Raw genomic sequence first — 55,541 nt, forward strand, 5'->3', positions numbered from 1 at the left:
TGGTGGCCATCGCGCGCAGCGCGGATTCGGACTGGATGTGCACGAAGCTCTCGTAGTCGTCCACGTTGTAGACCGCTTCGGAGGCATCGACCACCTGCCAGACGATCACCGCGGCAATCTCGATCGGGCTGCCGTCCAGCTCGTTGACCTTCAGCTTGCCGCTCTCGAAGTTGCGCACGCGCTGGCTGACCCGGCGCTTGGCGAAAAAGGGGTTGTTCCAGCGCAGGCCGTTGTCCTTGACCGTGCCCACGTACTTGCCGAACAGGCTCAGCACCGCCGCCTGGTTGGGCTGGATGGTGTACAGGCCTGCCAGGATGAACACGCCCAGCACCACCAGCAGGGCGCCCAGCAGCATCAGCAGCAGGTTGGGCGAGCCGACACTGGCCTTGGCTGCCACTCCCAGTACGAACAGGGCGGCGCCAGCGAGGGCGACGAGCAGGGCGCCGGCCAGCGTGCCGAGGCCGTTGAGGGAAGACAGCGACTTCTCTTTCATGGCGGTACGTCCTTGAGGGTTCGGAATTAAGATATCAAAGTGATATCACTTGTCGGCTACCGTTCGTCGGATGCCGTGGCCGGGGCGGTCGGCCAGCTAGAATGCCCACCCGCCTTCACATCGCTGCTGGAATCGCCATGGCCAAGCTTGGAACTCCGTTGTCCCCCTCCGCCACCCGTGTGCTGCTGCTGGGCTCGGGCGAACTCGGCAAGGAGGTGGCCATCGAGCTGCAGCGGCTGGGCGTGGAAGTGATCGCCGCTGACCGCTATGCCGATGCGCCGGCCATGCAGGTCGCGCACCGCTCGCACGTGATCGACATGCTCGACGCGATGGCCCTGCGTGCGCTGATCGCCCAGGAGCAGCCGCACCTGGTGGTGCCGGAGATCGAGGCCATCCACACCGAAACCCTGGTCCAGCTGGAACAGGAACAGGGCCTGCGGGTGATCCCGACCGCGCGCGCTGCGCGCCTGACCATGGACCGCGAAGGCATCCGCCGCCTCGCCGCCGAGACCCTGGGCCTGCCGACCTCGCCGTACCGCTTCGTCGATACCGAGGCCGAATACCGTGCTGCCGTGGCCGCCATCGGCCTGCCGTGCGTGGTCAAGCCGGTGATGTCGTCCTCGGGCAAGGGCCAGAGCACCCTGCGCAGCGAGGCGGACATCGCCCCGGCGTGGGAGTACGCGCAGACCGGTGGCCGTGCCGGTGCCGGCCGCTGCATCGTCGAAGGCTTCATCGATTTCGATTACGAGATCACCCTGCTGACCGTGCGCCATGCCGGCGGCACCTCGTTCTGCGCGCCGATCGGCCATCTGCAGAAGGATGGTGATTACCGCGAAAGCTGGCAGCCGCAGCCGATGTCGAGCGCCGCGCTGGCGCGTGCCGAAGAGATTTCGCGCGCGATCACCGACGACCTTGGCGGCTGGGGCCTGTTCGGCGTCGAGCTGTTCGTGAAGGGTGATGAGGTGTGGTTCAGCGAAGTGTCGCCGCGCCCGCACGACACCGGCCTGGTGACGCTGGTATCGCAGGAACTGAGCGAATTCGCGCTGCATGCGCGCGCCATCCTTGGCCTGCCGATTCCGGTGATCCGCCAGAGCGGCCCGTCGGCATCGTGCGCATTGCTGGCACACGGCGAGGGCGTGCCGTACTTCAACAACGTCGCCGCCGCGCTGCAGGTGCCGGACACCGCCGTGCGCCTGTTCGGCAAGCCGAGCGTGCACGGTCATCGTCGCGTGGGCGTGACCCTGGCGCGCGCGGAAACCATCGACGAAGCACGCGCCATCGCGCGTGATGCCGCCGAAGCCATCGGCGTCGAACTGCGCCCCTGAAAAAGGAGCGACGACCAACGGTCGTCGCCTACCGAAACCCGGTGGGTACCGACCGTTGGTCGGTACGCTGCTCTACCGCACGTCCACCCACACCAGATGATGGTCGCTGCCGTCGGCGATCTTCGCTTCCGGGCTTTCATTGGCCGGCCAGAAGATACCGCTGCCGACGTATTCGAAACCGGTCGAGGGCAGCACGTAGTCCAGGCGCATGGTGCCGGACTTCGGGCCGAAATCGCCGGTGGCGTGGAACGGTGCGCCCTTGCGCTCGATGCCCTTGGCCGCATAGGCCAGGCTGGTCTGCTCGCCGCCGACGCTGCGCGGGGTGGGGTAGCGCAGCACGCGGGCGTTCTCGATCAGCTCGACGATCGCCTCATGGCGACCGTCGCCGTCGACCGGGTCGTTGTTGAGGTCGCCGAGGATCACGAAGCGCGCGTCCTGCGCCAGGCCGCCGCACTGGCCCTTGTCGTCGCACAGCCACGGCTTGTCACCCTTGGACAGGTATTCCTGCCACAGGCGCAGTTCGTCGTGGTTGCGCGCCGCGTTGCGCTTCTCCGGACCGTCGAACACCGGCGGGGTCGGATGCGAGACCAGCGCATGCACCACGCCGGCCGGGGTCTTCACCGGCACGTCCCAATGCGACTTCGACGACAGGCGCAGCTGCGACCACACGTGGTCGTTGTAGAAGCTCTTGCCGGTACGCGCATCGACCGGGCGGATCGCACCGGGCATCGCGCTCCACTTCAGCAGCTGGAAGCTGCGCACCTTGGCTTCATCGATCGGGTAGCGCGACAGCACCAGCATGCCGTACTGGCCCGGGTGCAGGCCGTAGCCCCATGCATCGTTGCCGCGGCTGCGGCCTTCGCCACCGACCACGCCGTTGTTGTCCAGGTCCAGCCCGCTGGGCACGCCGGTGTTGACCGGTGCCAGGTAGCGGTAGGCGAAGTGCAGCGGCTTGCCGCCGCCAGGCTGGGCCACTTCCAGGTAGCGCTTCTGGAACAGGTCGGCGGCGCGATGGGCGTCGTCGAAGTCGAACTCATTCAGCAGTACCAGGTCCGGGCGCACCTGCTGCAGCACCGCGGCGATCTTGCGCGCGTGTTCGCTGTCACCTTCCAGTTCCTTGATCAGGCCACCGGCGTCATCGGAGTACAGCGAGGTGTTGTAGGTGGCCAGGCGCAGCGCAGCGGACGGCTTTTCGGTCATCGCGGGGGACGTGGCGAAGGCAGGGGCGGTGGCGCCGCAGAGCAGGGCCAGGGCGAGGATCAGGGGGGGGCGGCGGGTCATGTTCATGGGCCGTATTGTGCACCCGGCCCGGTGTCAGCGGTTTGTCAGCGCCCGTCCAGATCATTGTCGAAATCGTGCCAGCGGCGGCCATCGTAGGCTTCCAGCGGATGGAAGCGACGCTTGTAGTCCATCTTCTGGTGGCCGCGGATCCAGTAGCCCAGATACACGTGTGGCAGCCCCTCGCGGCGCGCCCATTCGATCTGTTGCAGGATCGCGAAGGTGCCCAGCCCGCGCGCGGCATGGTCCGGGTCGAAGAAGGTGTAGACCGCCGACAGCCCGTGCTCGGTGACGTCGGTCACCGCCACCCCCAGCAGCTGGCTGGGCTGGCCGTCGTGGCCGGGCAGGCGCATTTCCATGAAGCGGGTGTGCGACCAGCTGCCGATCAGGAACTGCTCGAACTCGTGCGGTCCATGGTCGTCCATGCCGCCGTTGGCGTGGCGGTGGGTGAGGTAGCGGTGATACAGCGCGAACAGGTCGTCGCGGGCGGTGGCGGCGGTGATCCGCACCTCCAGGTCGGCATTGCGGGCGGCGCAGCGGCGCTGGCTGCGGTCCGGAGCGAAGCGCGCCACCGGGATGCGCACCGCCACGCAGGCCTGGCAGTGCGCGCAATGCGGCCGGTAGACCAAGTCGCCGCTGCGGCGGAAGCCCCAGCTCAGTGCCAGCGGATAGAGCGCACCGAGGCGGCGGTCGTTCGGGTCCAGCACCAGGTCGCGTGCCACCCGGTCCGACCAGTACCCGCAGGGGTGCTCGCCGGTCTGGAAAAGTCGCAGTTCGTCGTCTCTGTCGCCATGTATCGCCATGGGCACAGCATAGCCCCAGGTTGTCGCAGTGGCGGCGACTGTCCGGCGGATGAATGGAATCGGCAGTAGCGTCAACCGACGTCGCGCCCGGGCGTTGTTGTCCCCCGAGGGTGAAGTGATCACCCCGACGCTGTTCCCATCCCCAGGAGTGACCTCATGATCCGTACCCCCCTGCTGCTGGCCCTGCTGCTGGGCACCTCCGCTTCCGGTATCGCGCTGGCCGCCGACACCCCGACCACGCCCGCGCCGCGCCCGGCCAGGCTGGACACCAACGGCGACGGCGTCATCGACCGCAGCGAGGCCGCCGCCAACCCGCGCCTGGCCGCGAAGTTCGACGAGCTGGACAAGAACAAGGACGGCAAGCTCTCGCGCGATGAGCTGCCGCGCTGGCAGCATGGGCGACGTGGCCACGGCGGTGAGCGCTGGGCCAAGCTGGACGTCAACAAGGACGGCCGCATCAGCCGCGAGGAAGCCAAGGCCGATCCGCGCCTGGCCGCGCGCTTCGACCAGCTTGATCTGAACAAGGACGGCTACCTGGACAAGGCCGACCGCGAGCTGCGCATGAAGCAGCATCGTGATGCCTGGTTCGCTGCCGCCGACACCAACAAGGATGGCCAGCTGAGCAAGGCCGAGTTCGACGCTGCCAAGGGCCCGATGCACGGTGGCCCGCGCCATGGCGGTCCGCGTGATGGCGCTGCGCCGAAGCCGCAGCGCTGAGGTTCAATGCAGTGATTGATGACAACGCCGGCGTACTGCCGGCGTTGTCCGTTACACGTTTCCGTTGCGCATCAGCGCATATACCACCAGGCCGATCACGAATACGTTCGCCCCGATGATGCCGGTGCGCCCGTACACGGATTCATATTTCCAGTTGGTTCCGCTGCGGCCGCGCCGCGCTGAATCGCGCGCGATCATGGGTGCCATCACGCGCTGCAGCGGCACCAGGCACTGGTAGTTCACCGTACCCAGGCCGATGACGAGAATCGCAAGTTGCAGCCAGATTGGCACCTGCAGCATCTGCGAGATCAGCAGGCTGGTGCAGACGACCATCGCGGTGAACGTATTGAGGTGCACGAAGCGCCGCACTGCTGTTCGTTCCTGCTGGGTGTCTGCGAAGCGCAGCAGGAAGCGGCCACCCAGATAGCTGCCGATGATGCCGCCGACGACGCCACCGGCAACGGTGGCCCAGTCGCTGGCGGGAATCAGGTGCAGCTGGCTGGCGGCGGCCGTCAGTGAACCCATGGCAGCCCCGCCTGCGGCACTGACGCCGCCCAGGCCCAGCTTGCTGCCGCCCACGCCGACACCGGTGCCGAGCAGGATCGCTGCGCTGGCCGTGCCGGGCGCGGCCACCAGTACCATCGAAGCCACCGCCGTGGCGAATGCGGCGCTCGGCGCGCTGCTGCGCGCGAACTCACCGAAGCGCTGCAGCAGGCCGTCGCGCACCAGGGCACGTGCACGTGACAGGCGCTTGCGCACGGCCGCATCGCTGAGCCCGAGCAGATCGGCGACCTGTTGCGAGCGCTGCCCTTCGCGGTAGTACAGCAGCAGGACTTCGCGGCTGTCGGCCGGCAACGCTGAAATGATGTCCTCGGCGGCGATCTCTTCTTCCACCCGCTGCAGGCGGTCGGCCGCGCCCGGTGAAGGGTCGGCGGCCATGCCCATCGCCACCTCGGCGGCCTCGCCGGTCAGCGGCCGGCCACGTTGTGCACGCAGCCAATCGCGGGCCAGGTTGCGGGTGATCTGCCGAAGCCAGGGCAGGAAGCTGGTCGAACTGCGCAGCTGGTGCAGCTGCTGCCAGCCCTTGACGAAGGCTTCCTGGGCGATGTCCTCGCTGGCCTGGCGGTCGCGGGTGATGGCCAGCGCGATGGCGGTGACCGTGTTCTGGCAAGCCAGCACGATGCGGCCATAGGCGTGCTGGCAACCGCTGGCGGCGGCCGGCAGTTCGCGTTCCAGGGTCTGGTCGATCGATGCGGCGAACGTCGTCATGGCGGCGGCTCTCCTGCTGGGATTGTGTCCCATGACGGAGCCGCGCGCCCAATGTGACCGACTTTCTTTGCGGCTGCCGGCCAGCGGCCGGCACTACCCGTGCGTCATTTCGACGGCTGGATGCGGACCCGCACTTCTTCCTCTTCCGGCGCGGCCTGCGGTGCCGGCTGTGCCTGCTGCGGCTGGGCCTGCGGGGCAGGGGCCGGTGCGACCGGTGCCGGGGCACCACGATGGCGCAGGCCGATCACCAGCGCCACGCCGGCGATCACCACCAGCAGGGCGATGCGGATGCGCCAGGCCCAGCTGCGGCCGCCGCTGCCCGGTTCCGGCGCGTCGCGGAAGGCGAACTCGGCGGTCGGGTGGTCGCGACGGGTGGTGTCGAGCAGGCGCGCCTCGCGCAGGATTTCACGCGCGCGCGGCTGGTCGTCGGCGCGTACGATCCACACCGCCGGATAGGCGTTGGCGTTGCCCAGGTCGGTATAGCTGAACTGACCGCGGCGGCGGGTCTTGTACGAGCGCCCGTTGGTCACCTTGACGTCGATGCCATGCTCGCGCAGGAGCTCGGCCACGCCTTCGACGGTTTCCACGCGCTGGCTGCTGAAGATCTGGCGCATGGGGTTACTCCTTGGCTGGCACGGCAGCGGCCGCGGCCTGGTCGGGAACGACGCGGATCAGGCCTTCCTGCGCGGTGCTGGCCACCAGCACGCCATTGCGGGTGAAGAACTGGCCGCGGGCCAGGCCGCGCGAATCCTGCGCGCTGGGGCTGTCCAGCGAATACAGCAGCCAGTCGTCGGCGCGGAACGGGCGGTGGAACCAGATCGCGTGGTCGAGCGAGGCCATCTGCACGTGCGGGTGGTAGTAGCTGATACCGTGCGGGAAGGTCGCCGTGCCCAGCAGGTGGAAGTCGGAGGCGTAAGCCAGCAGCGCCTGGTGCAGCTCCGGCGCATCGCCCACCGGTTCGCTCAGGCGCAGCCACACCTGGTGGTAGGGCGGGCGCTTGGGTGGGTTCAGTTCGTCGCGCGGGTACACGTGGCGGAACTCGAACGGGCCACCGCGCGACAGCCAGCGCTGCACCTTGATCGGCAGGCGTTCGAGCACTTCCGCCGGCAGCGGACGATTCGGCTCGATGTCTTCCGGCTGTGGCACTTCGGGCATCTTGTGCTGGTGCTCGGCGCCGGTCTCAGCCTGCTGGAACGAGGCCGCGCAGAAGAAGATCACCTTGCCGTGCTGGATCGCGGTGACCCGGCGCACCGAGAAGCTGCCGCCGTCGCGGGTACGGTCCACGTCGTAGACGATCGGGTGGTCGATGTTGCCGGCGCGCAGGAAATAGGCGTGCAGTGAGTGCACGTGGCGGCCATTGTCGACCGTGGCCTGCGCTGCGGCCAGCGCCTGGCCCAGCACTTGCCCGCCGAACACGTACTTGGTGCCGATGTCGCGGCTCTGCCCGCGGAACAGGTTGTCCTCCAGACGCTCCAGCGTGAGCAGGTCGATCAGCTCGGAGACGACGGGTTCGGGCGTGTCGTTCAAGGGGGGGCGGCCACAGCAGTGAAGAGGCCCCGATTATACCGGTGCAGGCCAGCCCATCATCGGTAGTGCCGGCCGCTGGCCGGCAGCCACAGGCGTCCCGGAAGGATTGCCTGGTTGCCGGCCAGCGGCCGGCACTACCGTTTACTTGCCCAGCCGGGCTACCAGTGCCTGCAGGGCGTTCTGTGCGTCCGGGGCGAACCAGGCCTCGACGAAGCGGTCCAGCTGGATCAGGTCCGGGTGCAGCGCCTCATGCAGGTCGGCACGGGCAATCGCGCGGGTCAGCAGCATCGGCTGGCGCGGCTGCTTGAGCAGGTTCTGCAGCCAAGCGATGGCGCGTGCCACCACCAGGTCTCCCTCGGCCAGCTCATCCACCAGGCCGATCTGCAGCGCCTGTTCGGCCGGCACCAGCGAACCGGTGGTCAGCAGCACACCGGCGCGGTGCACGCCCACCGCACGGCGCAGCAGGCGCTGGATGCCCTCCGGCGCAATCAGGCCGACCTGCACCTCGTTCAGGCCGATGGCATACGGCCGCGACGGATCGGCGCTGCGCGCCATCACCCGGTAGTCGCAGCACAGGGCCAGCACGCAGCCACCCGCCGGGGCGTGGCCGGTGATCGCCGCGACCACCGGAATGCGGCTCTCGGCCAACGTGCGCACGGCGCCAAAGAAGGCGTTCCAGGTGTCCAACAACTTGTGCTTGTCATCGCCATGCGAGAGCAGGTGCGGCACGTCCATGCCGCCGGTGAAGACGCGCTCGCTGCCCGACAGCACGATGCCATGCGCGTCTTCGGCCATGGCCAGCTCGATGGCATGGATCAACTGCCGGCACAGTTCGGTGTCCAGTGCGTTGACCGGCGGCCGTGCCAGGCGCAGTTCGCGGATGGGGCCATGGTTGATCACCTCGATGAGCGTCGTCATGCTGCGGTCTCGTTGCGAAGAAGGAACCTGGGCGATGATAACCAAACCATTCGTTGGCGTACTGTGGGTCCTGTGTGCGACCGCAGCATCGGCCTCGGCCGCCGAACCGGCGTGCGTCACGGTGGAGCAGGGCTGGGCGCGGTTGCCTCCGAATCCGGCAATGCCGATGACCGCCGGCTACGGCGTCATCCACAATCGCTGCAGTATGGCGGTGGCGATCACCGGCGCGACCAGCAGCAGCTTCGGTGATGTGTCGCTGCACGAGACCACGATTGTCGACGGGGTCAGCCGGATGCGCGCGATCGAGCGCCTGCCGCTGGCAGCCGGCGCGCGTGCCGAGCTCAAGCCCGGCGGCCTGCACCTGATGCTGATGCAGGGCAAGGGCGCGCTGAAGGAAGGGCAGGTGCTGCCGCTGCGGCTGCAGCTGGAAGGGGGGGGGGAAGCGAGCGCGACGCTGACCGTGCGCAAGGCTGCGAAATGACGGTCGGGTAGTGCCGGCCGCTGGCCGGCAGCACGGGCAATGCCGGCCAGCGGCCGGCACTACCAAACAGGCTTACGACCAGTCGTAAGAGAACAGCACCGTGCGGCTGACCGGCTCGTACAGCATCACGATCGCGTCGGCACCGGTGGCGCACCAGTTGTAGCCGGCTACGTCGGCCACGGCGAAGAATTTGTTGCCATCGCGGGTGATGATCACCGTTTCGGCATCGTCCGCAGCATTGGGGTCATCGGCCGCCTCGGTGAAGCCCAGTTCGAAGGCTGCGGGAATCTCCGCGGTCTCGGTCCAGTTGCCGAAACCAATGGGGCCACCCAGCGTATCCAGATAATCGCGCTCGCTGGCCTCACCCTTGCCGTAGCGCGAGTAGCAGGCGAGACGGCCGTGCGTGGCATGGTAGTCGCGGGCCTTGGCGTAGCTCTCGCGCATCTGCGCGATGTGTTCCTGTGCGTCCTTGTCCTGTACCGCATCGCCGATGAAATAGCCCTCGTTGCCGAGGAAGCGCATCTGGTTGCCGGCGGTCAGTTCGAAGGCGATCCAGTTGGTGCCGGTGAAATCGTTGTGGTGTTCTTCGGTGGTCTCGCCGATGCAGCCGTCGTACGGCTCGATCGGGCACAGCATCGTTGCCACCTGGCCAGCCAGTTCCGGGCGCAGCACGCCCAGGTCGATCTTCAGCAGCGGCAGCAGGTGCTGGCCGAGCCAGGCCTGGTCGGCGGGAAAGACGTCGGTGGGGAAGGGGACCATGCCGGGCAGCAGGTCGCGCAGTTCGGTCTTGTGGATCATGTCAGTCCTTTGATCAGTGTCGGTCGTGCCGGCCGCTGGCCGGCAACCTCATTGCAGCCAATGCGTGCCGACCAAGGTCGGCACCCACCAGGGCGCGTCAGGTAGAGGCGCTGCGGATCGCCTCCGGCAGCGGTGCGCTCTTGCCGGTCTGGGTATCCATCCAGACCACCACCACGTTGCCATCGGAATACAGCTTCGAATCGTCCTGCTGATCGACGATGCGGTGGCCGATGGTCACGCTGCTGTTGCCCAGGCGCTCGACGAACAGTTCGACCACGATGTCGTTGGGCCACACGATCGGCAGCCGGTAATTGACGTTGGTCGCGGCCACCACCGGTGCGATGCGGTCGGTCATCGATACGCCGTCCACGCCCAGCATCCAGCGCACGCGCGCTTCCTCCAGGTAGGAAATGTACTTGGCGTTGTTGACGTGGCCCATGCTGTCCATGTCACGCCAGCGTACGCTGATCGGGATGCGGGCCAGGATCTTGTGTTCGCTGCTCATCAGGCGTCCTTCTTCTTGGTCGTGCTCTTGCTGGCCTTGCCGGTGCTCTTGGCAGCCACCGCCTTCTTCGCCACCTTGGCCGGCTTCTCAGGCTTCACCTTGCGCGGCGGGCGGGCATCGGGCTTGTTGGCCACGGCGGCTGGCTGTTCCGGGCGCGCGCTGGTGGACGGCAGCATGCGGGCCAGGAACTGGCCGGTGTACGACTGCGGGCAGGCCGCCACGTCTTCTGGCGTGCCGGTGACCAGGATGGTGCCACCGCGATGCCCGCCTTCCGGGCCCAGATCGACGATCCAGTCGGCGGTCTTGATCACGTCCAGGTTGTGCTCGATCACCACCACCGTGTTGCCCTCGTCGCGCAGCTTGTGCAGCACGCCCAGCAGCGCTTCGATGTCGTGGAAGTGCAGGCCGGTGGTCGGTTCGTCGAGGATGTACAGGGTGCGGCCGGTATCGCGGCGCGACAGTTCCTTGGACAGCTTCACGCGCTGCGCTTCACCACCAGACAGCGTGGTCGCGCTCTGGCCCAGCTTGATGTAGCTCAGGCCGACGTCGACCAGCGTTTCCAGCTTGCGCGCGATTGACGGCACCGGCTCGAACAGCTTCAGCGCATCCTCGACGGTCATTTCCAGCACGTCGTTGATGTTGAAACCCTTGTACAGGATCTCCAGCGTTTCGCGGTTGTAGCGCTTGCCATGGCAGACGTCGCAGGGCACGTACACGTCCGGCAGGAAGTGCATCTCGACCTTGATCAGGCCGTCGCCCTGGCAGGCTTCGCAGCGGCCGCCGCGCACGTTGAAGCTGAAGCGGCCCGGCGAATAGCCGCGCGCACGCGCCTCAGGCACCTGTGCGAACAGTTCGCGCAGTGGAGTGAACAGGCCGGTGTAAGTGGCCGGGTTGGAACGCGGGGTGCGGCCGATCGGCGACTGGTCGATGTCCACCACCTTGTCGAACAGGTCCAGGCCATCGATCTCCTTGTACGGGGCGATCGGGTGCGAGGAACCGTTGATCTCGTTGGCGGCCAGCGAGAACAGGGTGTCGTTGATCAGGGTCGACTTGCCCGAGCCGGACACGCCGGTCACGCAGGTCAGCAGGCCCGACGGAATCGCCAGGTCCACGCCCTTCAGGTTGTTGCCGCTGGCCCCGCGCAGGTGCAGGGTCATCTTCGGGTTCGGTTTGTGCCGGCGCGCCGGAATCTCGATCGCGCGCTTGCCGGACAGGTACTGGCCGGTCAGCGAGCGCGGGGCTTCCAGGATGTCCTGCAGGGTGCCCTGGCCGACGATCTCGCCGCCATGAACGCCCGCGCCCGGGCCGATGTCCAGCACATAGTCGGCCAGACGGATCGCATCCTCGTCATGCTCCACCACGATCACCGTGTTGCCCAGGTCGCGCAGGCGGGTGAGGGTGCCGAGCAGGCGTTCGTTGTCGCGCTGGTGCAGGCCGATGGACGGCTCGTCGAGCACGTACATCACGCCGACCAGGCCGGCGCCGATCTGGCTGGCCAGGCGGATGCGCTGTGCCTCACCACCGGACAGGGTGTCGGCCTTGCGCTCCAGGGTCAGGTAATCCAGGCCCACATCGACCAGGAAGCCGAGGCGTTCGCCGATTTCCTTGACGATCTTCGCGGCGATTTCGCCACGCCAGCCCGGCAGGCTCAGTTCGCTGAAGAACTTCAGCGCCTCGTCGATCGGCAGCACCACCAGGTCCGGCAGCGGGCGGTCGGCCACGAACACGTTGCGAGCCGCCTTGTTCAGGCGCGCGCCGTGGCATTCCGGGCACGGCTGCTCGCTGATGTACTTGGACAGTTCTTCGCGCACCGCCGGCGACTCGGTTTCCTTGTAGCGGCGTTCGAGGTTGGGAATGATGCCCTCGAAGCGGTGCTTGCGCTGGGTGCGGCCACCGGCTTCGGTGAAGTAGGTGAAGGTGATCGCTTCGTCGCCGCTGCCGTACAGCACGGCCTGCTGCACCTTGGCCGGCAGCGAGTTCCACGCCGCGTCGACGTCGAACCGGTAGTGCTTGGCCAGCGAAGCGATCAGCTGGAAGTAGTAGGCGTTGCGGCGGTCCCAGCCGCGCACCGCACCGGCGGCCAGCGACAGTTCGGGATGCACCACCACGCGCGAGGGGTCGAAGAACTCGGCCATGCCCAGGCCATCGCAGCCGGGGCAGGCGCCCATCGGTGCGTTGAACGAGAACAGGCGCGGTTCCAGCTCCGGCAGCGAGTAATCGCAGACCGGGCAGGAATACTTGGAGGAGAACAGCGTCGGCGCGGTTTCGGTGTTGTCCAGGCTCTGCACCGAGGCCATGCCGTCGCCCAGCTTCAGCGCGGTCTCGAAGCTCTCGGCCAGGCGCTGCTTGATGTCCTCGCGCGGGCGGAAGCGGTCGATCACCGCCTCGATGGTGTGCTTCTGGCGCAGTGCCAGCGGCGGCACCGCGTCGATCTCATGCAGCTCGCCGTCCACGCGCACACGGACGAAGCCCTGCGCACGCAGCTGGTCGAACACCTGCGCATGCTCGCCCTTGCGGTCGCGGATGACCGGCGCCAGCAGCATGTAGCGCTGTTCCGGGTCCAGCGTCAGCACCTGGTCGACCATCTGGCTGACCGTCTGCGCTTCCAGCGGATAGCCGTGGTCCGGGCAGCGCGGGGTGCCGACGCGGGCGTACAGCAGGCGCAGGTAGTCGTAGATCTCGGTGATCGTGCCGACGGTCGAACGCGGGTTGTGCGAGGTCGACTTCTGCTCGATCGAGATGGCCGGGGACAGGCCTTCGATGTGGTCCAGGTCCGGCTTTTCCATCACGCTCAGGAACTGGCGCGCATAGGCCGACAACGACTCGACATAGCGGCGCTGGCCTTCTGCATAGATGGTGTCGAACGCCAGCGAGGACTTGCCCGAGCCGGACAGGCCGGTGATCACGATCAGCTTGTCGCGGGGCAGGTCGAGGTCGAGGTTCTTCAGGTTGTGCGTCCGCGCGCCGCGGATGCGGATGAAATCCATCGCCATGGGGGATCCGGTTGTGGGGGCGTTGGCTGGGTGCCGGGCCAGCAGGGAACGGCAATCGGTCAGCCTACCGAGGTGACCAGATGGGGGCAATGGGCGACAATGCCAGCCCGGTGTCTCACCTTGTGAGACAGGCCGTCAGCCAGGGGTCAGATCCCTTTTCACGCCGTGAAAAGGGATCTGACCCCCGTGCCGCTGCCGTCTCCTTCGACGTTCAGGGGTTGACTTGACCCGCCCCCGCTGATCTGCGTACAATTCCGCTCCTGTCCGCCCTCGATGGCGGCAGCTCAGACCACAATAACTACAGAGGAAGGCCTGGTCATGTACGCAGTACTGGTCACCGGCGGTAAGCAATACCGCGTGGCGCAGGGCGAAAAGCTCCGCATTGAAAAGCTCGAAGTCGAAGTCGGCAGCGAGATCAAGTTTGACAACATCCTGATGCTGGGTGACAGCGACGGCGTGAAGCTGGGCGATGCGCTGAAGGGCGCTGCCGTCACCGCCAAGGTCCTGTCCCAGGGTCGTGCTGACAAGGTCCGGATCATCAAGTTCCGTCGCCGCAAGCACCACATGAAGCGTCAGGGTCACCGTCAGTACTACACCGAAATCGAGATCACCGGCATCGCCGGCTAAGCATCAGGAGAAGCAGTCATGGCACATAAAAAGGGCGTAGGCTCCTCGCGCAACGGTCGCGACTCCAACCCGAAGTACCTGGGCGTCAAGATCTTCGGCGGCCAGGCCATCGAAGCCGGCAACATCATCGTGCGTCAGCGCGGCACCCAGTTCCACCCGGGCACCGGCGTTGGCCTGGGCCGTGACCACACCCTGTTCGCCCTCGTGGACGGCAAGGTGGAGTTCTCGGTCAAGGGCGCCAAGAAGCGTCGCACCGTCAGCATCGTCTCGGCCGACGCCTGATCCAGGCATCGCCGGCGCCCGTGCCTCGGCATGGGGGTGCTGCATGAAGAGCCCCGCTTCGGCGGGGCTTTTCGTTAGAGTTGAAGCAAGACCGGCCAGGCCGGGCTGCCGGCCATCGGCAGGCATAACATTCAAGGTGACGGCCGGCAGGCCGCGCCCATCGCAGGCATCGAAACAATGAAACTGGTAGACGAAGCAGAAATCGAAGTGTTCGCCGGCAACGGCGGCAACGGCTGCATTGGCTTCCGTCGCGAGAAGTTCATTCCGCTCGGCGGCCCGGACGGCGGCGACGGCGGTGCGGGCGGCAGCGTGTACATCCGCGCCGACGAAAACCTGAACACCCTGGTCGACTTCCGCCATGACCGCATCTTCAAGGCGCAGCGGGGCGAGAACGGCATGGGCCGCCAGGCCTACGGCAAGGGCGGCGAAGACCTGACCATCACCGTGCCGGTCGGCACCGTGGTGATCAACGTTGCCACCGATGAAGTCATCGGCGACCTGACCCAGCACGGCGACCGCCTGCTGGTGGCCAAGGGCGGCCGCGGTGGCCTGGGCAACATGCACTTCAAGAGCTCGACCAACCGCTCGCCGCGCCAGGCGCTGCCGGGCGAGCCGGGTGAGGAGCGCACGCTGAAGCTGGAGCTGAAGCTGCTGGCCGACGTCGGCCTGCTGGGCTTCCCCAACGCCGGCAAGAGCACCCTGATCCGTGCCGTTTCGGCGGCGACGCCGAAGGTGGCCGATTACCCGTTCACCACGCTGTACCCGAACCTGGGTGTGGTGAAGGTGGAAAACTACCGCAGCTTCGTGATTGCCGACATCCCGGGCCTGATCGAAGGCGCGGCCGACGGTGCCGGCCTGGGTGCGCAGTTCCTGCGCCACCTGCAGCGCACCCGCCTGCTGCTGCACCTGGTGGACATCTCGCCGATGGAGGGTGGGGTGGAAGGCATTTCTCCGGTCGAGCAGGTGCGCGCCATCGAGCGCGAGCTGGAAAAGCACGATCCGGAACTGCTGCAGAAGCCGCGCTGGCTGGTGCTGAACAAGGCTGACCTGATGTTCGAGGACGAAGCGAAGGCTGCGGCCGAGCAGATCGTCGCCGAGCTGGGCTGGAAGGAGCCGTGGTTCCTGGTCTCCGCGCTGGGCCGCGAAGGCACCTTCCCGATCATGAGCCGGATCATGGCCTTCTTCGATCGCCAGAAGGAAGAAGAGCAGGAAGCCCGTAACGCGCAGTAGAGTCGACTGTCAGTCGACTGACGTTGGCAAAAACCCGGCTTCGGCCGGGTTTTTCATTTTCCGGTAGTGCCGGCCGCTGGCCGGCATTCCTCGGGGTTGCCGGCCAGCGGCCGGCACTACCGGATCGCTGGCAACAAAAAACCCGGCCGGGGCCGGGTTCTTGTCTGCTGCCCGGCCCCGGAGGGCAGGGCGGCAACGCCGGATCAGGCGGCCTTGAGGGCCTTGATGCGGTCGTTCAGGCGGCTCTTGTGGCGAGCAGCCTTGTTCTTGTGGATCAGGCCACGCGCGCTGAAGCGATCCAGGATCGGCTGGGCAACGGCGAAGGCGGCTTCGGCGCCGGCGGCATCGTTGGCGTCCAGCGCCTTGATCACTTTCTTGACAGCGGTGCGCAGCATCGAGCGCTGAGCCACGTTGCGCGCGTTGCGCACGACGGTCTGCTTGGCGCGCTTCTTGGCGGACTTGATATTGGCCACGGTGGTGGTTTCCTGAAAAAATCGGTGTTATGGGAACAGCAAGCTAGCTAGTATGATGGCGTAAGAAATGCACGTCAAGTCGATTGTCAAGAGGGACGCTGAGTGAGTTCACCCAAGTTGTTGCGGGGCCTGCTGTCGTTCAGCAGCATGACCATGGTCTCGCGCGTTCTCGGACTTGTCCGGGACTTCGTGGTGACCACCACGTTCGGCACCAACGCCATCACTGATGCTTTCTGGGTCGCCTTCAGGGTACCCAATTTCCTGCGGCGTTTGTTCGCCGAAGGCTCTTTCGCCACCGCTTTCGTGCCCGTGTTCACGGAAGTGAAGGAGACCCGCAGCCACGCCGAGCTGCGTGAACTGATGGCCCGCACCGCCGGCACCCTGGGCGGGGTGCTGATGCTGGTCACTGCGCTGGCGCTGATCTTCGCGCCGCAGCTGGCCTCGGTCTTCTCCAGTGGCGTTGATACCGATCCGGTCAAGCAGGGCCTGCTGGTTGACCTGTTCCGCCTGACCTTCCCGTTCCTGTTGTTCGTGTCGCTGACCGCCCTGGCCGGCGGCGCGCTGAACAGCTTCCAGCGCTTCGCCATGCCGGCGCTGACCCCGGTCATCCTCAACCTGTGCATGATCGCCGGTGCACTGTGGCTGGCCCCGCGGCTGGGCGGCACCCCGGAGAAACAGATCCTGGCGCTGGGCTGGGCGGTACTGGCTGCCGGCATCCTGCAGCTGCTGTTCCAGCTGCCCTCGCTGAAGGGCATCAACCTGCTGACCCTGCCGCGCTGGGGCTGGAGCCATCCGGGCGTGCGCAAGGTGATGACGCTGATGGTGCCGACCCTGTTCGGCTCCTCGGTGGCGCAGATCAACCTGCTGCTGGACACCGTCATCGCGGCCAAGCTGACCGATGGCTCGCAGTCCTGGCTGTCGCTGGCCGACCGCTTCCTGGAGCTGCCGCTGGGCGTGTTCGGCGTGGCGCTGGGCACGGTGATCCTGCCGGCGCTGGCCCGTCACCACGTCAGCACCGACCGCGAAGGCTTCTCGCGCTCGCTGGACTGGGGCCTGAGGATGACCCTGCTGATCTCGGTGCCGGCCATGCTGGGCCTGCTGCTGCTGGCCGAACCGCTGATCGCGACCATCTTCCAGCACGGCCAGTTCAGTGCCTTCGATACCCGCATGACCGCGCTGTCGGTGTACGGCCTGAGCTTCGGCCTGCCGGCGTTCGCCCTGCTGAAGGTGGTGTTGCCGGCGTTCTACGCACGCCAGGACACCAAGACCCCGGTGCGCGCGGGTGTGGCCGCGCTGGTGGCCAACATGGTGTTCAACTTCGCCCTGCTGGCAGTGCTGTACCAGGTCATGGTGCCGGACGAGCTGAAGGCGCAGGGCGTGATGGCGGCCATCGGCAAGCAGCCGGGCCTGCATCTGGCGCTGGGCATTGCCAGTGCACTGTCCAGTTACCTGAACCTGGGCCTGCTGTGGTACTGGCTGGGCAATACCGACGTCTACCAGCGCCGGCCGGGCTGGGGCGGCTATCTGCTGCGACTGCTGCTGGCCTGTGCGGCCATGGTTGGTGTGCTGTTGGCCCTGCTGCACTGGCTGCCAGGCTTCTCGGCGATGAGCGTGTGGGAGCGGATCGGCAGCCTGTCGCTGCTGGTCGGCGGTGGCGGTGCCACCTACGCGGTAGCCATGCTGGCGATGGGCTTCCGCCCGCGCGATCTGCGTGGGCATTGATCGCGGCTTGTGGCGGCTATACTTCAGGGTTACACCATTGAAGCGGCGGCCCCGGTCGGGCCGGAACGAGAGTTGATGAGCAGGCTGTTCAGAAGCGTCGAGGGCGGGGAGCTGTTCCCCAACGGAAGCGTGGTCTGTATCGGTGCATTCGACGGCCTCCACCTGGGCCATCGTGCGCTGGTCCGCCATGCGGTTGCCCGCGCGCGCGCCTTGGGCGTGGCCGCCGTGGCCGTGGCGTTCGAGCCGCTGCCGCGTGAGTTCTTCGCCCAGGGCACACCGCCGCCGCGGCTGACCCTGGCGCGCAGCAAGGTCGAGATCCTGCGCGAGCTCGGTGTCGATGCGGTCGGCCTGCTGCGATTCGACGCGGCGATGGCAGCGATGCCGGCCGAGACCTTCGTGCGCCAGTTGCTGGTCAAGCGCCTGAGTGCGCGTGAGGTCTGGATCGGCCCCGAGTTCTGCTTCGGCAACCGCCGCCGCGGCGACCTGGCTCTGCTGCAGAAAATGGGTGCCGAACTGGGTTTCACTGCGGGCGAAATTGAAGCGGTCGACCTGCATGGCGAACGCATTTCCAGCACCCGCATCCGCCAGCTGCTGCAGCAGGGCGACTTCGCCCGTGCCAACGATCTGCTGGGTCGTCCGTACGCGATCAGCGGCCGGGTGGTGCGCGGGCGCCAGCTCGGCCGTACGCTGGGCTTCCCCACCGCCAACCTGCGGTTCCCGAAGACCCCGGCACTGTCGGGCATCTACGCGACCTGGGTGCATGGCGTGTTCGACCAGCCGTGGCCGTCGGTGTCCAGCTTCGGCACCCGCCCGACGGTGGAGGGCGTGGAGCCGCTGCTGGAAGCCCACCTGTTCGATTTCCAGGGCGACCTGTACGGGCGCCACATCGATGTGGAGTTCGTCGCCAAGCTGCGCGACGAAGAGAAATTCAATGATCTGGCGGCGCTGACCGACCAGATGCACCGCGACGCCGAACAGGCGCGCGCCATCCTTTCCGAACATAGATTGCGAGCCACTGCGTGAGCCAGGACTACAAGACCACCCTGAACCTGCCAGCCACCGAATTCCCGATGCGCGGCGACCTGCCCAAGCGCGAGCCGGACATTCTGGCGCGGTGGGAAGCGCAGGGGCTCTACCAGCAGCTGCGCGACAACGCCGCCGGCCGCCCGCTGTTCGTGCTGCACGATGGCCCGCCGTACGCCAACGGCCGCATCCACCTGGGCCACGCGGTCAACAAGATCCTGAAGGACATCATCGTCAAGTCGCGCTACCTGGCCGGCTTCGATGCGCCCTACGTGCCGGGCTGGGACTGCCATGGCCTGCCGATCGAGATCGCGGTGGAAAAGAAGTGGGGCAAGGTCGGCACCAAGCTCGACGCCGTCGAATTCCGCCAGAAGTGCCGCGAGTTCGCCGAAGAGCAGATCAATATCCAGCGCGTGGACTTCAAGCGGCTGGGCGTGACCGGTGACTGGGACAACCCGTACAAGACCCTGAGCTTCGACTTCGAAGCCAACGAGATCCGTGCGCTGTCCAAGGTTGTGGCCAACGGCCACCTGGTGCGTGGCGCCAAGCCGGTGTACTGGTGCTTCGACTGTGGCTCGGCGCTGGCCGAGGCCGAGATCGAGTACCAGGAAAAGGAATCGCCGGCGATCGACGTGGCCTACGCCGCACGCGATGCGCAGGCCATCGGCCAGGCGTTCGGCGTGAGCGTGCCGGCCGACGTGGAAGTGGCCGTACCGATCTGGACCACCACCCCGTGGACGCTGCCGGCCTCGCTGGCGGTGTCGCTGGGCGCGGAGATCACCTACGTGCTGGCCGAAGGCCCGGCGCACAACGGCAAGCGCCGTTGGCTGGTGCTGGCTGCGGCGCTGGCCGAGCGCGCGCTGCAGCGCTATGGCGTCGAAAACCTGGTGCTGCACGGTGAAACCACCGGTGCGGCGCTGGAGAACCAGCTGCTGGCGCACCCGTTCTACCCGGAGCGCGAGATCCTGGTGCTCAACGGCGACCACGTCTCCGACGAGGACGGTACCGGTGCGGTGCACACCGCCCCCGGCCACGGCCAGGAAGACTTCGTGGTCAGCCAGAAGTACGGCCTGCTGGACAAGTACAACGCCGGCCAGGTGACCCCGATCGACGGCCGTGGCGTGTACCTGGAATCGACCCCGCCGGCCGGTGACGTGGTGCTGGCTGGCCAGCACCTGTGGAAGGCACAGGAAGCCATCGTCGGCGTGCTGCGCGACAACGGTTCGCTGCTGGCGTTCCATCCGATCCGCCACAGCTACCCGCACTGCTGGCGCCACAAGACGCCGGTGGTGTTCCGCGCCACCCCGCAGTGGTTCATTTCGATGGACAAGGCCAACCTGCGCAACGATGCGCTGGCCGCCATCGACACCGTCGGCTGGTTCCCGACCTGGGGCAAGGCGCGCATCCAGAGCATGGTCGACGGTCGCCCGGACTGGACCATCTCGCGCCAGCGCACCTGGGGCGTGCCGATCGCACTGTTCACCCACCGGCAGACCGGCGAGATCCATCCGCGTTCGGTGGAGCTGATGCAGCAGGTCGCCGACCGCGTCGAAGCCGAGGGCATCGACGTGTGGTACTCGCTGGATGCCGCCGAACTGCTGGGCGCTGAAGCCGCCGACTACGAGAAGGTCACCGACATCCTCGACGTCTGGTTCGACTCGGGCGTGACCCATGAAGGCGTGCTTGCGGCGCGTGGCTTCGGCAAGCCGGCCGACCTGTACCTGGAAGGTTCCGACCAGCACCGCGGCTGGTTCCAGTCCTCGCTGCTGACCGGCGTGGCGATCGACAAGCGCGCCCCGTACAAGCAGTGCCTGACCCACGGCTTCACCGTGGATGAGCACGGCCGCAAGATGTCCAAGTCGCTGGGCAACGGCATCGAGCCGCAGGACATCATGAACAAGCTGGGCGCGGACATCCTGCGCCTGTGGATCGCCTCGGCCGACTACAGCAACGAGATGTCGCTGTCGCAGGAGATCCTCAAGCGCAACGCCGATGCCTACCGCCGCCTGCGCAACACCGCACGCTTCCTGCTCGGCAACCTGGACGGTTTCGATCCGGCACAGCACCTGCGTCCGCTCGACCAGATGGTCGCGCTGGACCGCTGGATCGTGCATCGCGCGTGGGAGCTGCAGGAGAAGATCAAGGCGGCCTACGACGGCTACAACATGGCCGAGATCGTGCAGCTGCTGCTGAACTTCTGCAGCGTGGACCTGGGCTCGCTGTACCTGGACGTGACCAAGGATCGCCTGTACACGATGCCGACCGATTCGCACGGTCGCCGTTCGGCACAGAGCGCGATGTACCACATCGCCGAAGCGTTCACCCGCTGGGTGGCGCCGATCCTGACCTTCACCGCCGACGAGCTGTGGGGCTACCTGCCGGGCGAACACGCCGGCCACGTGCTGTTCACCACCTGGTACGACGGCCTGGCGCCGCTGCCGGCCGATGCCCAGCTCAACGCCACCGACTTCGACCAGTTGCTGGCTGTGCGCGAGCAGGTGGCCAAGGTGCTCGAGCCGATGCGTGCCAACGGCGCCATCGGTGCCGCGCTGGAAGCGGAGATCACCATTGCCGCCAACGAGGAGCAGGCCGCGAAGTGGCAGCCGCTGGCCGATGAACTGCGCTTCCTGTTCATCAGTGGCGACGTGCAGGTGCGCCCGGCGACCACCGACGAGGTGTTCGTCAGCGCCCAGCCGACCACCAAGGCCAAGTGCGTGCGCTGCTGGCACCACCGCGCCGACGTCGGCAGCAACGCCGATCATCCGGAACTGTGCGGCCGTTGCGTGAGCAACGTGACCGGCGCCGGCGAAGTGCGGAGCTGGTTCTGATGGCCGCGCCCCGTCCGCATCCGAACGCCCTGGTCTGGCTGCTGCTGTCGGCCGCCATCATCGGCCTGGACCAGTGGTCCAAGGCCTGGGTGCTGTCGAGCCTGCCGGAGTTCCAGCCGGTGGTGGTCATCGACGGCTTCTGGAACTGGTACCGCACCTACAACACCGGCGCGGCATTCAGTTTCCTGAGCGACGCCGGTGGCTGGCAGAAGTACTTCTTCACCGCACTGGCGATCGCCATCAGCGGCCTGATGGCGTGGTGGCTGCGCGGCACCGCGCGCGGCAACTGGAAGGCCGCGGTGCCGTATGCGCTCATCATCGGCGGCGCCATCGGCAACGTGATCGACCGCCAGGTGCACGGCCACGTGGTCGACTTCATCCAGTGGTACGTGGGCAGCTACACCTGGCCCTCGTTCAACATCGCCGACTCGGCCATCGTGGTGGGTGCCATCGGCATCGCCCTGTTTGGCCTGTTCGACGGCAAGTCCGCCAAAAAGGCGGATAATGCCAATCCGAAACCGTAAGCCGGCCGCTGCCGGGAGATTGAACTGATGGATGTGCTGCTCGCCAACCCGCGTGGTTTCTGTGCCGGTGTCGATCGTGCGATCGAGATCGTCAAGCGCGCGATCGAAACGCTGGGCGCGCCCATCTATGTTCGCCATGAAGTGGTGCACAACCGCTTCGTGGTCGACGACCTGAAGCAGCGCGGGGCGATCTTCGTCGAGGAACTCGACGAAGTGCCGGACAACAACACGGTGATCTTCAGCGCCCATGGCGTGTCCCAGGCCGTGCGCCAGGAAGCCGAGCGCCGTGGCCTGAAGGTGTTCGACGCCACCTGCCCGCTGGTGACCAAGGTCCACTTCGAAGTCGCCCGCCACTGCCGTGCCGGCCGTGACGTGGTGCTGATCGGCCACGCCGGTCACCCGGAAGTGGAAGGCACCATGGGCCAGTGGAACCGCGAAGCCGGCACCGGCCAGATCTACCTGGTGGAAGACGTGGAGCAGGTTGCCACGCTGCAGATCAACCAGCCGGAAAACTTCGCCTACACCACCCAGACCACGCTGTCGGTGGATGACACGCGCGGGATCATCGATGCGCTGCGCGAGCGTTTCCCGGCGATGCAGGGCCCGAAGAACGACGACATCTGCTACGCCACGCAGAACCGCCAGGATGCCGTGCGCGATCTGGCCAAGCGCTGCGACCTGGTGCTGGTGGTCGGTTCGCCGAACAGCTCCAACTCCAACCGCTTGAGCGAGCTGGCCCGCCGTGAGGGCGTGGAGTCGTACCTGATCGACGGCGCGCACGAGATCGACCCGGCATGGGTGGCAGGCAAGCAGCACATCGGCGTGACCGCCGGCGCCTCTGCACCGCAGGTGCTGGTCGATGGCGTGCTGGCGCGCCTGGCCGAACTGGGCGCCACCGGCGTGGGCGAGCTGGACGGCGAACCGGAATCGATGGTGTTCGCGCTGCCGAAGGAACTGCGCCTGCGCCTGGTCGACTGACCGGGAAGCGCCTCATCCACGCATGGCGTGGATCTACTGGAACTGCTCTGGTGGGTGCGAACTGGCACACGGTGGGTGCAAACCAGCACAAGGTGGGTGCGAACCTTGGTTCGCACGCTTTTTCGCACGCAAGGATGGGCGGCCCGCCCATGACCTTTGGCCATGGGGCAGGGCACGTTACAGGCCTAGCATCGGAAGATTCTCCGCTGTTGGAACCTGCCCGATGAAGACCCGAGCCTTGGCGATGTCGTTGCTGTTCGCGCTGGCGGCCACGCCTGCACTGGCGCAGACCTCGCCACCGGCGAACGCGGTGGCCCCCGGCCTGCTGCGCATCGATGTCGACGCGCGCGATCTGGCCCGGCGCATCTTCAAGGTGACCGCTACGATGCCGGCCAAGCCCGGCCCGATGACCCTGCTGTACCCGCAGTGGATTCCCGGCAACCATTCGCCCACCGGCCCGATCGACAAGTTGGCCGGGCTGCGCGTGACCGCCAACGGCAAGCCGCTGGCCTGGCAGCGTGACCAGTTCAACGTCTATGCGTTCAAGGTGAACGTGCCCGAGGGCGTGAGCGAGATCGTCGCCCACTTCGACTTCCTGTCCTCGCAGGGCGGCAGCCAGGGCCGGGTGGTGATGACCCCGGAAATGCTCAACCTGCAGTGGAACGCCAATTCGCTGTATCCGGCCGGCGTCGATGCACGCAACCTGCAGGCGCAGGCCAGCGTGACCCTGCCCAAGGGCTGGTCGTTCGCAACCGCGCTGGAAACCGCGCGGCGCGACGGTGACACCGTGGTGTTCAAGCCGATCTCGTATGACCATCTGGTCGATTCGCCCTTGTTCGCCGGCGAGCACTACCAGCGCATCGATCTCGACCCGGGCGCGAAGGTGCCGGTGCACCTCAATGTGTTTGCCGACGACGCCAAATCACTGAAGCCGAGCGAGGCGCAGATCACCATGCATCGCGCGCTGGTGCAGCAGGCCGACAAGCTTTACGGTGCGCGCCACTACAACCACTATGAGTTCCTGCTGGCATTGACCGACCGCCTCGGTGGCATCGGCCTGGAGCATCACCGTTCCAGCGAGAACAGCGCTGACCCGGGCTACTTCATCGAGTGGGACAGCAACGCGTGGATGCGCGATCTGTTGCCGCACGAGTACACCCATTCCTGGAACGGCAAGTACCGTCGCGGCGCCGACCTGGCCACCGCCAACTTCAACGTGCCGATGGGCGACAGCCTGCTGTGGGTGTACGAGGGCCAGACCCAGTTCTGGGGCCAGGTGCTGGCGGCGCGTTCGGGGCTGTGGTCGACCGCGCAGGCGCGCGACATGCTGGCCAATGTGGCCGCGACCTACGACCGTGGCCGACCGGGCCTGGCCTGGCGGCCGCTGCAGGACACTACCAACGATCCGACCATCGCCCAGCGCCGCACGCTGCCCTACCGCAACTACCAGATGAGCGAGGACTACTACTCCGGCGGCCAGATGCTGTGGCTGGAAGTGGAGGGCAAGCTGCGCGAACTGAGCGGCAACCGCCGCAGCCTGGACGACTTCGCGCGTGCGTTCTTCGGCGTCGGCAATGGCGACTGGGACGTCAACCCGTACACCTTCGATGATGTGGTCGCGACCTTGAACGGCATCGCGCCGTACGACTGGGCGACGTTCCTGCGCGGGCGCCTGGACGGCCACGGTTCGTTGACCGGCGGCCTGGAGCTGGCGGGCTGGAAGCTGGTCTACCGCGATACGCCGAACGACGCCTACAAGGCACAGGAAAAACGCGCCAAGGCGGCATTGCTGGCCTATTCGCTGGGCGCGACCGTACTCGACAGCGGTACGGTCGGCGATGTGATCTGGGACAGCCCGGCGTTCAACGCCGGTCTTGCACCGGGCATGAAGGTGATCGCGGTTGGCGGCCGTGAGTACAGCAGCCAGCGCTTGAAGGACGCGGTGGCTGCGGCAGCGAAGGACAAGGCGCCGATCGTGCTGCTGGTGAAGCAGTTCGACCGCATCGAAACGATGAGCATCGCCTACCACGGTGGCCTGCAGTACCCGGTGCTGGAGCGTATCGCCGGCAAGCCTGACCGCCTCGCAGAATTGTGGAAGGCGCGATGAAGCCGCGCGCCCGCGATGGCGTGATCCTGCTGATGGCGATCTTGGCCATCATCGGTGCCTTCCTGCACGGTGACGGGCGCTGGCTGCATTGGCTGGCCAAGCCGACCACCACGCTGCTGATCGCTGCCATCGTCTGGCGCGTGCATGATCCCGCGCAGCCGTTCTATCGACGCGCGGTGTTGGCCGGCATGCTGCTGTCGTGCGTGGGTGACATCGCGTTGATGCTGCCGATGGATGCGTTCGTGCCGGGCCTGGTTGCGTTCCTGCTGGCCCACCTCTGCTACATCGTGGCCTTCCGCGACGGCCTGCGTGCGGGACGTGGGCTGTTGGCGGCCAGCGTCCTGCTGGCGACGTTTGCCGTGCTCAACGTACTTGGCCTGTGGCCGCACCTGCCTGCACCGATGCGTGCGCCGGTGTTGGCGTATGTGGTGGTGCTGGCCTCGATGGCGGTGCTGGCACTGGCACGCCAGTGGCGCCGGCCACAGCCCGCTGCCGTGGAAGCCAGCAGCGCGCGCTGGGCGGCCGCCGGTGCGCTGCTGTTCGTCGCCAGCGATTCACTGCTGGCCTGGGACCGCTTCGCCGGCGGTCTGCCGCTGGCCAGCCTGCTGGTGCTGTCCACGTACTACGGCGCGCAGTACGCAATCGCCCGCTCGGTGAAATAGAAAAAGGGGACGGAGGGGATTAAGTCGCAATCCGCACCAAGGCACATGCGACTTAATCCCCTCCGTCCCCTTTTTTTGTGGCCTATCGGCGGTTCACGCCGCGCAGGGTGCCCTGCGCATCGAACTGCAGGCGCACGGATTCGCGGTCACCAGCGACGTCATCCGGCAGCCACACCAGCTTGCCGCCTTTGCGCACGATCACGTAGACGTGGCCGACTTCGGATGCGGGGTTCTGCAGCGCGTCGCGTTGTTCCTGCAGTGCCTGCGCCACGCGCGGCACGGCCTCGAAATCGATGCTGGCCAGGGGTGTGCTGCTGCGCTGCAGGCTGATGGTCGGCGCGAACTGCTGCGGGTTCACCGGATTGCCCTTGCGCCACTGGCCACGTTCGAAGTGGTAGCTGTCGACGTGACCCGGCTGTTGCGGGTCGACCAGATCGAGGTTGATGCGGCCATCGTCGTAGAAGTGGATGCTATGGAAGACCGTCAGCCTCTGGCCAGCCAGTGCCGGCAGCTGCTCCAGTGCCTGGCGCGCAGCCTGCAGGTAGTCCGCATCGAACAGGCGATTGTTGCGTTCGGGCGCCGCAGCGGTACTCGCCGCGGGGAAGGCGGCCGGGGACGGCACAAGCGATGCGGGTTGCTCGCGCGGCGACTGAGACGAGACGGAGGGTGGCAACCGGTCCGGCTGTACCGAATGCCCCAGCGTTTCGCTGATGGTCTGCACCGCGCCGCCGGCAACGGCCACGCCCGCCAGAACCAGCAGCAATACCAGGAACACGGCGCGGGTGGAGGGCGGCTGTTTCATACGCCCTCCAGGCGCACGTTGCCACGGTCATCGGGGTCGTACAGCAGGGTCACGGTTTCGCGCGGGATGTTGGCTAGATCGATCAGCGGGATGAAGCGGCGCACGCTCACCTGCTGTACGCGGCCGTCACGATCGGTGTACTCCAGCTGGAACTCCACCTGCGGCTGTTCGTTGAGGTAGGTGCCGGTCTGACGCACCTTCAGCACCCTGGCCTCCACGCCGATGCCGCGGTACTTCAACGCGTCGCCGCGCGCATCAGCCTGCAGCAGGCGGCCAAGCAGGCGCAGCCCCAAGATGTACCCACACAGCACCAGCGGGCACACCAGCAGCGGGTGGCCGAAGGACAGGAAGGTCCAGCCAAGACCCTCGCTCTGCAGCCGGTAGGCCGCCACATAGGCAGCGGCTACCAGGACGATGCAGAGCGCTGCGCCGATGCTTCGCCGCCACAGGCTGGCGACATCCAGTTCGGGCTGGGCACCGTCCAGTACCACGTTCGGGAACGCGCCCGGCACCTGGCTCAGGCGTGCATCGACGTGCCTGCCGACGCCGAAGCGCTGCAGTTGCGGCTTGCTGTCGACCACCAGCAGCTGTTCGCGGATCGGCGTGCCGGACAGGTTCTTGAAGGACAGCTGCAGTTTCCATTGCGCGAAGCCACGCACCTGTACGCCGGTCTGTTCAGCGTGTTCGATCAGCGCATCGCGCGGTTCGCCATCGGCGAGGATCGAGCGGACGCGATGCAGGGCGCGCGGTGGGCCGAGCAGCAGGAAATGCAGGAACGCGAACAGCAGAGAGAGCCATGCAGCCAGCGACAGCACAAGCAGCAGCAGGGACAGCCATGGCGCGCTGCGATCAGCCAGCGCCACCGGCCAGGAGGTTCCGAAATAGAGGATGCAGGGGAAGGGCAACGCGAAGAACAGCAGGAACGCGCCCCAGAACCAGAGATAGGCTTTCATGGGGAAGGTGGCAGACCGGTGGAACAGGCCGCGTAGCGTACTACGCTCAGCGGAACTGCAGGGTAAGCAGGTAGTAGCGACCCAGTGGATCGTCCAGCCCCGGCATCTGCCCACCATTGCCGACCAGGTAGTTCACCGGTTGCGCATCAAGCACGTTGTGCACGTCCAGCGCCGCGATGACGCGTGTGCCCAGGCGGCGCGCCAGGTGCAGGTTCCAGCGCAGCTGGCGCGGATTCATGCAGTGGTTCTGTTCGATCTGCCGCTGCGGGCACTCGGCGCCGGGCAGCCATGCGCGGGTGCGGCCCACCTGGTTGCCGCGCAGGGCGATGTCCCAGTTGCTGTTCTGCCATTGCACGTTGAGGACCGCCGCCATCTCGGGCGTGACATGCCCGCGCAGGTCGATCGCCGGCTCGTGGTCCCGACGGCGGCGCAGCTCCTGCTGCTTCAGCGCGTCCAGCGAGAACAACCACTGGCCGGTGCTGCCGGTGTCGATCCGGTATTCGCCACGCAGCACCCAGTTGCGGGAAGTGGTGCGGCCGATATTGTCGAACGACAGGCGGAGGCTGCTCAGGTTGCCATCCTCATCCAATTGCCAGGTGTCACGGTTCCACACGGCATCGGCCGGCTGCAGCGCGAGGATCTCGTTGCGCAGCTCGACGATGTTGTGGGTCAGCGAAAGCGAGAACGCATCGCTGGGTGACCAGGTCGCCGCCAGTGAATGGCTGCGTGAGCTCTCGGCCTTGAGCGCGTTGTTCTCCTCCACATCCGCAGTGACCACGCAGCGGCCGTCCGGCTCGCTCTGTGCACAAGGTGGCAGTGCGCTTGAGACGGGCAGGGTAAGGGTGCCGAACTGTCCTGGCGGGCGGCGCTGTTCGAACAGGCTGGGCGCGCGATAGCCGCGGCCGCTGGCCAGCAGGAACGACCAGTGCGGTGTTGGCGTCCAGCGCAGGCCGGCACGGGGCGAGAATGCCGTGTAGTCGCCGTCGTAGTCCCAGCGCGCGGCCAGGTCCATGCGCAGTTCCGACGTGAGTGGCAGGCCCAGTTCCGCATACGCGCCGCCACTCTGCCGCGACAGGCGCCGCTGCTGCTGCGGCAGCCCCAGTGCCAGATCGCCCTGGCTCAGCAGGGTGTCCGGGTGCGACGTCCAGCGTTCATGGCGCAGATCGATGCCGGTAGCCAGCTGCGCATTACCGCCCCGCATCGGCATCAATGCGCGCTGTATGCCCCACCAGCCCTGCCACTGCTCGGTAAGTCCACGGTTGCGGATCGATGGGAAGAGCGAAGTGGCTTCATCGGCGGGCAATGCATCGAAGCCTGGCAGGAACCTGAGCGACTGCGCAGCCTCGATGAACGGTTCGGCGCGCACGGTGCCCGGCGTGGCCAGGGTGACGTCGCTGCGCTGCGCGCTGATGCCGGCGTCCCAGCTGTGGCTGCCCTGGTCCCGGCCGATGCCCAGGGTGATATCGGCGTCGGTGGCACGGACCTGGGGACGCACATTGCCGGCTTCGCGCAGGACGCTGTTGAAGGTGTACCCGTACAGGCCGAGGGCGACGGCGGTCGGGCCCAGATCGAAACGCTGCCGGTTGTGGCTGGCGCGGGCTTCGGCATAGACGTAGCGTCCCTGGCCACGCTCATGCCGGTAGCGCAGATAGGCCGAGGCGGTATCGGAGGCCGGTTGAAGCGAACGAGGGCGCGAACTGTCGAACCAGCAGGCGCCATTGCGTCGTTTCAATGGTCCGTCGCAGCGCGTCGCGGGCCAGTAGTCGCCATCGCGGAAGGCGCCGATCAGGTACTGCGACGTCTCGGCGTGCCAGTCACGCTGGTCCCCCGCCAGGTGATCGACGCGATGCAGGTCGATGCCTGCGAACCAGCGGTCGCCGCTCCCGCGCAGGCCTCCGGTGGCGGCCTGCACGCGGTACTGGCCAGCGTCGCCACGACTGCTCAGACCGGTCTGCAGCGTTGCCTCCGGGCCGTCGGCCTGGTCGCGGAGGATGATGTTGACCACGCCGGACATGGCATCGGCACCGTAGATGGCCGATGCACCGCCGCGCACCAGTTCGATGCGTTCGACAAAGCTGAGTGGAATGCCGCCCAGGTCGGTGAGCCCGCCCTGTTCCAGGGACACCATTGGATAACGGGGCAGGCGCCGGCCATTGACCAGGAACAGGGTGGCGCGCGGTCCCATGCCATCCAGGCTGGTGGTGGCGGCTGCACCGACAGGCAGGTACTGCGAATCGCCACTGCGTGCGCTGCTCATCGCTGGCAGCCCGTTCATGCCGGGCAGGTGTCGCAGCAGGTCGAACAGGCTGCCGTAGCCACTGCGCAGGATGTCTGCGCGATCGATCGTGGTCACCGGCAGGGTGGTCTGCACGGAGGTGCGCGGCAACCGGCTGCCGGTGACATGGATCGGCGCCAGGTCCACCTGGGGGGGCGACTGCGGGGGCATGCGCGGGCGCGGCGCCACCGTTGCCGGAACCGGCGGCGCGACGGCGGGCGCGACGCGGATGCGGCGGACCACGAAGCCACCGGACGGTGTTCGAAGGATGGTCACCGGCATGCCGGCGACCAGCTGTTTCAGGGCCGATGCTGGATCGGCCTGGCCATGGGTGCCGCTGGCATGGAGCCCCGCCAGTTCCCGGGCATCGAACACCAGAGCGATGCCGCTTTGCCGTGCCCATTGCTGCAATGCCGAGGGCAACGGGCCAGCGTTGATGCGGTAGTCGTGGGTGGCAGCCGGATCGCCTGCGAGGGCGGCAGGCGGCGCGGCGACCAGCAGCGCCAGGCACAGCAGGGGGCGGAGCAGCCCCCACTGCAGCGCGCCTGGTCCTGCCATCACCGCAGGCCTCCTCAGTACGTGCGGCGCAGTTCCAGCGCGCCATCCGGGCGCGTCTGGCCAGCAATGGACCAGCCAAGTTCCAGCGCGGATAGCAACTCCTGTGCGTCGCCTGCGCGGAACGTGCCGCTGACTGCCAGATCGGTGATCTCCGGGTCGGCGATCACCAGCGGTGCATGGCCATAGCGGTTCATGCGTTCGACCACGATCGACAGCGGGGTGGCATCGAAGACCAGCTGCCCACGCAGCCAGCCCTCGGCGGCTGCCGTGGAGGACAACGCTGGGCCGGGCTGGATGCGCCCGGAGGGGAGTACCTGCAGTTGCTGGCCAGGGGCCAGGGTGTGCTGGGCGGCGCCGTTGCTGACTTCCACCGCACCCTCCAGCAGCGCGACCTCGACCAGGCCATCGTGCAGGCGCTCGACCTGGAAGGTGGTGCCGATATCGCGGATGGTGCTGGTGCCGGCGCGCAGCTGCAGTGCTTTGTTCGATGGCGCGACCTGCAACTGCAGGCGGCCGCGTTCGAGGTCCAGCTCGCGGTGGCGCCAGCCAAAGCGTGCGTGCAGCGTCGTGCCGGCATCGAGCATGGCTACGCTGCCATCGGGCAGGGTCAGCCGCTGCGCCTGATGCGTGTCATTGGCAAAGCGCTGCGGGGCTGGGTTGCCATCCACCGCTACCATCCAGCCCACGCCGATGGCCAGGCAGATACCAGCGGCCGCGGCCGCAGCAGGCAGCCAGCGGCGTCGGGCAGGCCGTGCCGCACGCGCCGCAGCCGTCCGCAGCCATGGGTCCGCAGCCAGGCCCTGGCCTTGCTGGAAAAGATCTTCGGCCTGCGCCCAGGCTTTGACATGGGCAGGGTCTTCAGCCAGCCAGTCTTCGAACGACTCGCGTTCGGCAGGGGTGCAGTCCGGGGCCTCCAACCGCGCTACCCAGGCGCTGGCGCGTGCGAACAGCGAGGCGTCTTCCGTGTGCCGGTGGCTGCTCATTCGGTATCCCCGTCGTTGTGCAGCGGATCCGGTCCCAACTCCTGGCGCAGGCCCTGCAGGGCGCGGGCGATGTGTTTTTCCACGGTCTTGGCTGTAATTCCACAGTGCCGCGCGATCTGCGTATAGCTCATGCCGGTGATCCGGTTGAGCAGGTACACCTCGCGCGCACGCTCGGGCAATTTGAAAAGGGCCTGCCGCAGCAGGGACAACATCTGCCCGGACTCTGCCTGGCGCAAGGGGTCCGGCGACGGGCTGGTGGGCTCGTCGTGACCATCATGCTCGGCCAGTGACAGGTGCGGTCGCGACTGCGGCGATCGGCCGCGATCGGCCAGGCGATTGCGCGCGATACGATACAGCAGCAGGCGCAGTTCGTCGGTGCCGTGCGCGCGATAGCGGATCAGCCGCTCCATGCAGTCCTGCGCGATGTCCTCTGCATCCTCCGGCCCGACGCCCCGTGTGCGCAGGAACGCGCACAGTGGCGCGCGTTCCTCGCGTACGAACGCGATGAAGGCGTCCGCAGGCGCGGGTGGCTCCGGCGCGTGGTGGATCAGGGGGGACGGAACGGACAGGGCTGGCCTCGGCTGACGTTGACGGGTGCGCCTTCGAGTTTTACGCGACGATGACCGGATGGGGAAGAGTGTGTGGTGCCCCCTCTCTCATTGTGAATGCATTCATTTTTTCCGGCCGACCGGGCTGGGGGAGATTCCGGCGCTTTGCCGTTTGACTCCTTACCCGCGTGTTGCGGGTGGAGAGAGAGAACGTATGAAGCATTCGAAGTTGAGCCTGGCCCTGGCCGGGCTGATCGCCGTTGGCGCCATCGCGGCGGCTGATGACGTCATGGCAATGAGTTATCACGTGCAGGGGGATCGCATCTTCCTGAGCGGCGGGGTGACCTACGCCGATGTGGTGTCGTTGCCCGCGTTGCTGGCCAAGGCACAGGCCGAGGGCCGGCCGATCCGCGAAGTGGTGCTGCGCACCTCCAATGGTGGCGCGCTGATCGCCGGCGAGTGGCTGCAGGGCGTGATCCGCACGTCCGGCCTGAACACCATCGTGTCCGGCCACTGCATTTCGTCCTGCTCGATCATGCAGTCCGGTGGCGTCGAACGCTATCTGGCCGGTGATCTGCCGATCGTCGATTCGGTACAGATCCACGCGGCCAGCAACAGCGGCAAAGTGATCTACACGCCGTCGCCGCGGATGACCCAGATCTACACCGGCAACTACGGCGGTGGCATCGATGCCGGGCTGCTGCACAAGGCCATGTATGAAGTCGTGCAGCCCAACGGCCTGCTGGTGTTCCGCGATCCGGCGCGCACCACGGGTGCCTCGGTCACTTTCGATCCTGATGGCAGCGGCAGCAAGCTGGAGTCGTTCCCGGGGCAGGACATCTACAGCAACAGGGTCATCACCGCCAAGGGCTACCGCGATCCGGGCGATACGTTGAATGTCACCGCCAACGTGAGCGGCGACATCAACCCGGGCTACCTGCGCACCGGTCGCCAGCTGCAGACCTTCGTCGATGATGACTTCGCGCGCTGGAACACCAACTGGCAGTCCAGCTACATCAACCTGGCGCAGAGCATCTACAACGCCTCCAGCAATGGTCCGCAGGGCATCGGCGCGAACTCGGTACAGGACTACCAGAACGATCCCACATACAAGGCCCTGCTGCTGTCGAAGCTGCGCCTGGGCGACCTGGATGTGTCCACGCTGGACAACTCCATGGGCGTGATCCGCGTGACCAACGGCGCGACATGGCGGACCTCCGCGACCACCGGTGCCGACTTCATGCTGGTCGACAACGGCACCATCGCGCTGGAAGGCGGCGCCCTGCGCGCTTCGGAGGTGCGGGTAATGGGCGCAGGCATGCTGGTCGGCAATGGTGACGTGGCCGGCACCGCTATGGATCTCAGTGCGCTGGCCAGCGGTACCCGCCCGTCCTGGCGCGAGGACGGCTTCAACCGCCTGCGCGTGTACGGGACCCTGATGCCGCGCGGCGGCGATCTGGTCACCCATGGCTACGTCAACATCATGCCGGGCGGGAAGGTGCTGTTCGATGTGACCGAGAACGGCGGGGCGGGCAGTGGCCGCCTGCGCGTAGGCAGTTTCTTCGACAGCAAGCAGACCGACGGCGCGCTGGTGATCTCCAAAGGGGCCTTCCTCGAACTGAACGTGGCGCAGGGTTACTACGGCCAGGACTTCCGCCGTGACCTGGTGCAGGGCCCGATATACCAGGGCGGCTTCGAAGAGGTCGTGCGTCTGGGTGACACCGGCTACAGCGCCAGCATTACCGGCGGCGAAGTGTTCCGCCCGCGCCACAACTCGCTGCTGAGTTTCAACGTGAAGCAGGCCGCTGACGGCCTGTGGCTGACCGCCAACCCGGGTTTCGACCAGCTGGGCCTGTTCACCAACGGCACTTCCGGCGATGGCTTGGGCCGCGCGCTGGCGACCGCTTCCGATCGCAGGGATGGTGGCCTGAAGTCGCTGCTCGGCGCCCTGCAGTTCGCCGACCGTGACGTGATCGCACAGCAGGCCGGTACCCTGCGCGGTGACGCGCACGCGACCCTGCGCCTGGCCGACAACGCATTGGTGGGCAGCATCGGCGACGTGGTGCAGCAACACCAGGCCGCGATGCGCAGTGGTGGTGATGCCGACGGCCTGGCTTCGCAGGCCGCGCAATCGGTGTCGGCGCAGCCGGGCATGCGCCACGGCAGCCTGTTCAACCAGCTGGCCATGCATCTGGTCGAGCCGGCGGCGGGTGGCGGTGAAGGCAGTGGCTCTGGTCGCAACCATGGCCTGTGGGCGCGCGGTTTCGCCAGCCACGGCCGCATCGATGCCGACGGTGGCGTGGCAGGCTTGAGCCATAACATCGGCGGCATCGTCGTCGGCGCCGATACCCGCGTTGCCGATGACCGCGTCACCCTGGGCGTCAGCGTGGCAGCGGCGGATATGTCGACCAAGGGCCGCGACGGCTCCGACTTCAGTGGTGACGTGCGCGCGCTGGACGTGGGCGGCTACCTGGACGCGACCTATTCGCGCGGCTATCTCTCGGCGGCGGTGCGCTACACAGACCTGCGTCACGACACCCGCCGCAGCGTCAGCGGTATCGATGGCCTGCAGCAGCCGCTGCGTGCCACGTACAGCAACGATGCGATCTCCGCGCGGGTGGAGCACGCGTTCTCATTCACCACGGGCAAGGGCCTGGTGATCCAGCCGCTGTTGCCGGTGGTGGACTACGCGCGTACCTCGGCCACGCGCTTCAATGAAGGGCAGGGTGCGGGTGCACTGGTCGGTCGCAGCGGCAGCCTGGAGAGCATCCGCGTGGGCGCCGGCCTGCAGCTGTTCAGGACCTTCGAAGGCAACAACGGCGAGCGCATTACCCCGCGTGCCCGCGTGGTCTGGCAGAAGGAACTGGGCGACTCGCAGGCGCGCTACAGCACCGGCTTCGCCGCAGCACCGGATCTGGTGTTCGGGGCAAGCAGCCAGGCCGTGGGCGAGCAGGTGCTGGCCTGGAACCTGGGCGTGACCAGCCGCGCCAGCGAACGCCTGTCGATCATGGCCGACTACGTGGGCGAGCGTCGTGACGGGCAGATCCAGAACGGCGTGATGCTGGGGCTGGGTTACAAGTTCTGAGTGGCACAGGGCACCGGCGATGTTCGCATCGCCGGTGCCATCCCCACGGACGCGTGGCTGCGGTATGGTCGGCATGGCATTCCATCCAGGTTCTTCCATGCAGATCGCCGTCTTCAGCGCCCGACCCTACGACCGTCGCTTCCTGGACGAAGCCAACCTGCGTGAGGCGGCGGGGCAGGGTTACACGTTCGTCTACTTCGATGCCGCGCTGGATGTGCATACCGCAGCGCTGGCACAGGACTGCGCCGCGGTCTGCGTGTTCGTCAACGATCGGCTGGATGCGCAGGTGCTGCGCGCGCTGCACGCGTTGGGTGTGCGGGCCGTGCTGCTGCGCTGTGCGGGCTTCAACAATGTGGACCTGGCCGCTGCGAAAGCGCTGGACCTGTTCGTCGCGCGGGTGCCGGCGTACTCGCCCGAAGCCGTGGCCGAGCATGCACTGGCGCTGGTGATGACCCTCAACCGCCAGACCCATCGTGCCTACAACCGCGTGCGCGAGGGCAACTTCATGCTCGATGGCCTGCTCGGGCGCACCCTGCATGGCCGCACGGTCGGCATCATCGGTACCGGCAAGATCGGCCTGGCCACCGCGCGCATCTTCAAGGGCATGGGCTGCACGGTGCTGGGGCACGATCCGTATCCGTCGGCGGCCTTCGCAGGTATCGGCGAGATGGTTGCGCTGGATGAACTGCTGGCGCGCGCTGACATCGTCTCGCTGCACTGCCCGCTGACGCCCGATACCCAGCACCTGATCAATGACGCCTCGCTGGCGCGGATGAAGCCGGGCGCGATGCTGGTCAACACCTCGCGCGGCGGATTGGTGGATACCCATGCAGTGATCCGCGGGCTGAAGTCGCGCCGGCTCGGCCACTTGGCCATCGACGTGTACGAGCAGGAAAGCGCGCTGTTCTTCCAGGACCTGTCCGGCGAGATCATCGACGACGAGGCCTTCCAGCGCCTGATGACCTTCCCCAACGTGCTGGTGACCGGCCACCAGGGCTTCTTCACCGTGGAGGCGCTGCAGGAGATCTCGGCGATCACGCTGGGGAACCTGCAGGATTTCGCGGCTGGGCGGGTGTGTGCCAACCGGGTAGAGGCGGACTGAGCCGGGTGGATTGACCGCCGGGGCGCCCAGCCCGTAAAATCGCGGGCTCCGCCGGAATAGCTCAGTTGGTAGAGCGGCGCATTCGTAATCGCGACGCGGCTGTCGTGGTGGCGGAGGCAGAAGGCATGCGGTACAAGGCTTTAGGGCCGCCAGCGGTCCGATGGTGAGGTAGCGCGGACACGGTTTGAACAAGTTTCAGGTTTCCGCCGGAGTAGCTCAGTTGGTAGAGCACGTCATTCGTAATGATGGGGTCGTAGGTTCGATTCCTATCTCCGGCACCACCTAAAGGTGAGAAGGGCAGCCCACAAGGCTGCCCTTCTTGCTTTGCAGGGGACGGTATCCTCGACAGGCATCCTTGCCAGCCTTATGCTTCCACCCAACGTGTAAAGATGGGGCGAGGTGCGTTCGGTGAGCTTGAGCATCGAGGAAAAGCAAGAGTTGTTGAGGGCATTGGATGGATTGACCAACTCTCAGCAACGGCGCATCCAAGAGACCATCTTGGCCTACGCGCGCTCGCGGCGATTTTGGCGGCGGCCGGATTCTGACCTTGTCACTGATGTTGTTCTCGACGACCTAGGCGACAGGTTGCTGACCCACCATGCGAGCAGCCGTCAAGCACTGAGCAAGGATCGGTTCGAATACGCGCTGGAGGCTTCGCTCAATGCGGCAGGCATCGAGGCGGCCTTGGAGAAGAACCCGACCAACCGTGGCCATGACATCACCATCAATGGAGTACCTGTCAATCTCAAGACCCAGGCGAACGCGGCCATCCGTGAGGACCGCATCCACGTTAGCAAATGGATGGAGCTCGGCCGTGGTGAGTGGGACATTGACTTCCAGCGCCAACAGTTTTTGACGCACCTCAACGGCTACGACCGCATCTTTACCATGCGTTGCTTGAGCAAAGAGCTGGAGCACGTGAGGTACGAGCTGGTCGAAATTCCGAAGAGTCTGCTGCTGGAAAGCGCGACTGCCCCGATTGAACACATGGCGAATTCGACGCAGTCACTCATCCCGGCATACGTCAAGGTCAGGGACGCGACAGGAGGCATCAAGTTCGAGCTCTACTTCGATGCCGGCGGTGAGAGGAAGTTGCAGGTGAAGAACATCCGTAAGGACCTCTGCCGGGTTCATGCCACATGGGCGTTCGGTCGGGATATTGCTGCCTGAGGGCGCTCCCTTCAAGCGAGCTGCGCCGTAGTATTTGGATCATCACCGGATGACTATTGAGAGTTGATTTTGACTAAGAAGCTGGGTGTAGTGGATCTCTTTTCGGGCGCCGGAGGCATGAGCTGCGGTTTCAAGCGCCACGGCGCCTTCCAGATCATCGGGGCAGCTGACCTAGAGGTTGCAAAGCCTAGCTACGGCGTGGGCGCGACGAACTGCAATGCCACATACGAGCACAACCACGGCCTGCGCCCCGCCAATGTCAATCTCGCTACTACGGGGCCGGAAGAACTAGCAGAACATTTTGGGTTCACCCCAGAGGATGTGGATGTTCTCATCTCGTGCGCGCCTTGCACTGGGTTCAGCCAAAAACAGGCTCGAAACCATGTAAATGATGATGCGAGGAATCAACTCGTGCGGCGGACCGCCCTGTTTGCAGCGGTCTGGAGGCCTCGCTACATCCTCATGGAAAACGTCAAAGAGCTGCTGAGTGGCCGGCACCGTCACCATTTTGAGGGGCTATACAAAGACCTGACCGAGCTGGGCTACGAGGTCTTTGCGGAGGTGCATGACCTCTCCGAATTTGGGCTTCCTCAACGGCGGCTCAGAGCATTGGTTGTCGCCAAGCTCGGGGGCCGTCTTGTCCCCATGCTTCGTCCTGCGCCTAGGGTTCGCACTGTCCGGGATGCAATCGGCCATCTACCTCGACTTGAAGCGGGCGAAACTCACCCAGATGACCCCATGCACGTCTGCCCCACGATGAACGACGTCACTCGTGCCCGAATGCAAGCGATCCCCAAAGACGGTGGTAGCTGGATAGACATACCTGAAGACAAGGCCCATCTTAGAATCCCCAGCATGAACGTCGAAAAGCCTGGCTCATACCCAGACGTGTACGGCCGCCTCGCTTGGGATAAGCCTGCGCCGACTGTGACGCGTGAGTGCAGCTCTCCAGGAAATGGCCGCTACACACATCCCGAGCAAGACAGATTGTTGTCGGTTCGCGAGATGTCGTTGCTCCAAGGCTATCCCGAGGACTATGTATTCCTCGGCTCGCTCTCATCGAAGTATCGCCAGATTGGTGACGCGGTTCCGCCCTTAGTCAGCGCGATGCTGGCCGAGGCTGTCGCATCAGACGCATTAGGTGAAGCGTCGACAGGCGTGGAACATCTGCAAGTCCGGGGACAGCTCGCTCTGAGTGTCTGAGCTCCTCAGAGGTTTGTAGGAATCTGCGCTCGGAGTAGCCGCACGGTCTCACCAGGTGGCCCGTGGCGCGTCCGGGGCCGCGCGGCCTGATACCGAGCAGCCCGGACCGCGTCGCGCCGCACGGGCTCACCGGGGAGCCCGGACAAAGTGTTGGTGTCGGCGCGAGAGTCGGGCCGGTACTATGTGAACTAATCGGGCTGGCGACCAGGCCTGCCCGAGGATCGCCGGCAATGGCTATGGCGGTCAGAAGTGCTTTCGGTGGCAAGAACAGCCGAGGCCAGCCCAGCGTGACGAGCCAGGCAGCCCATCTCTGCGACGCACAGCAGGCCCAGTCCCCCGGCGGCATGCCGCCGCCGCGGGAGCCCTGGAGATGGAGCACGCCTGTGACTACCCCCTACGAACCCAAGAAGCTCTCCCCCGAGGAGATGGCGGAGCTGCATGCGCTCCCCGACGACGCGCTGGCGACCGCCCAGGAGGCGGCCGCGTTCCTGCGCCTGAAGTACAACACCCTGTCGTGGTACCGCTGCAACGGCGGAGGCCCGAAGTACACCCGCGTCGGACCGAAGCTGATCCGCTACCGCATGGGCGACCTGCGCGAGTACGCGAAGGGCCAGCCGATGGGCGAGGGAATGCGGAAGGTCGGCGCCGCGATGCTGGCGGCTCGCACCGCCAAGGCGGAGGGCTGACCGATGGCCGCACAAGAAAACGCCCACGGCGTGCTAGACCGTGGGCGCAAGGTTACAACCGACCGGGAGACGGAGCCTGCCAGAGCTCACGGGATCAATGATGCCGTGGGGCGCAGCTCGCCGACGCCGTCATTCGACGTCGATGGTCTGATCCGCGCGGGCCTCACGCTGATCCCGCTCCACAGGTGGGACGCGCGAGACGAAAAGGGTCGCCAGCGCGGCAAGTCGCCGCGCGACGGCGCCTGGCAGGCCAGGGACTACGACAGCCGCGAGGTGGTGGAGCAGGCGCGCCGCGACGGCCGCAACGTGGGCGTGCGCTTGCCGCCGACGTGGATGGTGCTCGACGTGGACCCGCGCAACTTCGGAGGAAAGGACGACCCCGACAACGCCGCCGGACGCGACCCGCTGGCCGAGCTGGTGCGGGACGCGCGCATCGACCTGTCCGCGTGCCCGCACGTCGTCACCGGATCGGGCGGGCACCACTACTACTTCCGCAAGCCCGCCGACGTGCAGCTCCTCGACAGCCTGGAGACCTACCCCGGCGTGGAGTTCAAGAGCCAGGGGCGCCAGGTAGTGGCCCCCGGCTCCGTGCACCCGAACGGCAGGCGCTACGAGTGGGACGACCTGGCGCCGTTCCCCGAGGAGGCGCCGCAGGTGCCCGACGCGCTGCTGCGCCTGACGCGCCGCCCCGTGCGGGCCCACGGCGAGGCGGCCGGGCTCGGCGAGCTCACGCCGGAGATGCTGGCCGCCTCCCTTGAGCACCTGGACCCCTGCGACTTCCAGGACCACGACTCGCAGTGGCTGCCGCTGATGATGGCCTGCCACCACGCCACCGCGGGCGAGGGGCGTCAGGAGTTCATCGACTGGAGCACGCAGGACCCGAAGTACCGCGACGACGCCTGGACCATCGGCCGCAAGTGGGACTCGCTGCACGCCAGCCCGACCGGGGGACGGCGGGGCCGCCCCGTGACGGTGAAGTTCCTGCACAAGGTCGTGCAGGAGGCGGGCGGCCAGGTGGCGCGACCCGAGGCGGAGGACGACTTCGACGCGTGGGAGGACCCCGAGGACCTAGGGCGCGGCGTGGACGACGCGGCGCTGCGCGAGCCGCCGAGGGCCGAGGGCATCGCGGCCGTCATCGAGGAGATGAACGCCCGGCACTACGTCGCGCTGGACAACGGGTTCCAGGTCGTCACCGAGGAGCCGGACCCGATCTTCGACGGGCGCGTGCGCTACCAGCGCCTCTCCAAGAGCGACTTCCGATCGGCCTACGAGAACCAGCTCGTCGAGCACAACGACAAGCTGATGAGCAGGGCCGACCTCTGGCTCAGGAGCCCGCACCGCCGCACCTACAAGGGCATCATCTTCGACCCGGCGCGCGAGCAGGAGCACGAGGGCTGGCTCAACATGTGGAAGGGCTGGTCCGTCGAGCCGAGGCCCGGCGACTGGTCGCTGCTCCGCGAGCTCATCCGCGACGTGCTCACCGACGGCGACGCCGCCTCGTTCGAGTACGTGCTGAACTGGATGGCCTTCATGTTCCAGCACCCCGAGAAGGTCGCGGAGGTCGCCATCGCCTTCAAGGGCGCGAAGGGCACCGGCAAGGGCACGCTCGGCCGCGCGCTGTTCAAGCTCTCGGGCGCGAGCGGACTGCACATCAGCTCGCCCGGCCACCTCGTCGGCCGCTTCAACTCGCACCTGCAGAACTGCGTCTGCCTGTTCGCCGACGAGGCGTTCTGGGCCGGCGACAAGGCGGGCGAGGCCGTGCTGAAGCAGCTCGTCACGGAGCCGACCCTCACCTACGAGGGCAAGGGCCGAGACGCGGTGACGGGCAGGAACCACGTCCACATCGTCATGGCGTCCAACAACGAGTGGGTCGTGCCGGCCGGCATGGACGGGGAGCGCAGGTTCGCGGTGTTCAACGTCAACGAGCGGCGTCGCGGCGACAGGGAGTTCTTCAACGCCCTCAACCGCCAGCTCGACGGCGGCGGCCTCGCGGGCCTGCTGCACGAGATGCTGACCCGCGACCTGGGCGACTGGCACCCGCGCGACAGCGTGCCGCAGACCGAGGCCCTAGCCGAGCAAAAGCTCATGAGCCAGAGCGCCGAGGAGTCCTGGTGGGACGGCCTCCTGGAGGCCGGGCGCCTGCCCAACTTCCTGTGCGACCTGCCCTGGGGCTCGGAGGCCGTCGAGGTGGACAAGGACGAGCTCCACGCGGACTACGTCGCGCACGCCAGGATGCTCGGCGTGAGGCCGAAGACCAAGGCGGGGCTCGGCATGGTCATCAAGAAGAAGGCGGGGTTCGGGGACAGGCAGGTCGTCACCCACGACTGCCGCAAGACCTGGCGGTGGGTGCTGCCCAAGCTGGCGGACGCGCGCGCCATCTGGGCGAGGCGCGTGGGCCGCGGCTGAGGGCAATCTCGGCCACGGTCCGAGACGCGGCCGACCCTCCGTGACGGTGGGTCGGCCTTTTTGTCTTTGCGGATCATCCGCTTACCGGACCGAAGCACGAACGACCGAGCACACAAGCTCGTTTCGCGTTCGGCCGAGAAACGAGCCCGGAACTAAATACCTAAATGCTAAACAGCCCGACCCGGCATTTGGCATTTAGGTATTTAGTTTTTGGGTCGTTTCTTATCTGATCATATTTTTAGTCTGTGAAGTCTATGAAGAGTAAGAAAAAGCAATAAAAACAAGGCTTTTCTGAGCACGGACTGATCTCGGCAGCACGGACGGCTTCCGTGACGCCGACACCCATCAATGGTGTGACCTGAGCCTGGCCGAGCGCGGCGGGCGTGGCGACCGATGCGGGGAACGCGGCTGATCGTCCTTCCGACCGTGTGCTTCCTGTCCCTCGCGCGCGAGGAGAAGCCTCCGCCGACCGTGGCCGAGCGCGCCGCCTGATCGCACATTAGATGGTCTGGGCCGTCCAAGCCGTTGATCCGACTGCTTGAACGATGGCGTGCCTGCGCGCGTAAGCACGACACGATCACGCCGTAAGCCACTTTTCATGGAGACGGCGACCATGCCTTCTGTCCCCAACTCATTCTCGCCCGAGCGGCGCGAGGTGTTCTTCCAGGTGCTGGAGGACACGTGCTCGCCCAAGCAGGCCGCGGCAGCGGCTGGCATCAGCAGGCAGACGGCCTTCTACCACAAGGCCAACGACATCGAGTTCCGCACGCGGTGGGAGAAGGCGGTCGAGGTGGCGCTCGACTCACTCCTGGACGAGGCGTACAGGCGCGCCGCGCTCGGTTACGACGAGCCCGTGGTCCACGGCGGCAGGCTCGCCACGGTGAGGGACCCGCAGACCGGCGAGGAGAGGCCGCTCACGGTGCGCAAGCACAGCGACAGGCTCCTGGAGGTGCTGCTCAAGTTCCGCTACGGCGAGCAGATGGCGGACAGGCTGCGCGTCAAGGTCGAGGACACGGGCCTGTCGGCCGACGCCCTGCTGGCGATGCCCGCCGACGAGCGCGCCCAGCTGGTGGCGCTGCTCTCCAAGTACAACGCGGCGCGGCCGCAGGAGGAAGACGATGAGTGAGAACCTGAGCGTGGCCGAGGTCATGCAGCGCGCGGCCCAGATCGACGCCATGCTGGACGCGGTCAACGGCACCGCGCCCGATGCGGTCCAGGCGATGGGCGGGCGTGACTGCCTGGCCCGTCGCAGCGAGATGACCTGCATCGGCCCGGTGCCGCGCCTGGACGCGGGCGAGTGGGAGCTCATGTCGCTTGAGTATGAGAACCGGCGCGAGCATGGCAGCGTCAACCGGGGCCACTAACGGCCGGGCGGTCGCCGTGGAGGTGGACGGGGTCCGGTACCCATCCTCCAGGAAGGCTGCCCAGGCGCTCGGCCTGAGCGTCACGGCGGTGAACGGCCGCTGCCATTCGCCCAAGTGGCCCGGCTACCTGTGGCTCGGCGCAACCCCGGGCCGACGCGAGGTGCATGACCCTTCGACGGTTCGGATGGGTAGGGAGCTGATCGAGCCCTCCCGCTGGCCGGACGACGGCGGCGCGCTGCGCGTCACCGTGCTGGACCACAACTGCGATCCGCCTAGGCTCGTGCGCCGGGTCGGCTGGCTCCGCTGCATGTGCTGCGGGCGCTCGCACTTCTCGGAGGACGTGGCGCGCGCCCGCATGTGCCTGGACTGCGGCGGAGCTGGAGGCATGCCCAAGGGCGCGCGCCCAACCGACTGGGACTGATACCCGGCCTACGTGGTCACTTGAATCCCGCTCTGCGGAGCATGTCCTTGAGCTGTTTCTCAACTGCGGTCTTGGCTTGCGAGGTGGCCTGGCGCATCACCTCGCCGTAGGTACCGCTCGCGCCGCACCTGGAGCACTTGATCCTGTCCGACGCCTTCGGGTTCGTGGGCGTCTCGAACTTGTTGCTTCCACAGGAACACTTGACGCCGATTTGGGTGGTGCTCATTGCTGGGCCTGCGCTGGGTCGGCAACGGAGTGTTGCGGATGGAGTGAAGCCTGCTGCCGTCTCAAGGCCCGCGACCAGCTGGGCGTGCTGACATCTCATCGGCGGGCAGCGCGCCCCCAAGCCCATGATCCGCAAGCCGCAGCGGAGGTGGCAGTTATGAGGGAAACACGTCCAGAGAACGATGGCGTTCGCGCCTGGCGCTCCGCGGCACATTGCAGGCATCCGGTCAGCGCATTGGCGCGCAGACCACCCCTAGGCCGGGGATGCGCTCGTGACAGGCGACCGGAGGACCACGACCCACCGGAGCACACGAGCATGAAGATCACCCTCAGCGACACCCCGCTACTCAGCCCCCAGCAGATCGGCGAGCTCGCCTCGCAGCTGGACGTGCTGCACAAGCGCGCCCTCGCCACGATCGAGCGCCTGAACAAGGACGTCGCGGCCCGCAAGCAGCAGATCGCCGCACGCTGGAAGAGCGCGCCCGGCCTCTCCTCCGGCGACCTCGCTCGCTTCGCGCAGAACGAGACCCTCGCCACCGTCCGCGAGATCCGCGACAACTCCAGGGCCGAGCTCGACAAGATCCTCAAGGACGCCGGCGCACCGCACGCGCAGCTCGTCGGCCAGCGAGAGTTCTACGACTCCCCGGCCAAGGTCCTGGCACGCGCCGCGCTGGGCGACCCGAAACGCACCGAGTACCTCCAGCAGCTCCAGCACGCAGGCCCCGCCGAGCTCGGCCACATGGCCCAGGTCGCCGTCGGCACGTCCAACGTGGCACTCGCGTCCGCCGTGCTCTCCCTGATCGACCGGCTGCCCACCAAGGACCGGCCTGTCGGCCCCGCCGAGTTCGCGGGGGCCATGAGGCAGGACGACTACCTGAAGGTGCGGGAGTACATCAAGCTGGGCGACACTCGCCTCCAGGGCATCCTGGTGGCCATCCGTGCCTGGACCGCCGGCAAGGCGAACCCGCTCAGCACGGTCTCGCTGGCCATGCGCGAGCAGCAGATCGATCGCGCACTTATCGGGGACGACGGCGATGCGTAGGCTGGCCCACTACTCGGCGGACCACCCGGCGACCATCGCGCTCGCCGGCATGGTCTCGGCCCTTCGCACCGGCCGAGACCTCCTCGCGTCCCTGGCCGAGCGGGCCGAGGCAGCGGGCGTGCGGCCCTACTCCGAGTACTTCGACGACGCGGCCCGCCTGGCGGGCGTTCCGTACTGCCGCGCGCTGGACCTGTACGTGGACCGCGAGACCAAGCGCCGGGCCGACCGGCTGGGATACGGGCAGGCGCACCTCGCGCTCTGCTGACCGGGCAAACGCGGCCGGAACGGTGGGTGCGCAACGGGGCGATGGGTGCTCCGGCCGTGTTTCGAGGGGATGCCTCAATGGCATCCCCTTATTTTTCATGCGTTTAGGCGATTTCGCGCGCCGACGGCCAGTTAGGTGGCCCAATCCCTCGGTCTTCCCTAAGTGGTTTGCCGATCATCTTGCATAGGTATATCGTCATATGACTACTAACCAAGGGATGGAGGGTATATGGCTAACTACGCGATCGCGTTTGACTTGAATACTGTCGGCATGCGCGCTGCCGGCTTCACGAACGCTCAAATCACTCGTGTGTACCAAGTTGAAATCCCACAGGCACTGGCGACCTGCGGTTTCACTGCACACCCTCAGGGATCGCTGTATCACACCGTCAGCGATCAAGATCCAATTACCGCGTTGATGACCTTGCAAGGAGTTCTGCAAACTCAGGCCCCAAACTTCTGCGCCCATGTGAATAGGGTGCACGTATTCCGTATGGAGGAGTGGAGCGATGTCACAGCGTTGATCGCGAATCGTCCTGCCGCGTCGAGCCCGACAGCCGAGGAGGAGCTTGAAGAGCAGGACACCCTTGCTATGGCGGCTAATCAATAAGGGGGGGCTCCCGAGTCCAGCGAACCACGACCTAATGCCTACGTGCCCACCAACACGTAGGAGAACGTCATGAAGCTGGAAGGAATGCCCACCAAGGAACTGCTGGCCCTGCACAACCGGATCGCCGACAAGCGTGCTGGTCCCAAGACCTTCGCGACCCGAACCAAGCTCGTCGCCCGGATCGAGCAGGTCGCGGCCGACAAGAACATCGACTTGGTCTCGTTCGGGCAGCCGAAGAAGCCCAAGGCGACCGCGCAGCGCGCAGAGCCGAAGGTTCAGGCCGCCGAAGCGCGGGATGCCACCGAGAAGAAGCCGCGTGGCCTTGGCGTCGGCGCGCTCGCACGCGCGATCCTGATGGACCCCGCAGGCTACCCGCACGCGCTGGTGGCCGATATGGTCAACGCGCAGATCGAGGGCGCGGCGGCGACGGCTAAGTCCGTGCGCTGGTATGCCAACGACATGCGCAAGAAGGGTGTCGAGGTGCCGCCGCGTCAGAAGCACCACCCGGCTGACATGGATGAGGAGCAGTCGGCCGAGGCTCTGTCCACGGTTCGGGTGGTCGCGCCCGCGCCAACCGACGACTGACGCCGTTCTCCTGTCGTGTACGAAAAAGGGCCACCGTCACGGTGGCCCTTTCTTTTCATGCGCTTGTTCGCGATCACGTCCCGACGGTGGATTAGGTGGCCAGCCTAGGCGGCCATTCGCCCTTGGTCCATTCGAGGCCGAGCTGTTCGAGGATGTAGCGCGACGCCGTCTCCTGGTGCTTTCGCAGGTGCTCGGGGCCGACGTGGATGTAGCCCATAGTGACGTTGCTCGCGGCGTGGTTGAGCAGGTACTTCAGCTCAAGCAGCGGGACACCCGCCTGCACGGCCAGCGTTGCGAACGCGTGGCGCAAGGCGTGCCCCGTCAGTCCGTCCAGCTCGTGCTGCGCGACCTCGGCGACGTGGCCCGACTTCGACTCTGCGGGGAACAGCCACGGCGTCTTTCTGTGGAGGCGAGGGTTATCTTCGGCCCGGTGGCCGAGCAGGTCGGCGAGCGGCCCGGACAGCGGCAGGTCGAACGCTCGGGTCGATCCGCCCTTGGGCTTGGGCACGTGCAGTCGCCCGGAGGCGAGGTCCAGGTCGGATGCTCGTGCCTCGCAGGCAGACGTGCGCCGCATGCCCGTGAGCACCATGAAGAGGTGCAGGTCCCGCCGCACCGGGTGGAGGCCGAGCACCGCCTTGCCCCACGCCTTGAGCCTGTCCGTCGGGGCGTCGACCTTGCGGCGCCGCAGCCCATGGTAGTCCACGTTCCCGCAGGGGTTCGGCGGCAGGTCGGGGTGCTCGCGCAGGCCCCGGTTGTACACGGCTCTGAAGATGCGGAAAGCGTTGTCCGCCGAGGGCGCGCCGTGCCGCTCGGTGATGCGGCGGTGCCTGTCGCGCACGCCCGAGCGGTCCGCGCCGAGCTCGGCCAGCGGGCGGTCGAGCCAGTCGGACAGGTACTGCTCGCAGTTGTAGTGGTAGTCGTCCTTGGTCCTCGGGGACAGCGGCTTGGCCGCCAAGTGGAGGTCGAGCGCCTCGCGCAGGGTGATCCCGCGCGCACGCGCCCGGCGGCGCTCCTCGTTCGGGTTGGTGCCGCCCCGCATGCCGACCAGCGTCTGCCGGGCGGCGTCTCGGGCCTGCTTGGCGTCCATCGCCGGGTGGTCGCCCAGCTTCGTCCTGACTTGCCGGCCGTTGACGAGAGACTGGACGTAGAAGCTGCGCTTGGTGGGGGTGACGATGAGGTAGAACCCCCTCATCTCGGTGTCGGCGTACAGGGCCGACTTGCCCGGCTCGGGCTTTGGTGCCCTCTCGACGAGGGACTGGGTGATCTTCGACTTCATGCTGGCTCCGTGGGTGGCGGGGCCACGGCACGGACACGGTTTCGCACCACAAGGTGCCGTGTTCAGACGCGCCGTAAGTGCCCCTGAAGCCTCATTAGGTCGCGGTTTTCCCTTGCTGTAAGCGCACTTAGGCCATCTGATACCAAATCATGGCAAGATGCGCGCGCAGCGATTCGTAATGCGTAGGTCGCAGGTTCGACTCCTGTTTCCGGCACCAGTTGTAGAAAAGCCCCGGCCTTGGTCGGGGCTTTTTTTATGCTCTGGTAGTGCCGGCCGCTGGCCGGCAACCCCAGGAGTGCCAGCCCATGGCTGGCACTCCGCGATTTCTGAGTCTCGCGATCTACCCGCCCCTCCGGCTTCCCAGGCGCTTGGCTCCTTGCACAGTTCCTGACCTGGCAACTGCAGCCGGTCATTCCTGTGCTATGAATACCCAGCCTTGCTTCAAGGCTCTTTCAGAGATTGGAAGGATGCGCAGGTTCGGGGGAACTGCAGGCGGCGTGTTTACCCGCTTCAGGAGATGTGGAGATCGAATTCGCAAGCTGGGGGCAACAGGCGCCTGGCTGTCCTGCGTGCTGCTGATCGGCCTTGGCCTGTCGCCATCCGCAATCGCCCAGACGACAGTCACCTACATCCACACGGACGCCTTGGGCTCGGTCGTGGCTGAGAGCGATGCCAACGGCAATGTGATCAAGCGCTATGACTACGAGCCCTACGGGGCCGTGGTCGGTGGTCAGGTCACGGACGGGCCGGGGTATACCGGGCATGTGAGCGACTCGGCAACGGGCCTGATCTACATGCAGCAGCGCTACATGGATCCGCAGTTGGGTGTGTTCCTGTCGGTTGATCCGGTCACGGCGTATGAGCAGCCGGTGGGGCAGTTCAACCGGTATAGGTATGCGAACGGGAATCCTTACAGGTTCACGGATCCAGATGGGCGAATCGTCAAGTACGCATTTGAAGGCGGAGCGACGCTGCGTGATGGTGCTGCCGTGCTCAACCATTGGATGAAGTCAGAAACCATCAGCTCTGAACTGAAGCAGATTCTCCTATCCGATGAGACCTACACCATACAGTTCAATCGCAATGGTGATTTTGGATATGACGAGAACAAAAGAATCATCAGCATTGATGTCACCTCTGGACTTCGCGTCAAATCCTCCGGGGAGATCCAGTCTCCTGCTCTGGGGGGCGGTCACGAGGTGAGCCATGCTGCCCAGCATGATCGGGTTGGATTGTCCGCTTTCCAGGCTTCGCTTGTTGCGCCACAGTCCAACTCGGAGAGCAACGGCGTGATGCAGATCCGAGTCGGCGTATCTTCGGAGAAGGCGCGGGCTACGGGGGTGGAGACCCGGGCCGCGCGTGAGCTGGGGGAGCCTGCCCGGAAGAGCTACAGCGACACGAACGGCACGGTTAATGTCTGCTCCCCCACCAGCAATCGGGAGTGTTGAATGAACCGCGTTCTGATGCTTGCGTTGGCCTTGTCCAGTGCCTCATGTCGCGCCGGTGAGGAGCTCCCTGGGCCTTGCCAGGCGGCAAGCAGTCCGGTGGAGTCCATTGCGCCGGTCGTTCCCGCCGCGACTGAGATGCAGGTGCGTGGCTCTGTCGTGGCGACCGTCGTCGTTGAAGAGGATGGGCGGGTGACAAATCCCGTCATCACGCGGTCACAGTTTGAAGCGCTGGACCGGGGGAGGGTCGACAATGCTGCTTATGAGCGCGCAGCCTTGGTTGCCGTGGCGAAGTGGCGTTTCCCTCCGGTCCCATCCCGCTGCACCAGGAAGGTCACATTCGATTTCCAACGTCTGGATTGAATGAGCCCGGTCAACCTGCTGAAACAGCAACGGCAGCGAGCAGGTGTTGAAGACCCTCATCGAGGACGACAAGAGGAAATGATCATGCGGATTGCTTCTTCAGTCGTCATTCTGGCCGCCTCGCTGCCGGCTGCAGCATCCGCTGCGCCACCTGTCTCTGTGCCGCAGGCCTGCGCGCCGACCTACTGCATTGAGGTCGGAGCCACGTTGCCCGACCGGCCGGTGACGATCCGGGTTGAATCGACGGTTCCCGCAGACGCCTCGACGACAACGGTGGACATGGGGCGTGGATTTTCAATTGGCTTCCATTCCCGGTATGTCGAATGGAAAGCCGGGCGAATGGGCCTTCCGCCCGCGCGATGGACACCAGGCAAAGCCAAGGCGAGCGCGGCAGCTTGCCTGAAGTGTGGCGCGCCGGGCTGGAATGAAGTCATGGGCATTGCCATGACCGGCATCCCCGAAGACTATGGCAATGACCTTTCCGGTATCAGTGTCTGCTTTTGGCCGCTTGATCGTTCATCGGCAGGGCACGGGGACGGCAAGTCCCTGCGCCTTGGGGAGAAGGTCTGCATCGCAGATCCGGCCCCGAGGCGCTGAGCAGCACGTCTGCGCGGAGTGCTGTCTCAATAGGCAAGGTCGAAATAGTAGATCTTCTTTGCTCCGAACACGCCGCAACCTTCGCTGGTGAGTGCGTGGAAGCCGATCGGTGTCCGCGATGACGCCGCCGACAGGATGGCCGCGTACTTTTCCCGTCCGGATTTGTCGCTGGCAAGATCGATTGTCCAGCGCCCGTCGGAAGCACACTCGTTGTTGGTGGGCTGGCCTTCCAGCCACACGGAAACGAACGTGGATTCGACAACCAGTTTGGTGATTTTTCCGGTCTGGTGTGTATCGGCCCATGCGCTGCCGGACAGCAGCAGTGCACCGAGTGTGATAGCGAGCTGTTTCATGTCTTCCCTGCAGGCCCGGGGCATCAAGCCCTATATATAGCGCAGCAGGTGCCGGATCTGATGAGCACGAGCATCACCAGTTGCCGCAGATAGCCGCCGATCACCCCGGCCAGCACCCCGGCCGCGATCCGCATGGCCAGCCGGAACCATCGCCCGGCGCGTTCCCGCAGCCAGGGCAGTACCACCGTTACCTGTGCAGCCAGCAGCAACATCACCACATCCATCCCCAGTGCATCGATCAGCGACAGCAGCGGCAGCAGGTCGGGATTGCAGGCCAGTACAAGCAACAACACGCTGCACAGCAGCGCGAAGGCGCGGCGCCCGGTGGGCAGGGTGGTCCAGCGCAGTAAACGATCAATCAGGGGCATGAATCTTCTGCTCCTTGTCAGAGCGGTGCTCGCAGGCGGTCATTCCGCGCGGACGGGCTGCCGCAGCACGGTCTTCAACCGCGCCGCGTCGGTCCTGCGCGGGTCGCTCAGGTAGATCTCATGATGGGGGCCGGCAAAGGTGTAACCCAGTGCGGGCATCAGTTCGTCGTGCAGATGGGCCAGGGCCGGACCCTCGTCATCGTAGGCGCCTACATGCAGCGTCTGCAGGCAGAGGCCTTCTTCGAGAATTTCGTGGCGAAGGCTGGCTGGAACGTCGCCCAGTTTCTTCGCCGCCTTGGCAATGGCAGCCTCCAACTGCGCTGGACTGATCCCATCCGGCGTGCGGATCATCGCCGTCCACCTCCACTCATCCTTGCGGCGTGCCACAAAGCTCGACGGATCCTCGGCGGTCCAAAGCGCTTCCAGCGGTGGCACCACGTAGTCCTGGCCCCCGGCCTTCAGGGCGAACTTCAATGCATAGCTCACCGAGTACAGCCATTGCACCGCCTGCAGGTAGGCCGGGGCGGTGTTCGGGTCGCCGCGGCCATCGACCATCAGGTAGGGCAGGGGCGGTACATCGACCGGTACGAACTGGCCGGTGGGCGGGTGATAGAGTGCCCGGTCGCGCTTCTTGAAGTCGATCTTGTCCATCGGGGTCTTCCTCCTGTGCCGAGCATCCCATGCTAGGCACCCGTCAGCACGCCTGAACCGATTCAGGTGACTTTGCCGAACGAGGGCGAACGGCCCGCGAACGTCCAGGGCCGGAATGCCGCCCTGGGTCATGCGCCCCGTCATGCCCGCGCGGTGCGACAACGTGTCGCAGCCAGAATCGGGCCTTTCCTGCGCTCGATCAATGTCAATGCCTTTCTTAAATGGTGGGTGACGGCCTAAAATTGAAAGGCTGACTCGACCCACCTCCCTACCTGTCTTCCGGACCGGTGGGACCGGCTTTGGCCGGAACAGGCAGGACGGGGAACGGCATTCCCTCGCAATTGGATCGACCGATGATTCCGTTGAAAACCCTTGGGCGCTGGTTGCGCCCGGGCCTGCTGCTGTCGTTGCTGGTGATGCTCACCGGCTGCGATGCCGTGGCCATCCTCAGTCCGAAGGGCCAGATCGGCCAGGATGAGAAGACCCTGCTGATCACGGCCACCGTGCTCATGCTGCTGGTCGTCATCCCGGTCATCATCATGACCCTGACCTTCGCGTGGAAGTATCGCGCCTCCAACACCAAGGCCCGTTACGAGCCGAAGTGGTCCCACTCGACGGCGATCGAGGTGGTGGTGTGGTCCATTCCCTGCATGATCGTGCTGGTGCTGGCGGTCCTGACCTGGCGTTCGTCGCACGCGCTGGACCCGTATCGTCCGCTGGAATCGGACGTCAAGCCGGTCACCATCGAGGCGATCTCGCTGGACTGGAAGTGGCTGTTCATCTATCCGGAAGAGAAGGTGGCGGTCGTCAACGAAATCAAGTTCCCGGTCAACACGCCGCTGAACTTCAAGATCACGTCCGATTCGGTGATGAATGCCTTCTTCATCCCGCACCTGGGCAGCATGATCTACTCGATGGCTGCGATGGAGACCAAGCTCCACCTGATCGCCAACGAGACCGGTGAATTCCCGGGCATGTCCTCGCACTACAGTGGCGCAGGCTTCGCCAAGATGCACTTCACCGCCTACTCGGTCACCGATGCCGAATACCGCCAGTGGCTGGACCAGGTCCGTGCCGGTGAGCAGACCCTGGACAAGGCCTCGTTCAAGGCCCTGGGTGAAGCACGCAACGCCGAGTGGTATCCGGTCACCTACTTCGGCAAGACCGAAGAAGGCCTGTTCGACTGGGTCATCGCCAAGCACATGGGCGACAACAAGCATTACGGCATGAAGCACTCGCACGCCGGTGCCGCCGCTGCCGATGCCGCCAGCCATGAAGCGCACGAGGGGCATGCCCCCAGTGACGCGCATGATTCCAAGGAATCGGGTGAAAACCTGGATGCCACCGAACACGAACACGCTGGCCATGCTGGCCACGCGGGTTCGGGAGAATGAACATGTTGGGAAAACTCTCTCTTGAGTCGATCCCCCACGATCCGATCGTGCTGACCACCCTGGTCGGCGCGGTGCTGGGTGGCCTGGGCGTCATGGCCCTGATCACCAAGTTCAAGCTGTGGGGCTATCTGTGGAAGGAGTGGTTCACCTCGGTGGATCACAAGAAGATCGGCGTGATGTACCTCATCGTCGCCTTCATCATGCTGCTGCGCGGCTTCTCCGACGCGATCATGATGCGTACCCAGCAGGCGCTTGCCGTCGGCGGGTCCGAGGGTTACCTGCCGCCGCACCACTACGACCAGATCTTCACCGCCCACGGCGTGATCATGATCTTCTTCGTGGCGATGCCGCTGATCACCGGCCTGATGAACCTGGCCGTGCCGCTGCAGATCGGTGCGCGCGACGTCGCGTTCCCGTTCGTCAACTCGCTCAGCTTCTGGCTGTTCGTGTCGGGCGCTGTGCTGATCATGCTGTCGCTGTGGATCGGTGAGTTCGCTGCCACCGGCTGGCTGGCGTTCCCGCCGTTGTCGGGCATCGAATACAGTCCAAGCGTCGGCATGGACTACTACATCTGGGGTCTACAGGTCGCAGGCCTGGGTACCACGCTGAGCGGTATCAACTTCTTCATCACCATCCTGAAGATGCGTACCCCCAGCATGAAGCTGATGCAGATGCCGGTGTTCACCTGGACCGCCCTGGTGACCAACGTGCTGATCGTCGCTGCCTTCCCGGTGCTGACCATCACCCTGGTGCTGCTGACCCTGGATCGTTACCTGGGTACGCACTTCTTCACCAATGACGGTGGCGGCAACGCCATGCTGTACATCAACCTGATCTGGATCTGGGGTCACCCGGAGGTGTACATCCTGGTCCTGCCGGCGTTCGGTGTGTTCTCCGAAGTCATCGCGACCTTCTCGCGCAAGGCGCTGTTCGGCTACAAGGGCATGGTCTACGCCACCGCCTGCATCGGCGTGCTGTCGTTCATCGTGTGGCTGCACCACTTCTTCACCATGGGCTCGGGTGCCAACGTCAATGCCTTCTTCGGCATCACGACGATGATCATCTCGATCCCGACCGGCGTGAAGATCTTCAACTGGCTGTTCACCATGTTCCGCGGCCGCGTGCACTTCACCACCCCGGTGCTGTGGACCATCGGCTTCATGGTCACCTTCGTCATCGGCGGCATGACCGGCGTGATGCTGGCGATCCCGGCCATCGACTTCGTGCTGCACAACAGCCTGTTCCTGATCGCCCACTTCCACAACGTCATCATCGGCGGCGTGGTGTTCGGCATGTTCGCCGGCATCACCTACTGGTGGCCGAAGATGTTCGGCTTCCGCCTCAACGAGTTCTGGGGCAAGTGCGCGTTCTGGTGCTGGTTCATCGGCTTCTACGTGACCTTCATGCCGATGTACGTGCTGGGCTTCATGGGCATGACCCGTCGCCTGCAGAGCACCGTCAACCCGGCCTACGAGCCGCTGCTGCTGATTGCCGCCGCAGGTGCCTTCATCGTGGGTGCCGGCATCCTGTGCCAGATCATCCAGGTGGCCGTGTCGATCCGCGACCGCAAGAAGACCGTCGACCTGACCGGCGACCCGTGGGATGCCCGTACGCTGGAGTGGGAAACCTCTTCGCCGCCGGCCTTCTACAACTTCGGCACCCTGCCGGAAGTCACCGAGCTGGACGATTTCTGGGAACGCAAGCAGCGTGGTGAAGCCTGGCCGAAGCCGGCCAAGTACACCGACATCCACATGCCGCGCAACACCGGCACGGGCGTTGTCATCGGTGCCTTCAGCCTGGTGTTCGGCTTCGCGATGATCTGGCACATCTGGTGGCTGGCCATCGTCGGCTTCGTCGGCATGATCGCCACGTTCATCTACCGCACCTTCGACCAGGACGTGGACTACTGGGTCCCGGCCGCCGAGGTGGAACGCATCGAGAACGAACACCGCAAGCACCTGGAAGCCCAGGGCCTGGTGAAGTCGGAGCTGAAGGCATGAGCACCAATACCTCGACCCTGAGCCACGGGCACGCCGCGCATGCGGCGGCCCATGGCCATGACGACCACGAGCACCACGACACCGGCGGCAACACCGTCTTCGGTTTCTGGGTGTACCTGATGAGCGACTGCCTCATCTTCGCCTCGCTGTTCGCCACCTACGTGGTGCTGGCAGGCGGCACCGATGGTGGCCCCACCGCGAAGGACCTGTTCGAACTGCCGTTCGTGGCATGGGAAACCGCGCTGCTGCTGACCTCCTCGCTGACCTTCGGCCTGGGCATGATCGCCATGCACCGCAAGCAGATGGGCCAGATGTACCTGTGGCTGGGCATCACCTGGCTGCTGGGCTTCGGCTTCATGTGCATGGAAGTGTGGGAGTTCCAGCACCTGATCCACCAGGGCTACGGTCCGGACCGCAGTGCCTTCCTGTCGGCGTTCTTCGCCCTGGTCGGTACCCACGGCCTGCACGTCAGCGCCGGCCTGCTGTGGCTGCTGGTGATGTTCGTGCAGCTGAAGAAGTACGGCCTGACCCCGACCAACAAGACCCGCATGGCGTGCCTGAGCCTGTTCTGGCACTTCCTGGACCTGATCTGGATCGGCGTGTTCTCCGTCGTCTACCTCAATGGAGCCCTGTAATGGCACATGACAACCATGCACACGACCACGGCACCGGCGGCGAAAGCCATGGCACCGTGAAGTCGTACCTGATCGGCTTCGTGCTGGCGGTGGTGCTGACCGTCATCCCGTTCTGGATGGTGATGTCGGGCGATTTTTCGCGCACCGTCAACGGTGTGGTCATCGCCATCACCGCGGTGCTGCAGATGCTGGTCCACCTGGTGTTCTTCCTGCACCTGGACCGCTCTTCGGAAAGCCGCTGGAACGTCAACGCTGCGGCCTTCACCGTTGTGGTGATCGGCATCATCGTGGTCGGTACCCTGTGGGTCATGCACAACATGAACGTGCACATGATGCACTGACGTCCACGCGACGTTGCCACGCAGAAAGGCCGCCCTCGGGCGGCCTTTTTGTTTGTCGCGCCCACCGGGAATGGCACGCGCGGTGGTAGTGCCGGCCGCCGGCCGGCAATTACGGGAAGCCGGCCAGCGGCCGGCTCTAACAGGAGATCCACGCTGTACGGGGATGGGGTCAGAGCCCTTGCCTGCGGCAAGGGATCCGACCCCAAAGCCATCGGCCTCATCCCACCCGGCATGGCCGGCACAGGGGGGTAGTGCCGGCCGCTGGCCGGCAGT

General features: G+C 66.0%; 53 protein-coding genes and 1 tRNA gene (1 of these 54 cut by a window edge). 33 read left to right on the top strand and 21 right to left on the bottom strand.

Annotation, left to right across the window (positions count from 1 at the left end; genetic code table 11):
* Positions 1 to 493: the 5' portion of an SPFH domain-containing protein gene (locus AC5P7E_RS10430; RefSeq protein ID WP_114618553.1), read on the bottom strand. Its footprint begins 389 nt before the window's first position; the window shows 493 of its 882 coding nt (coding positions 1-493); it begins with the start codon at positions 491 to 493; its stop codon lies off the left edge, out of view.
* Positions 494 to 630: 137 nt separating this feature from the next.
* On the opposite strand from AC5P7E_RS10430, the gene purT reads away from it, so the two are divergent.
* The gene (purT, locus tag AC5P7E_RS10435; RefSeq protein WP_005412617.1) at positions 631 to 1,818 is read left to right on the top strand and encodes a formate-dependent phosphoribosylglycinamide formyltransferase; all 1,188 of its coding nucleotides are present in this window, start codon (positions 631 to 633) and stop codon (positions 1,816 to 1,818) included.
* A 72-nt stretch (positions 1,819 to 1,890) separates the two neighbouring features.
* Here purT and AC5P7E_RS10440 read toward each other — a convergent pair whose 3' ends face one another.
* Together AC5P7E_RS10440 and AC5P7E_RS10445 are read right to left on the bottom strand one after the other, a co-directional pair.
* Complete coding sequence (locus AC5P7E_RS10440; protein ID WP_114618554.1) at positions 1,891 to 3,105, bottom strand: endonuclease/exonuclease/phosphatase family protein; 1,215 nt, start codon at positions 3,103 to 3,105, stop codon at positions 1,891 to 1,893.
* A gap of 38 nt (positions 3,106 to 3,143) precedes the next feature.
* Positions 3,144 to 3,899 (bottom strand): arginyltransferase, encoded by a 756-nt coding sequence (locus AC5P7E_RS10445; RefSeq protein WP_005408547.1) that lies wholly within the window; start codon positions 3,897 to 3,899, stop codon positions 3,144 to 3,146.
* Positions 3,900 to 4,055: 156 nt separating this feature from the next.
* Between AC5P7E_RS10445 and AC5P7E_RS10450 the strand changes: the two genes are divergently transcribed.
* Complete coding sequence (locus AC5P7E_RS10450; protein WP_005412620.1) at positions 4,056 to 4,616, top strand: EF-hand domain-containing protein; 561 nt, start codon at positions 4,056 to 4,058, stop codon at positions 4,614 to 4,616.
* 51 nt (positions 4,617 to 4,667) lie between these two features.
* Here the strand turns inward: AC5P7E_RS10450 and AC5P7E_RS10455 are convergent, their stop codons facing one another.
* The 4 genes from AC5P7E_RS10455 to AC5P7E_RS10470 form a co-directional block, all read right to left on the bottom strand.
* Positions 4,668 to 5,885, bottom strand: a complete 1,218-nt coding sequence (locus tag AC5P7E_RS10455; RefSeq protein ID WP_049395529.1) for an RNA polymerase sigma factor — start codon at positions 5,883 to 5,885, stop codon at positions 4,668 to 4,670.
* A gap of 104 nt (positions 5,886 to 5,989) precedes the next feature.
* Positions 5,990 to 6,499, bottom strand: coding sequence for a hypothetical protein (locus AC5P7E_RS10460; protein WP_059033561.1), 510 nt, complete (start codon positions 6,497 to 6,499; stop codon positions 5,990 to 5,992).
* Between the two features lie 4 nt (positions 6,500 to 6,503).
* On the bottom strand, positions 6,504 to 7,412 hold the full coding sequence (gene tesB / locus AC5P7E_RS10465; RefSeq protein WP_005412623.1) for an acyl-CoA thioesterase II: 909 nt from the start codon (positions 7,410 to 7,412) through the stop codon (positions 6,504 to 6,506).
* A gap of 141 nt (positions 7,413 to 7,553) precedes the next feature.
* Positions 7,554 to 8,330, bottom strand: coding sequence for an enoyl-CoA hydratase/isomerase family protein (locus AC5P7E_RS10470; protein ID WP_012479449.1), 777 nt, complete (start codon positions 8,328 to 8,330; stop codon positions 7,554 to 7,556).
* Positions 8,331 to 8,364: 34 nt separating this feature from the next.
* Between AC5P7E_RS10470 and AC5P7E_RS10475 the strand changes: the two genes are divergently transcribed.
* Entirely contained in the window at positions 8,365 to 8,811 is a 447-nt protein-coding gene (locus tag AC5P7E_RS10475; RefSeq protein WP_012479450.1) for a copper chaperone PCu(A)C, read from the top strand.
* 72 nt (positions 8,812 to 8,883) lie between these two features.
* Here AC5P7E_RS10475 and AC5P7E_RS10480 read toward each other — a convergent pair whose 3' ends face one another.
* From AC5P7E_RS10480 to uvrA, 3 genes are all read right to left on the bottom strand, one after another.
* Positions 8,884 to 9,609 carry an enolase gene (locus AC5P7E_RS10480; RefSeq protein WP_076738843.1) on the bottom strand — a complete coding sequence of 242 codons (726 nt, stop codon included), beginning with the start codon at positions 9,607 to 9,609 and terminating at the stop codon, positions 8,884 to 8,886.
* Between the two features lie 97 nt (positions 9,610 to 9,706).
* A complete protein-coding gene (locus AC5P7E_RS10485) occupies positions 9,707 to 10,114 on the bottom strand; it encodes an acyl-CoA thioesterase (protein WP_033833359.1) in 408 nt (135 codons plus the stop codon).
* Positions 10,114 to 13,107, bottom strand: coding sequence for an excinuclease ABC subunit UvrA (gene uvrA, locus AC5P7E_RS10490; RefSeq protein ID WP_024957497.1), 2,994 nt, complete (start codon positions 13,105 to 13,107; stop codon positions 10,114 to 10,116). Before uvrA ends, AC5P7E_RS10485 begins: the two co-directional genes overlap by 1 nt.
* Positions 13,108 to 13,425: 318 nt before the next feature.
* On the opposite strand from uvrA, the gene rplU reads away from it, so the two are divergent.
* The 3 genes from rplU (at position 13,426) to cgtA (ending at position 15,246) form a co-directional block, all read left to right on the top strand.
* Positions 13,426 to 13,734, top strand: coding sequence for a 50S ribosomal protein L21 (gene rplU, locus AC5P7E_RS10495; protein ID WP_005408557.1), 309 nt, complete (start codon positions 13,426 to 13,428; stop codon positions 13,732 to 13,734).
* 18 nt (positions 13,735 to 13,752) lie between these two features.
* Positions 13,753 to 14,016, top strand: coding sequence for a 50S ribosomal protein L27 (gene rpmA / locus AC5P7E_RS10500; protein ID WP_005408558.1), 264 nt, complete (start codon positions 13,753 to 13,755; stop codon positions 14,014 to 14,016).
* Positions 14,017 to 14,193: 177 nt separating this feature from the next.
* Entirely contained in the window at positions 14,194 to 15,246 is a 1,053-nt protein-coding gene (gene cgtA / locus AC5P7E_RS10505; RefSeq protein ID WP_005408559.1) for an Obg family GTPase CgtA, read from the top strand.
* A gap of 203 nt (positions 15,247 to 15,449) precedes the next feature.
* Here the strand turns inward: cgtA and rpsT are convergent, their stop codons facing one another.
* Positions 15,450 to 15,719 (bottom strand): 30S ribosomal protein S20, encoded by a 270-nt coding sequence (gene rpsT, locus AC5P7E_RS10510; protein WP_005408560.1) that lies wholly within the window; start codon positions 15,717 to 15,719, stop codon positions 15,450 to 15,452.
* A 117-nt stretch (positions 15,720 to 15,836) separates the two neighbouring features.
* Here rpsT and murJ point away from each other — a divergent pair, with 117 nt between their 5' ends.
* The 7 genes from murJ (at position 15,837) to AC5P7E_RS10545 (ending at position 25,563) form a co-directional block, all read left to right on the top strand.
* Complete coding sequence (gene murJ / locus AC5P7E_RS10515) at positions 15,837 to 17,441, top strand: murein biosynthesis integral membrane protein MurJ (RefSeq protein ID WP_087944429.1); 1,605 nt, start codon at positions 15,837 to 15,839, stop codon at positions 17,439 to 17,441.
* 75 nt (positions 17,442 to 17,516) lie between these two features.
* Positions 17,517 to 18,464, top strand: a complete 948-nt coding sequence (locus AC5P7E_RS10520) for a bifunctional riboflavin kinase/FAD synthetase (protein ID WP_012479506.1) — start codon at positions 17,517 to 17,519, stop codon at positions 18,462 to 18,464.
* Complete coding sequence (gene ileS, locus AC5P7E_RS10525; RefSeq protein WP_495222843.1) at positions 18,461 to 21,292, top strand: isoleucine--tRNA ligase; 2,832 nt, start codon at positions 18,461 to 18,463, stop codon at positions 21,290 to 21,292. Before AC5P7E_RS10520 ends, ileS begins: the two co-directional genes overlap by 4 nt.
* On the top strand, positions 21,292 to 21,816 hold the full coding sequence (gene lspA / locus AC5P7E_RS10530) for a signal peptidase II (RefSeq protein WP_005408564.1): 525 nt from the start codon (positions 21,292 to 21,294) through the stop codon (positions 21,814 to 21,816). The genes ileS and lspA overlap by 1 nt, the downstream gene beginning before the upstream one ends.
* A gap of 27 nt (positions 21,817 to 21,843) precedes the next feature.
* Positions 21,844 to 22,794 (top strand): 4-hydroxy-3-methylbut-2-enyl diphosphate reductase, encoded by a 951-nt coding sequence (ispH, locus tag AC5P7E_RS10535; protein WP_005408565.1) that lies wholly within the window; start codon positions 21,844 to 21,846, stop codon positions 22,792 to 22,794.
* A 223-nt stretch (positions 22,795 to 23,017) separates the two neighbouring features.
* Entirely contained in the window at positions 23,018 to 24,901 is a 1,884-nt protein-coding gene (locus AC5P7E_RS10540; protein ID WP_065183110.1) for a M61 family metallopeptidase, read from the top strand.
* A complete protein-coding gene (locus AC5P7E_RS10545; protein WP_065183109.1) occupies positions 24,898 to 25,563 on the top strand; it encodes a lysoplasmalogenase in 666 nt (221 codons plus the stop codon). The genes AC5P7E_RS10540 and AC5P7E_RS10545 overlap by 4 nt, the downstream gene beginning before the upstream one ends.
* Positions 25,564 to 25,645: 82 nt before the next feature.
* Here AC5P7E_RS10545 and AC5P7E_RS10550 read toward each other — a convergent pair whose 3' ends face one another.
* The 5 genes from AC5P7E_RS10550 to AC5P7E_RS10570 are packed head-to-tail and all read right to left on the bottom strand — an operon-like array spanning position 25,646 to position 31,640.
* On the bottom strand, positions 25,646 to 26,365 hold the full coding sequence (locus AC5P7E_RS10550) for a hypothetical protein (protein ID WP_012479510.1): 720 nt from the start codon (positions 26,363 to 26,365) through the stop codon (positions 25,646 to 25,648).
* A complete protein-coding gene (locus tag AC5P7E_RS10555; protein WP_099527507.1) occupies positions 26,362 to 27,318 on the bottom strand; it encodes a hypothetical protein in 957 nt (318 codons plus the stop codon). The genes AC5P7E_RS10550 and AC5P7E_RS10555 overlap by 4 nt, the downstream gene beginning before the upstream one ends.
* A gap of 46 nt (positions 27,319 to 27,364) precedes the next feature.
* Entirely contained in the window at positions 27,365 to 30,151 is a 2,787-nt protein-coding gene (locus AC5P7E_RS10560; RefSeq protein ID WP_114618556.1) for a TonB-dependent receptor, read from the bottom strand.
* Between the two features lie 14 nt (positions 30,152 to 30,165).
* Complete coding sequence (locus AC5P7E_RS10565) at positions 30,166 to 31,134, bottom strand: FecR family protein (protein ID WP_049448433.1); 969 nt, start codon at positions 31,132 to 31,134, stop codon at positions 30,166 to 30,168.
* Positions 31,131 to 31,640 (bottom strand): RNA polymerase sigma factor, encoded by a 510-nt coding sequence (locus AC5P7E_RS10570; protein ID WP_080052359.1) that lies wholly within the window; start codon positions 31,638 to 31,640, stop codon positions 31,131 to 31,133. The genes AC5P7E_RS10565 and AC5P7E_RS10570 overlap by 4 nt, the downstream gene beginning before the upstream one ends.
* 256 nt (positions 31,641 to 31,896) lie before the next feature.
* On the opposite strand from AC5P7E_RS10570, the gene AC5P7E_RS10575 reads away from it, so the two are divergent.
* The 9 genes from AC5P7E_RS10575 to AC5P7E_RS10615 all read left to right on the top strand — a co-directional run bounded on the left by AC5P7E_RS10575 (position 31,897) and on the right by AC5P7E_RS10615 (position 42,698).
* Complete coding sequence (locus AC5P7E_RS10575) at positions 31,897 to 34,767, top strand: autotransporter outer membrane beta-barrel domain-containing protein (RefSeq protein ID WP_114618557.1); 2,871 nt, start codon at positions 31,897 to 31,899, stop codon at positions 34,765 to 34,767.
* Positions 34,768 to 34,864: 97 nt separating this feature from the next.
* On the top strand, positions 34,865 to 35,869 hold the full coding sequence (locus tag AC5P7E_RS10580) for a 2-hydroxyacid dehydrogenase (protein ID WP_114618558.1): 1,005 nt from the start codon (positions 34,865 to 34,867) through the stop codon (positions 35,867 to 35,869).
* Positions 35,870 to 36,074: 205 nt separating this feature from the next.
* Positions 36,075 to 36,150, top strand: a tRNA-Thr gene (locus AC5P7E_RS10585).
* Between the two features lie 127 nt (positions 36,151 to 36,277).
* Positions 36,278 to 37,039: a restriction endonuclease gene (locus AC5P7E_RS10590; protein ID WP_185695319.1), complete on the top strand. Its 762-nt coding sequence runs from the start codon at positions 36,278 to 36,280 to the stop codon at positions 37,037 to 37,039.
* 69 nt (positions 37,040 to 37,108) lie between these two features.
* Entirely contained in the window at positions 37,109 to 38,242 is a 1,134-nt protein-coding gene (locus AC5P7E_RS10595; RefSeq protein ID WP_199801586.1) for a DNA cytosine methyltransferase, read from the top strand.
* Positions 38,243 to 38,625: 383 nt separating this feature from the next.
* Complete coding sequence (locus AC5P7E_RS10600; protein WP_185695320.1) at positions 38,626 to 38,928, top strand: helix-turn-helix domain-containing protein; 303 nt, start codon at positions 38,626 to 38,628, stop codon at positions 38,926 to 38,928.
* Between the two features lie 3 nt (positions 38,929 to 38,931).
* A complete protein-coding gene (locus AC5P7E_RS10605) occupies positions 38,932 to 41,334 on the top strand; it encodes a bifunctional DNA primase/polymerase (protein WP_279732035.1) in 2,403 nt (800 codons plus the stop codon).
* A 613-nt stretch (positions 41,335 to 41,947) separates the two neighbouring features.
* A complete protein-coding gene (locus AC5P7E_RS10610) occupies positions 41,948 to 42,460 on the top strand; it encodes a hypothetical protein (protein ID WP_185695322.1) in 513 nt (170 codons plus the stop codon).
* Positions 42,453 to 42,698 carry a hypothetical protein gene (locus AC5P7E_RS10615; RefSeq protein WP_072166901.1) on the top strand — a complete coding sequence of 82 codons (246 nt, stop codon included), beginning with the start codon at positions 42,453 to 42,455 and terminating at the stop codon, positions 42,696 to 42,698. Before AC5P7E_RS10610 ends, AC5P7E_RS10615 begins: the two co-directional genes overlap by 8 nt.
* Positions 42,699 to 43,135: 437 nt before the next feature.
* Here AC5P7E_RS10615 and AC5P7E_RS10620 read toward each other — a convergent pair whose 3' ends face one another.
* Complete coding sequence (locus tag AC5P7E_RS10620; RefSeq protein ID WP_049431438.1) at positions 43,136 to 43,345, bottom strand: ECs_2282 family putative zinc-binding protein; 210 nt, start codon at positions 43,343 to 43,345, stop codon at positions 43,136 to 43,138.
* A 315-nt stretch (positions 43,346 to 43,660) separates the two neighbouring features.
* On the opposite strand from AC5P7E_RS10620, the gene AC5P7E_RS10625 reads away from it, so the two are divergent.
* The 4 genes from AC5P7E_RS10625 to AC5P7E_RS10640 all read left to right on the top strand — a co-directional run bounded on the left by AC5P7E_RS10625 (position 43,661) and on the right by AC5P7E_RS10640 (position 45,845).
* Complete coding sequence (locus AC5P7E_RS10625) at positions 43,661 to 44,386, top strand: hypothetical protein (RefSeq protein ID WP_329761672.1); 726 nt, start codon at positions 43,661 to 43,663, stop codon at positions 44,384 to 44,386.
* Positions 44,379 to 44,651 (top strand): hypothetical protein, encoded by a 273-nt coding sequence (locus AC5P7E_RS10630; protein ID WP_049431444.1) that lies wholly within the window; start codon positions 44,379 to 44,381, stop codon positions 44,649 to 44,651. The genes AC5P7E_RS10625 and AC5P7E_RS10630 overlap by 8 nt, the downstream gene beginning before the upstream one ends.
* 228 nt (positions 44,652 to 44,879) lie before the next feature.
* A complete protein-coding gene (locus AC5P7E_RS10635) occupies positions 44,880 to 45,260 on the top strand; it encodes a hypothetical protein (RefSeq protein ID WP_049431447.1) in 381 nt (126 codons plus the stop codon).
* Positions 45,261 to 45,329: 69 nt separating this feature from the next.
* A complete protein-coding gene (locus AC5P7E_RS10640) occupies positions 45,330 to 45,845 on the top strand; it encodes a hypothetical protein (RefSeq protein WP_049431449.1) in 516 nt (171 codons plus the stop codon).
* A 91-nt stretch (positions 45,846 to 45,936) separates the two neighbouring features.
* Here AC5P7E_RS10640 and AC5P7E_RS10645 read toward each other — a convergent pair whose 3' ends face one another.
* A complete protein-coding gene (locus AC5P7E_RS10645) occupies positions 45,937 to 47,121 on the bottom strand; it encodes a site-specific integrase (RefSeq protein WP_185695323.1) in 1,185 nt (394 codons plus the stop codon).
* A gap of 497 nt (positions 47,122 to 47,618) precedes the next feature.
* On the opposite strand from AC5P7E_RS10645, the gene AC5P7E_RS10650 reads away from it, so the two are divergent.
* Genes AC5P7E_RS10650 through AC5P7E_RS10660 form a run of 3 tightly spaced genes read left to right on the top strand, consistent with a single transcriptional unit; the run spans position 47,619 to position 49,526 of the window.
* Entirely contained in the window at positions 47,619 to 48,569 is a 951-nt protein-coding gene (locus tag AC5P7E_RS10650; protein WP_414490454.1) for an RHS repeat-associated core domain-containing protein, read from the top strand.
* Between the two features lie 15 nt (positions 48,570 to 48,584).
* The gene (locus AC5P7E_RS10655; protein WP_061201628.1) at positions 48,585 to 48,929 is read left to right on the top strand and encodes a TonB family protein; all 345 of its coding nucleotides are present in this window, start codon (positions 48,585 to 48,587) and stop codon (positions 48,927 to 48,929) included.
* On the top strand, positions 48,930 to 49,526 hold the full coding sequence (locus AC5P7E_RS10660; protein ID WP_062606747.1) for a hypothetical protein: 597 nt from the start codon (positions 48,930 to 48,932) through the stop codon (positions 49,524 to 49,526).
* A gap of 26 nt (positions 49,527 to 49,552) precedes the next feature.
* Here AC5P7E_RS10660 and AC5P7E_RS10665 read toward each other — a convergent pair whose 3' ends face one another.
* Genes AC5P7E_RS10665 through AC5P7E_RS10675 form a run of 3 tightly spaced genes read right to left on the bottom strand, consistent with a single transcriptional unit; the run spans position 49,553 to position 50,898 of the window.
* The gene (locus AC5P7E_RS10665) at positions 49,553 to 49,879 is read right to left on the bottom strand and encodes a hypothetical protein (protein ID WP_005408578.1); all 327 of its coding nucleotides are present in this window, start codon (positions 49,877 to 49,879) and stop codon (positions 49,553 to 49,555) included.
* 23 nt (positions 49,880 to 49,902) lie between these two features.
* The gene (locus AC5P7E_RS10670; protein WP_062606749.1) at positions 49,903 to 50,247 is read right to left on the bottom strand and encodes a hypothetical protein; all 345 of its coding nucleotides are present in this window, start codon (positions 50,245 to 50,247) and stop codon (positions 49,903 to 49,905) included.
* 39 nt (positions 50,248 to 50,286) lie between these two features.
* Positions 50,287 to 50,898, bottom strand: a complete 612-nt coding sequence (locus AC5P7E_RS10675; protein WP_062606751.1) for a GyrI-like domain-containing protein — start codon at positions 50,896 to 50,898, stop codon at positions 50,287 to 50,289.
* Positions 50,899 to 51,251: 353 nt separating this feature from the next.
* Here AC5P7E_RS10675 and cyoA point away from each other — a divergent pair, with 353 nt between their 5' ends.
* The 4 genes from cyoA to cyoD are packed head-to-tail and all read left to right on the top strand — an operon-like array spanning position 51,252 to position 55,268.
* Positions 51,252 to 52,292: a ubiquinol oxidase subunit II gene (gene cyoA, locus AC5P7E_RS10680; RefSeq protein ID WP_005408581.1), complete on the top strand. Its 1,041-nt coding sequence runs from the start codon at positions 51,252 to 51,254 to the stop codon at positions 52,290 to 52,292.
* Positions 52,293 to 52,294: 2 nt separating this feature from the next.
* Positions 52,295 to 54,292 carry a cytochrome o ubiquinol oxidase subunit I gene (gene cyoB, locus AC5P7E_RS10685; protein ID WP_032966504.1) on the top strand — a complete coding sequence of 666 codons (1,998 nt, stop codon included), beginning with the start codon at positions 52,295 to 52,297 and terminating at the stop codon, positions 54,290 to 54,292.
* Complete coding sequence (gene cyoC, locus AC5P7E_RS10690; RefSeq protein WP_005408583.1) at positions 54,289 to 54,927, top strand: cytochrome o ubiquinol oxidase subunit III; 639 nt, start codon at positions 54,289 to 54,291, stop codon at positions 54,925 to 54,927. The genes cyoB and cyoC overlap by 4 nt, the downstream gene beginning before the upstream one ends.
* Positions 54,927 to 55,268: a cytochrome o ubiquinol oxidase subunit IV gene (gene cyoD / locus AC5P7E_RS10695; protein ID WP_005408584.1), complete on the top strand. Its 342-nt coding sequence runs from the start codon at positions 54,927 to 54,929 to the stop codon at positions 55,266 to 55,268. The genes cyoC and cyoD overlap by 1 nt, the downstream gene beginning before the upstream one ends.
* Positions 55,269 to 55,541 lie beyond the last annotated feature (273 nt).

It is taken from the genome of Stenotrophomonas sp. YJH_SMC_25, assembly GCF_059369595.1.

What these genes read in the sequence shown, in the direction of transcription:
- purT (WP_005412617.1), top strand. Translation starts at nt 631, where the DNA reads ATGGCCAAGCTTGGAACTCCGTTGTCCCCCTCCGCCACCCGTGTGCTG.
- AC5P7E_RS10440 (WP_114618554.1), bottom strand. Translation starts at nt 3,105, where the DNA reads ATGAACATGACCCGCCGCCCCCCCCTGATCCTCGCCCTGGCCCTGCTC.
- AC5P7E_RS10445 (WP_005408547.1), bottom strand. Translation starts at nt 3,899, where the DNA reads ATGGCGATACATGGCGACAGAGACGACGAACTGCGACTTTTCCAGACC.
- AC5P7E_RS10450 (WP_005412620.1), top strand. Translation starts at nt 4,056, where the DNA reads ATGATCCGTACCCCCCTGCTGCTGGCCCTGCTGCTGGGCACCTCCGCT.
- AC5P7E_RS10455 (WP_049395529.1), bottom strand. Translation starts at nt 5,885, where the DNA reads ATGACGACGTTCGCCGCATCGATCGACCAGACCCTGGAACGCGAACTG.
- AC5P7E_RS10460 (WP_059033561.1), bottom strand. Translation starts at nt 6,499, where the DNA reads ATGCGCCAGATCTTCAGCAGCCAGCGCGTGGAAACCGTCGAAGGCGTG.
- AC5P7E_RS10470 (WP_012479449.1), bottom strand. Translation starts at nt 8,330, where the DNA reads ATGACGACGCTCATCGAGGTGATCAACCATGGCCCCATCCGCGAACTG.
- AC5P7E_RS10475 (WP_012479450.1), top strand. Translation starts at nt 8,365, where the DNA reads ATGATAACCAAACCATTCGTTGGCGTACTGTGGGTCCTGTGTGCGACC.
- AC5P7E_RS10480 (WP_076738843.1), bottom strand. Translation starts at nt 9,609, where the DNA reads ATGATCCACAAGACCGAACTGCGCGACCTGCTGCCCGGCATGGTCCCC.
- AC5P7E_RS10485 (WP_033833359.1), bottom strand. Translation starts at nt 10,114, where the DNA reads ATGAGCAGCGAACACAAGATCCTGGCCCGCATCCCGATCAGCGTACGC.
- uvrA (WP_024957497.1), bottom strand. Translation starts at nt 13,107, where the DNA reads ATGGCGATGGATTTCATCCGCATCCGCGGCGCGCGGACGCACAACCTG.
- rplU (WP_005408557.1), top strand. Translation starts at nt 13,426, where the DNA reads ATGTACGCAGTACTGGTCACCGGCGGTAAGCAATACCGCGTGGCGCAG.
- rpmA (WP_005408558.1), top strand. Translation starts at nt 13,753, where the DNA reads ATGGCACATAAAAAGGGCGTAGGCTCCTCGCGCAACGGTCGCGACTCC.
- cgtA (WP_005408559.1), top strand. Translation starts at nt 14,194, where the DNA reads ATGAAACTGGTAGACGAAGCAGAAATCGAAGTGTTCGCCGGCAACGGC.
- AC5P7E_RS10520 (WP_012479506.1), top strand. Translation starts at nt 17,517, where the DNA reads ATGAGCAGGCTGTTCAGAAGCGTCGAGGGCGGGGAGCTGTTCCCCAAC.
- lspA (WP_005408564.1), top strand. Translation starts at nt 21,292, where the DNA reads ATGGCCGCGCCCCGTCCGCATCCGAACGCCCTGGTCTGGCTGCTGCTG.
- ispH (WP_005408565.1), top strand. Translation starts at nt 21,844, where the DNA reads ATGGATGTGCTGCTCGCCAACCCGCGTGGTTTCTGTGCCGGTGTCGAT.
- AC5P7E_RS10540 (WP_065183110.1), top strand. Translation starts at nt 23,018, where the DNA reads ATGAAGACCCGAGCCTTGGCGATGTCGTTGCTGTTCGCGCTGGCGGCC.
- AC5P7E_RS10545 (WP_065183109.1), top strand. Translation starts at nt 24,898, where the DNA reads ATGAAGCCGCGCGCCCGCGATGGCGTGATCCTGCTGATGGCGATCTTG.
- AC5P7E_RS10550 (WP_012479510.1), bottom strand. Translation starts at nt 26,365, where the DNA reads ATGAAACAGCCGCCCTCCACCCGCGCCGTGTTCCTGGTATTGCTGCTG.
- AC5P7E_RS10555 (WP_099527507.1), bottom strand. Translation starts at nt 27,318, where the DNA reads ATGAAAGCCTATCTCTGGTTCTGGGGCGCGTTCCTGCTGTTCTTCGCG.
- AC5P7E_RS10560 (WP_114618556.1), bottom strand. Translation starts at nt 30,151, where the DNA reads ATGGCAGGACCAGGCGCGCTGCAGTGGGGGCTGCTCCGCCCCCTGCTG.
- AC5P7E_RS10565 (WP_049448433.1), bottom strand. Translation starts at nt 31,134, where the DNA reads ATGAGCAGCCACCGGCACACGGAAGACGCCTCGCTGTTCGCACGCGCC.
- AC5P7E_RS10575 (WP_114618557.1), top strand. Translation starts at nt 31,897, where the DNA reads ATGAAGCATTCGAAGTTGAGCCTGGCCCTGGCCGGGCTGATCGCCGTT.
- AC5P7E_RS10580 (WP_114618558.1), top strand. Translation starts at nt 34,865, where the DNA reads ATGCAGATCGCCGTCTTCAGCGCCCGACCCTACGACCGTCGCTTCCTG.
- AC5P7E_RS10605 (WP_279732035.1), top strand. Translation starts at nt 38,932, where the DNA reads ATGGCCGCACAAGAAAACGCCCACGGCGTGCTAGACCGTGGGCGCAAG.
- AC5P7E_RS10610 (WP_185695322.1), top strand. Translation starts at nt 41,948, where the DNA reads ATGCCTTCTGTCCCCAACTCATTCTCGCCCGAGCGGCGCGAGGTGTTC.
- AC5P7E_RS10615 (WP_072166901.1), top strand. Translation starts at nt 42,453, where the DNA reads ATGAGTGAGAACCTGAGCGTGGCCGAGGTCATGCAGCGCGCGGCCCAG.
- AC5P7E_RS10620 (WP_049431438.1), bottom strand. Translation starts at nt 43,345, where the DNA reads ATGAGCACCACCCAAATCGGCGTCAAGTGTTCCTGTGGAAGCAACAAG.
- AC5P7E_RS10625 (WP_329761672.1), top strand. Translation starts at nt 43,661, where the DNA reads ATGAAGATCACCCTCAGCGACACCCCGCTACTCAGCCCCCAGCAGATC.
- AC5P7E_RS10630 (WP_049431444.1), top strand. Translation starts at nt 44,379, where the DNA reads ATGCGTAGGCTGGCCCACTACTCGGCGGACCACCCGGCGACCATCGCG.
- AC5P7E_RS10635 (WP_049431447.1), top strand. Translation starts at nt 44,880, where the DNA reads ATGGCTAACTACGCGATCGCGTTTGACTTGAATACTGTCGGCATGCGC.
- AC5P7E_RS10640 (WP_049431449.1), top strand. Translation starts at nt 45,330, where the DNA reads ATGAAGCTGGAAGGAATGCCCACCAAGGAACTGCTGGCCCTGCACAAC.
- AC5P7E_RS10645 (WP_185695323.1), bottom strand. Translation starts at nt 47,121, where the DNA reads ATGAAGTCGAAGATCACCCAGTCCCTCGTCGAGAGGGCACCAAAGCCC.
- AC5P7E_RS10655 (WP_061201628.1), top strand. Translation starts at nt 48,585, where the DNA reads ATGCTTGCGTTGGCCTTGTCCAGTGCCTCATGTCGCGCCGGTGAGGAG.
- AC5P7E_RS10660 (WP_062606747.1), top strand. Translation starts at nt 48,930, where the DNA reads ATGAGCCCGGTCAACCTGCTGAAACAGCAACGGCAGCGAGCAGGTGTT.
- AC5P7E_RS10665 (WP_005408578.1), bottom strand. Translation starts at nt 49,879, where the DNA reads ATGAAACAGCTCGCTATCACACTCGGTGCACTGCTGCTGTCCGGCAGC.
- AC5P7E_RS10670 (WP_062606749.1), bottom strand. Translation starts at nt 50,247, where the DNA reads ATGCCCCTGATTGATCGTTTACTGCGCTGGACCACCCTGCCCACCGGG.
- AC5P7E_RS10675 (WP_062606751.1), bottom strand. Translation starts at nt 50,898, where the DNA reads ATGGACAAGATCGACTTCAAGAAGCGCGACCGGGCACTCTATCACCCG.
- cyoA (WP_005408581.1), top strand. Translation starts at nt 51,252, where the DNA reads ATGATTCCGTTGAAAACCCTTGGGCGCTGGTTGCGCCCGGGCCTGCTG.
- cyoB (WP_032966504.1), top strand. Translation starts at nt 52,295, where the DNA reads ATGTTGGGAAAACTCTCTCTTGAGTCGATCCCCCACGATCCGATCGTG.
- cyoC (WP_005408583.1), top strand. Translation starts at nt 54,289, where the DNA reads ATGAGCACCAATACCTCGACCCTGAGCCACGGGCACGCCGCGCATGCG.
- cyoD (WP_005408584.1), top strand. Translation starts at nt 54,927, where the DNA reads ATGGCACATGACAACCATGCACACGACCACGGCACCGGCGGCGAAAGC.